The 57,671-nt window shown below is 44.3% G+C and carries 45 protein-coding genes (2 of these 45 running past the window's edge); 35 read left to right on the top strand and 10 right to left on the bottom strand.

All coding sequences use genetic code 11. The annotated features are described in order from the left end of the window. The 14 genes from HF312_07505 to HF312_07440 all read left to right on the top strand — a co-directional run. On the top strand, positions 1 to 107 hold the 3' end of the coding sequence (locus HF312_07505; protein MCU7520050.1) for a CTP synthase. Its footprint begins 1,531 nt before the window's first position; the window shows 107 of its 1,638 coding nt (coding positions 1,532-1,638); the start codon falls outside the window, past its left edge; its stop codon occupies positions 105 to 107. Continuing rightward, positions 100 to 1,587, top strand: a complete 1,488-nt coding sequence (locus HF312_07500; protein ID MCU7520049.1) for a DUF3808 domain-containing protein — start codon at positions 100 to 102, stop codon at positions 1,585 to 1,587. Before HF312_07505 ends, HF312_07500 begins: the two co-directional genes overlap by 8 nt. Before the next feature lie 148 nt (positions 1,588 to 1,735). Continuing rightward, positions 1,736 to 2,350: a phosphoribosylglycinamide formyltransferase gene (locus tag HF312_07495; GenBank protein ID MCU7520048.1), complete on the top strand. Its 615-nt coding sequence runs from the start codon at positions 1,736 to 1,738 to the stop codon at positions 2,348 to 2,350. 18 nt (positions 2,351 to 2,368) lie between these two features. Further along, entirely contained in the window at positions 2,369 to 3,883 is a 1,515-nt protein-coding gene (purH, locus tag HF312_07490; protein MCU7520047.1) for a bifunctional phosphoribosylaminoimidazolecarboxamide formyltransferase/IMP cyclohydrolase, read from the top strand. Between the two features lie 8 nt (positions 3,884 to 3,891). Further along, positions 3,892 to 4,917, top strand: a complete 1,026-nt coding sequence (locus tag HF312_07485) for a rod shape-determining protein (protein MCU7520046.1) — start codon at positions 3,892 to 3,894, stop codon at positions 4,915 to 4,917. Continuing rightward, positions 4,917 to 5,750: a rod shape-determining protein MreC gene (gene mreC / locus HF312_07480; GenBank protein ID MCU7520045.1), complete on the top strand. Its 834-nt coding sequence runs from the start codon at positions 4,917 to 4,919 to the stop codon at positions 5,748 to 5,750. Before HF312_07485 ends, mreC begins: the two co-directional genes overlap by 1 nt. Further along, complete coding sequence (mreD, locus tag HF312_07475; GenBank protein MCU7520044.1) at positions 5,750 to 6,238, top strand: rod shape-determining protein MreD; 489 nt, start codon at positions 5,750 to 5,752, stop codon at positions 6,236 to 6,238. The genes mreC and mreD overlap by 1 nt, the downstream gene beginning before the upstream one ends. After that, positions 6,235 to 8,325: a penicillin-binding protein 2 gene (mrdA, locus tag HF312_07470; GenBank protein ID MCU7520043.1), complete on the top strand. Its 2,091-nt coding sequence runs from the start codon at positions 6,235 to 6,237 to the stop codon at positions 8,323 to 8,325. The genes mreD and mrdA overlap by 4 nt, the downstream gene beginning before the upstream one ends. Then, positions 8,303 to 9,550 carry a rod shape-determining protein RodA gene (gene rodA, locus HF312_07465; protein ID MCU7520042.1) on the top strand — a complete coding sequence of 416 codons (1,248 nt, stop codon included), beginning with the start codon at positions 8,303 to 8,305 and terminating at the stop codon, positions 9,548 to 9,550. The genes mrdA and rodA overlap by 23 nt, the downstream gene beginning before the upstream one ends. Before the next feature lie 26 nt (positions 9,551 to 9,576). Beyond that, positions 9,577 to 10,392: an orotidine-5'-phosphate decarboxylase gene (pyrF, locus tag HF312_07460; protein MCU7520041.1), complete on the top strand. Its 816-nt coding sequence runs from the start codon at positions 9,577 to 9,579 to the stop codon at positions 10,390 to 10,392. 134 nt (positions 10,393 to 10,526) lie between these two features. Continuing rightward, positions 10,527 to 12,032, top strand: coding sequence for a DUF2851 family protein (locus HF312_07455; GenBank protein ID MCU7520040.1), 1,506 nt, complete (start codon positions 10,527 to 10,529; stop codon positions 12,030 to 12,032). Between the two features lie 232 nt (positions 12,033 to 12,264). Continuing rightward, a complete protein-coding gene (locus HF312_07450) occupies positions 12,265 to 13,056 on the top strand; it encodes an SDR family oxidoreductase (protein ID MCU7520039.1) in 792 nt (263 codons plus the stop codon). Positions 13,057 to 13,161: 105 nt separating this feature from the next. Next, the gene (locus HF312_07445) at positions 13,162 to 14,718 is read left to right on the top strand and encodes an FAD-binding protein (GenBank protein MCU7520038.1); all 1,557 of its coding nucleotides are present in this window, start codon (positions 13,162 to 13,164) and stop codon (positions 14,716 to 14,718) included. 78 nt (positions 14,719 to 14,796) lie between these two features. Continuing rightward, complete coding sequence (locus HF312_07440) at positions 14,797 to 15,312, top strand: thioredoxin family protein (protein MCU7520037.1); 516 nt, start codon at positions 14,797 to 14,799, stop codon at positions 15,310 to 15,312. 408 nt (positions 15,313 to 15,720) lie between these two features. Here HF312_07440 and HF312_07435 read toward each other — a convergent pair whose 3' ends face one another. Continuing rightward, positions 15,721 to 19,461, bottom strand: coding sequence for an alpha-amylase (locus tag HF312_07435; protein ID MCU7520036.1), 3,741 nt, complete (start codon positions 19,459 to 19,461; stop codon positions 15,721 to 15,723). A 327-nt stretch (positions 19,462 to 19,788) separates the two neighbouring features. Here HF312_07435 and mutS point away from each other — a divergent pair, with 327 nt between their 5' ends. From mutS to HF312_07415, 4 genes are read left to right on the top strand one after another with little or no spacing between them, the layout of a single operon-like run. Beyond that, positions 19,789 to 22,380 carry a DNA mismatch repair protein MutS gene (gene mutS / locus HF312_07430; protein ID MCU7520035.1) on the top strand — a complete coding sequence of 864 codons (2,592 nt, stop codon included), beginning with the start codon at positions 19,789 to 19,791 and terminating at the stop codon, positions 22,378 to 22,380. A 27-nt stretch (positions 22,381 to 22,407) separates the two neighbouring features. Then, positions 22,408 to 23,055 (top strand): DUF1684 domain-containing protein, encoded by a 648-nt coding sequence (locus tag HF312_07425; GenBank protein ID MCU7520034.1) that lies wholly within the window; start codon positions 22,408 to 22,410, stop codon positions 23,053 to 23,055. 11 nt (positions 23,056 to 23,066) lie between these two features. Continuing rightward, positions 23,067 to 24,080 carry a 3-deoxy-7-phosphoheptulonate synthase gene (gene aroF, locus HF312_07420; GenBank protein ID MCU7520033.1) on the top strand — a complete coding sequence of 338 codons (1,014 nt, stop codon included), beginning with the start codon at positions 23,067 to 23,069 and terminating at the stop codon, positions 24,078 to 24,080. A gap of 29 nt (positions 24,081 to 24,109) precedes the next feature. After that, positions 24,110 to 25,180 carry a prephenate dehydrogenase/arogenate dehydrogenase family protein gene (locus tag HF312_07415; protein MCU7520032.1) on the top strand — a complete coding sequence of 357 codons (1,071 nt, stop codon included), beginning with the start codon at positions 24,110 to 24,112 and terminating at the stop codon, positions 25,178 to 25,180. 22 nt (positions 25,181 to 25,202) lie between these two features. Here HF312_07415 and HF312_07410 read toward each other — a convergent pair whose 3' ends face one another. Further along, positions 25,203 to 25,430, bottom strand: a complete 228-nt coding sequence (locus HF312_07410) for a hypothetical protein (GenBank protein ID MCU7520031.1) — start codon at positions 25,428 to 25,430, stop codon at positions 25,203 to 25,205. 210 nt (positions 25,431 to 25,640) lie between these two features. Here HF312_07410 and HF312_07405 point away from each other — a divergent pair, with 210 nt between their 5' ends. The 13 genes from HF312_07405 (at position 25,641) to HF312_07345 (ending at position 43,724) form a co-directional block, all read left to right on the top strand. After that, positions 25,641 to 27,344, top strand: coding sequence for a hypothetical protein (locus HF312_07405; GenBank protein ID MCU7520030.1), 1,704 nt, complete (start codon positions 25,641 to 25,643; stop codon positions 27,342 to 27,344). A 133-nt stretch (positions 27,345 to 27,477) separates the two neighbouring features. Beyond that, a complete protein-coding gene (locus tag HF312_07400; GenBank protein MCU7520029.1) occupies positions 27,478 to 28,755 on the top strand; it encodes a hypothetical protein in 1,278 nt (425 codons plus the stop codon). Beyond that, positions 28,755 to 31,634, top strand: coding sequence for a tetratricopeptide repeat protein (locus HF312_07395; protein ID MCU7520028.1), 2,880 nt, complete (start codon positions 28,755 to 28,757; stop codon positions 31,632 to 31,634). The genes HF312_07400 and HF312_07395 overlap by 1 nt, the downstream gene beginning before the upstream one ends. A 160-nt stretch (positions 31,635 to 31,794) precedes the next feature. Further along, entirely contained in the window at positions 31,795 to 31,986 is a 192-nt protein-coding gene (locus HF312_07390) for a hypothetical protein (protein ID MCU7520027.1), read from the top strand. Positions 31,987 to 32,039: 53 nt separating this feature from the next. Beyond that, positions 32,040 to 32,243, top strand: coding sequence for a hypothetical protein (locus HF312_07385; GenBank protein MCU7520026.1), 204 nt, complete (start codon positions 32,040 to 32,042; stop codon positions 32,241 to 32,243). Between the two features lie 253 nt (positions 32,244 to 32,496). Continuing rightward, on the top strand, positions 32,497 to 34,617 hold the full coding sequence (locus HF312_07380; protein ID MCU7520025.1) for a GWxTD domain-containing protein: 2,121 nt from the start codon (positions 32,497 to 32,499) through the stop codon (positions 34,615 to 34,617). Positions 34,618 to 34,789: 172 nt separating this feature from the next. Continuing rightward, the gene (locus HF312_07375; GenBank protein ID MCU7520024.1) at positions 34,790 to 35,419 is read left to right on the top strand and encodes a tetratricopeptide repeat protein; all 630 of its coding nucleotides are present in this window, start codon (positions 34,790 to 34,792) and stop codon (positions 35,417 to 35,419) included. A 269-nt stretch (positions 35,420 to 35,688) separates the two neighbouring features. After that, complete coding sequence (locus HF312_07370) at positions 35,689 to 37,293, top strand: PAS domain S-box protein (GenBank protein MCU7520023.1); 1,605 nt, start codon at positions 35,689 to 35,691, stop codon at positions 37,291 to 37,293. Between the two features lie 193 nt (positions 37,294 to 37,486). Next, the gene (locus HF312_07365; GenBank protein ID MCU7520022.1) at positions 37,487 to 38,941 is read left to right on the top strand and encodes a TIGR00159 family protein; all 1,455 of its coding nucleotides are present in this window, start codon (positions 37,487 to 37,489) and stop codon (positions 38,939 to 38,941) included. Between the two features lie 109 nt (positions 38,942 to 39,050). Then, positions 39,051 to 40,301: a hypothetical protein gene (locus tag HF312_07360; protein MCU7520021.1), complete on the top strand. Its 1,251-nt coding sequence runs from the start codon at positions 39,051 to 39,053 to the stop codon at positions 40,299 to 40,301. A gap of 5 nt (positions 40,302 to 40,306) precedes the next feature. Beyond that, the gene (locus tag HF312_07355; protein ID MCU7520020.1) at positions 40,307 to 41,365 is read left to right on the top strand and encodes a hypothetical protein; all 1,059 of its coding nucleotides are present in this window, start codon (positions 40,307 to 40,309) and stop codon (positions 41,363 to 41,365) included. Positions 41,366 to 41,530: 165 nt separating this feature from the next. Continuing rightward, on the top strand, positions 41,531 to 42,466 hold the full coding sequence (locus HF312_07350) for an ATP-binding cassette domain-containing protein (protein MCU7520019.1): 936 nt from the start codon (positions 41,531 to 41,533) through the stop codon (positions 42,464 to 42,466). Then, the gene (locus tag HF312_07345) at positions 42,456 to 43,724 is read left to right on the top strand and encodes an ABC transporter permease (protein ID MCU7520018.1); all 1,269 of its coding nucleotides are present in this window, start codon (positions 42,456 to 42,458) and stop codon (positions 43,722 to 43,724) included. Before HF312_07350 ends, HF312_07345 begins: the two co-directional genes overlap by 11 nt. A gap of 54 nt (positions 43,725 to 43,778) precedes the next feature. Here the strand turns inward: HF312_07345 and HF312_07340 are convergent, their stop codons facing one another. From HF312_07340 to HF312_07310, 7 genes are all read right to left on the bottom strand, one after another. After that, positions 43,779 to 44,540 carry a DUF2071 domain-containing protein gene (locus tag HF312_07340; GenBank protein ID MCU7520017.1) on the bottom strand — a complete coding sequence of 254 codons (762 nt, stop codon included), beginning with the start codon at positions 44,538 to 44,540 and terminating at the stop codon, positions 43,779 to 43,781. Positions 44,541 to 44,721: 181 nt separating this feature from the next. Next, positions 44,722 to 45,942 carry an ABC transporter permease gene (locus HF312_07335; protein MCU7520016.1) on the bottom strand — a complete coding sequence of 407 codons (1,221 nt, stop codon included), beginning with the start codon at positions 45,940 to 45,942 and terminating at the stop codon, positions 44,722 to 44,724. Continuing rightward, a complete protein-coding gene (locus tag HF312_07330) occupies positions 45,939 to 47,147 on the bottom strand; it encodes an ABC transporter permease (GenBank protein MCU7520015.1) in 1,209 nt (402 codons plus the stop codon). The genes HF312_07335 and HF312_07330 overlap by 4 nt, the downstream gene beginning before the upstream one ends. 23 nt (positions 47,148 to 47,170) lie before the next feature. After that, positions 47,171 to 48,151, bottom strand: a complete 981-nt coding sequence (locus HF312_07325; GenBank protein MCU7520014.1) for an HlyD family efflux transporter periplasmic adaptor subunit — start codon at positions 48,149 to 48,151, stop codon at positions 47,171 to 47,173. Beyond that, on the bottom strand, positions 48,148 to 49,623 hold the full coding sequence (locus HF312_07320) for a TolC family protein (GenBank protein MCU7520013.1): 1,476 nt from the start codon (positions 49,621 to 49,623) through the stop codon (positions 48,148 to 48,150). Before HF312_07320 ends, HF312_07325 begins: the two co-directional genes overlap by 4 nt. An 84-nt stretch (positions 49,624 to 49,707) precedes the next feature. Next, on the bottom strand, positions 49,708 to 50,295 hold the full coding sequence (locus HF312_07315; protein MCU7520012.1) for a TetR/AcrR family transcriptional regulator: 588 nt from the start codon (positions 50,293 to 50,295) through the stop codon (positions 49,708 to 49,710). A 116-nt stretch (positions 50,296 to 50,411) separates the two neighbouring features. Continuing rightward, positions 50,412 to 51,701, bottom strand: a complete 1,290-nt coding sequence (locus HF312_07310; protein MCU7520011.1) for a glutathione-dependent formaldehyde dehydrogenase — start codon at positions 51,699 to 51,701, stop codon at positions 50,412 to 50,414. 449 nt (positions 51,702 to 52,150) lie between these two features. Here HF312_07310 and HF312_07305 point away from each other — a divergent pair, with 449 nt between their 5' ends. After that, positions 52,151 to 53,641 (top strand): cytochrome C, encoded by a 1,491-nt coding sequence (locus HF312_07305; GenBank protein MCU7520010.1) that lies wholly within the window; start codon positions 52,151 to 52,153, stop codon positions 53,639 to 53,641. A gap of 153 nt (positions 53,642 to 53,794) precedes the next feature. Continuing rightward, positions 53,795 to 54,025 (top strand): hypothetical protein, encoded by a 231-nt coding sequence (locus tag HF312_07300; GenBank protein ID MCU7520009.1) that lies wholly within the window; start codon positions 53,795 to 53,797, stop codon positions 54,023 to 54,025. Positions 54,026 to 54,100: 75 nt separating this feature from the next. Here HF312_07300 and HF312_07295 read toward each other — a convergent pair whose 3' ends face one another. Beyond that, positions 54,101 to 54,784, bottom strand: coding sequence for an OmpA family protein (locus HF312_07295; protein MCU7520008.1), 684 nt, complete (start codon positions 54,782 to 54,784; stop codon positions 54,101 to 54,103). Positions 54,785 to 55,030: 246 nt separating this feature from the next. On the opposite strand from HF312_07295, the gene HF312_07290 reads away from it, so the two are divergent. Further along, positions 55,031 to 55,660 carry a porin family protein gene (locus HF312_07290; GenBank protein MCU7520007.1) on the top strand — a complete coding sequence of 210 codons (630 nt, stop codon included), beginning with the start codon at positions 55,031 to 55,033 and terminating at the stop codon, positions 55,658 to 55,660. A gap of 260 nt (positions 55,661 to 55,920) precedes the next feature. Then, a protein-coding gene (locus HF312_07285) for a PAS domain S-box protein (GenBank protein MCU7520006.1) crosses the window boundary here: on the top strand, positions 55,921 to 57,671 show its 5' portion. 973 nt of this gene lie beyond the right edge of the window; only the first 1,751 of its 2,724 coding nucleotides appear in the window; it begins with the start codon at positions 55,921 to 55,923; its stop codon lies off the right edge, out of view.

The raw sequence follows: 57,671 nt of genomic DNA, 5'->3' as shown, positions 1-57,671 counted from the left end.
ATCCTGAACTGAAGTCGAGAGCAACAAAAGCGCATCCGCTTTTCAGGGAGTTTGTTAAAGCTTCACTTGAGTATTCACGCAGCCTGGCAGAAGCAAAAAATGCTTAAAAAGTTTTTTATTCTCCTGTTCCTTTTATTAACGGCAAAGGTATCGGCTCAGAATGATGTTGTAGCTTCAATTTACCGCGGGCTGGGGTATTCATATAATTTTCAGCTGAAGGAGGCGGAAGCCGAGTTCCAGAAAATTATTAGCCAGTATCCCGATGACCCCAGGGGCTATCACTACAAGTCGAGCCTTTATCTTTGGGCTTTTATGGGCAATAAGGACCAGGCGGATTACAACAGGTTTATGCACCTGTCGGACCTGGCCATTGAGAAGGCTCAAAGCCTTTTAGACAGGCAGGAAAATAGTGAAAATGCGCTCTATGTCCTGGGAGCCAACTACGGTCTAAGAGCAATGGCATTTACAAAGAACAGCAATTCTCTTGATGCCGTCTGGGCTGCCAAGAAGTCAAGCAAGTACTTAAATGAGGTGCAGGAGCTCTATCCGTATAACAACGATATATATCTGGGCAAGGGGCTTTTCAGCTATGCTGTAAGTTTCGTCCCGGGTGTTTTCAAGTGGGCATTAAAGTTAGCCGGTTTTTCCGGGAGCAAGGAAGAAGGGGTTTATTACCTTAAAAAGGCGTTCAAGTACGGAAAGTACTCAAAGCCGGAGGCTGCATTCTTTCTTTCACAGGTATATTCGGAAAGCTACGGCGACTATGGTACTGCAGCCGGATATTTAAGGCAGCTCGTTAAGCAGTACCCTCATAATTCGCTTTTCCAGTACTCGCTGGCCGTGGTTTTGATGAAGGACAGGAAGCCCTCTGAAGCTGAAAGGACGCTGAAGGACATAATCAGGAGCAACAACACCAGATTTCAGCAGATAACGGCATACGCCAATTTTCTTCTTGGCGACATATCATTCCACAGGAACGATTTTTATCATGCCGTGGGGTATTACCAGAGATTTCTGACCGGAACGAGGGACTTTGATTATTCAGGAATAGCATATTACAGGACGGCCCTCTGCTACGAAATGACCAGAAACAGAAGGGAAGCTCAGAAAAATTACATCCTGGCCAGGAATGGGAACACTGATATTGCAGACGACATTTTTGCCAAAAGAAAAGGGGAGGCCTATTACGACCATCCTCTTTCCGTAAATGAGATTACGATTATAAAGGCCTCAAATTTGATTGAAGACGGCAGGTTTAATGAGGCTTATGACATGCTGAAGGGCATTATTTCAGGGCTTGAAAACGACAAGTTAAAAGGGGAAGCCTTTCAGTACTTAAGCGATGCGGCATTTGAAATGGGCAGGGTTGACGAGTCCATAGATTTTGCAAACAGGGCGCTTAAGACCGATACGAAGGAAGAAAAGTGGATTAAGCCTTTTGCCTGTTATTATGGAGCAAGGGCATACCTGAAGAAGGGAAACAAGCAGATGGCATCGAAACTGCTGGATAAGGCAGAATCCTACAGCAAGTTTGATTATGAGGCAAAGCTTGACGGCTTTGTAAAAGCCTTAAGGTGGAAACTTTAATTTTAGGGTTTTACCCCCTCTTAGTCAGGGATTGGAAATGTACTTTAAGGGATAGCATTTGGGACGAATTTTATTTGTTTTCCCCTTGAGATTACATTGATTATTTTTGTTTAAATGACTAACTTTCCAAACGTTAAAATAGAAGATAATGTTAAAAATAGCGGTATTTGTCTCAGGCAGGGGTTCAAACTTACAGGCTATTCTTGATGCGAAACAGAGCGGGGCGCTGAATGTTGAAGTTGCAGCCGTTTTTACCGACAGGCCGGAAAGCGGGGCGGTAGAAAAGGCAAAGCAGAATTCGATCCCGGTATGGTTTTTAAGCAAAGAAAAAAAGTCAGGTTCAGTTACCAACGAAGAACTTGCCGGTTTTCTGAAAGAATTAAAGGTAGAACTGGTAGTTCTTGCAGGCTTTTTGAAGCTCGTTCCTGAAGCCGTTATTGACATATTTGAGAACAAGGTTATTAATATTCATCCTGCCCTGCTTCCGTCTTTCGGGGGCAAAGGGATGTATGGCATGAATGTCCATAGGGCAGTATTTAACTCCTCAGCAAAGATTTCAGGTCCGACGGTCCATTTTGTTGACAAGATTTATGACAACGGTAAGATAATAGCCCAGAGGGCGGTTGACATTTCGGATGTCAGTTCGCCGGAGGAAATTGCTGAGAGGGTACTTAAAATTGAGCATGAGCTTTTGCCTTTTGTAATCGGGAAATTTTCAGAAGGCAAAATTAAAATAATAGATGAACGTGTTGTTGTTTTTTAATCACATTTTGGTAGAACGTTGAAAAAACTCGCTTTAATTAGTGTATCAGATAAAACCGGAATTGTAGAGTTTGCGCGTGATCTGTCAAGCCTGGAATACGAAATTCTAGCCACAGGCAATACAGCAAAACTTCTTATTCAGAATGGAATAGAATGTACTGAAATCAGCGATTTCACAAATTTTCCTGAAATTTTCTCAGGCAGGGTAAAAACCCTTCAGCCCCGCATATTCGGTGGAATACTGATGAGGCGGGATAATGAATCGGACAAGTCCGAAGCTGAAAAGAACGGCATAGTTCCAATCGACATTATATGTGTGAATTTATATCCTTTCCCGAAAGTAGTGGAAGAGGACCTGCCGCTGGAAGTAAAGATTGAGAACATTGATATCGGCGGCCCCAGCCTTATAAGGGCAGCTTCCAAGAATTACAAGTATGTTTCCGTATTGACCGATCCCAGCCAGTATGCTGATTTTACGGCAGAATTAAAGGACGGGGGGATCTCACATACCACCAGGCAGGCCCTGGCTTCAGCAGCGTTTTCCTACACATCATTTTACGATACTCTGATTGCGAACTTCCTGGAAAAGGCTTTTGAGCGTCCAAAGACCAATGTACGCCTTAACTTCCCCTTGTCGCAGTCTCTGCGCTACGGGGAAAACCCGCATCAGGCGGCTGCTTTATATGGAAACTTCAGCAAGTATTTTGAAATTGTGCATGGCAAAGAGATCTCCTATAATAACATTATTGATCTTGTTGCTGCTGTTGAGCTAGTGCAGGAGTTTGAAGGCACGGCCTGTGCTATAGTAAAGCACACTAATCCCTGCGGTGCAGCCTATGGCAGTTCGGTTCGGGATGCCTATGAAAGGGCACTTTCCTCGGATCCTGCTTCAGCCTTCGGGGGGATTGTCTCTTTCAACAAAGAGGTGGATAAAGAGACTGCAGAGAAATTAAACGAGATATTCTTAGAGATTATTTGCGCTCCGGGATTTACGAGTGAGGCCATGGAGATACTCGTAAAGAAGAAAAACAGAAGGTTAGTCAGAGTTTTAAGGTCCTTGTCAGATGAGACAATGCTTTATAAGAGTGTGCCGGGCGGACTGATAGCGCAGGCGAAGGACAATTCGAGGCTGGTAAAAGAAGAGACAAAGACAGTTACAAAGGTGCACGTTGCCGAAGGGGATTGGGAAGATCTTCATCTGGCATGGGTTGTATGCAAGCATACAAAATCCAATGCGATTGTTTTTGCAAAAGACCGGAAGATTCTTGGAGTCGGGGCCGGTCAGATGTCGAGAGTTGATTCGGCAAAGCTGGCAGTCATGAAGGCAGCCGAACACGGGCACAGTCTGGAAAATGCAGTAGCTGCTTCTGATGCATTTTTCCCGTTTGCAGACGGCGTTATTGAAATGGCAAAAAGCGGCATAAAGGCTGTCATTCAGCCTGGCGGCTCTGTCAGAGATGAAGAAGTAATAAAAGCAGCAGATGAAAATAATTTAGCAATGGTATTTACCGGAATAAGAAATTTTAAGCACTAAGAGGTTATATGGGAATATTCGATTTTTTTTCAACAGACATCGCAATTGATTTAGGAACAGCAAATACCTTAATTTATCTCAAAGGCAAAGGTATTGTATTAAATGAGCCGTCGATCGTTGCCTACGACAGAAACACAAAGAAAATAATTGCCCTGGGCAACAAGGCCAAGGAAATGCAGGGCAGGGAACATAAAGAAATCCGTGTTACACGTCCTATGCGTGACGGTGTTATTGCAGATTTTGAAATTGCCGAAGGGATGATAAAAGCCTTTATAAAGAAGGTAAGCAACGGTCCTATCTCCTCAAGAAGAATAATCATTGCCGTTCCGAGCGGTGTTACAGAAGTTGAAAAAAGAGCAGTACGCGACAGTGCCGAACATGCCGGCGCAAAGGAAGTTCATCTGATTGCCGAGCCGATGGCTGCTGCCATAGGTATTGGAATTGACGTTGAGGCTCCGGTTGGAAGCATGATCATTGATATCGGCGGCGGAACGACTGAAATTGCAGTAATTGCACTCTCCGGCATTGTTAACGAGGAATCGATCAGGATTGCAGGCGATGAGATGAATAACGCCATAATGCAGTTCTTCAAGAAGAATCATAACCTCTTAATAGGTGAAAGGACAGCCGAGGCAATCAAGTGCGAGGTTGGCAGTGCAGTGCCTCTTAAAGAAGAGATAACAGTACAGGTTAAGGGACGCGACCTTGTAGGAGGTGTTCCGAAGACAGCCGAGGTAAGTTCAGTTGAAATCCGCGAAGCCCTCAATGAGAACGTTTCGCAGATAGTTGAAGCCGTTAAGCAGTCCTTAGAGCGTACGCCTCCGGAACTTTCGGCAGACATACTGGACCGCGGTGTAATGATCACGGGCGGCGGGGCACTTCTCAAAGGCATAGACGAAAGGATCCGCATGGAGACCAATCTGCCTGTTCACGTAGCAGAGGATCCACTTACGGCAGTTGCCCGCGGCGCTGGTAAAACAATTGACAATTTAAATAAGTATTCCAAAGTATTTATTCGCAATAGAAGATACTGATGAAGGGATTCTTTTCTAAATTCTGGTTTGGGTATAAAGAATATATAATAGTAGTATTACTACTGGTGTTAAGCCTTTCAGTACTTTCGCTGAACAGCAAACCGGGAATAAAAAAGGTGAAAGCCTTTGCCTTCGGGGGGTTTGCTGTTTTAACTTCCGGTGTTTCCAAAGTAGTAGAACCTTTCAGTACCGCTTTTGAAGTTAAGAACTTAAGGGAGGAGAACGCCCAGCTGATGCTTCAGGTTAACCGCCTCAGGGAATACGGCATTCAGAACGAGGAGCTGAAAAAGCAGCTGGCGCTGAAGGATTCCTCAAAATATCCCTTAATTTCGGCCAAGGTTGTTTCCAGATTTGCCTCCACTTCGCAGGGTAATTTTATAATAAATGCCGGTGATGATGAGAGCGTTAAAACCGGAATGCCTGTCATAAACAGCCAGGGGCTCTTGGGGGTTGTAACTACGGTTTCAAAAGATTATTCTATTGTCAGGACACTTAGGAACCGGGAGCTGAAATTTGCTGTTAAAAACCAGAGGAGCCGTTTTGACGGTGTTCTTGAGTGGAACGGCAAGGAGCTGAGCATAAAGAATGTTCCGAAGACTTACGATATGGAGGTAGGCGACAGGATAGTTACTTCCGACTTCAGTACAAAGTTTCCTCCATCGATACCGGTGGGAGTTGTTGCCGGTGGCAACAGGGACAAGACAGGAATATTTAATAATATTGTTGTTACCCCTTACGCTGATTTAATGCGTATTGAACATGTTTTTGTAATTGCTTTTGTACCTAGCGTACAGAAGAATAATTTAGAGTTAAATTTAATTAAAAATAACTGATGCGTGCCGACTATATAATTGCAATTTTATTGCTCATCCCGTTAACTATCCTACAGCTGACGGTAATCCCCTTGTTTTCATACAATCAGATCGCTCCCGACCTGGTCCTGATCCTTCTTGTCTATTACACTTTAAGGATGGGGCAGATGCATGGGACGATTCTAGGCTTTATTTTCGGCCTGTTTTTCGACCTGGTTTCAGGAGGAATTCTTGGTAGCGCGATGTTTTCAAAGACACTCAGCGGATTTCTTGCCGGATACTTCTTCAACGAAAACAAGGTAGAGCTTAATCTGCACACATTTATGTTTTTGTTTATTGTACTTGTAATAGGCACCGTGGATTCCGTAACATATTCGTTTTTTGGAGGTGCGGAGACCAGCAGCAATATGCTGACATTGCTTCTTGTGCAGGGAGTGTTTCCTGCCATGTATTCATCAGTATTATCGTTACCTATGGTGATATTCCATTCAAGAAAGATATTCGCATGACAAGCAGTAGAAAATTTGGGACAGATGTAAGGCGAAGTATTTTATACTACGTCCTTGTTTCCTTTTTTGCCGTTTTAGTGCTGCAGCTGTTTAACATGCAGGTGATAAAGCACGAATTTTTTGACGGGAAGTCGGCTGACAACAGCATTAAAGGAATAGTGCAGACCCCTCTGAGGGGAGTTTTTTACGACAGGAATTACAAGATTGTTGTAAACAACAAGCCCTCTTATACACTTCTTATAACGCCTTCTAACTACAGCAGGAAACTGAACAATGTAATTGAGACCGTCATTGGTGCCGAGCCGGGCTATATAGATGAAATTCTGGCCGACAACGTGCAGTATTCGAAGTACCTTCCGATCCGTGTCCAGAGAGATGTAAGCTTTCAGGTTATCTCATGGATCGAGGAAAACAAGGAACAGCTTCCGGGCGTAAGCTACATTGTGGATATGGAAAGGGAGTATCCCGACAGCATTATGGCTTCTCACATGTTCGGCTACACCAAGGAAATCTCGCGCAAGCAGCTTGAAATGAATAAAGATTATTACGACATGGGTGATTTCGTCGGCAATAACGGCGTTGAAAAGACGTATGAAAAATACCTGAGGGGAATCAAAGGCGTAAAGTACATGCTGGTGGATTCGAGGAGGAAGGAAATCGGGCGTTTTAAGGATGGCCTTAACGACAAGGAATCTGTAAAAGGGGACGACCTGGTCCTAACAATTGATGCTGATGCGCAGAAGGCGGCCGAAAGGGGCTTTAAGGGACTTAAAGGGGCGCTTGTTGCAATTGAGCCAAAGACGGGTGAAATTCTGGCATTTGTAAGCTCCCCGCAGTACGACCTTAACAATTTTACGACTGTTACCCCGAAGGAGATCTGGAGGAACTTAAACAGCGATCCAGACAAGCCGCTATACAACCGTGCTACGCTTTCAGTCAACCCGCCGGGATCTACATTCAAGCCTCTGGCTGCTATTGCTGCCCTGGAAGAAGGGATTATAACCCCGCAGTCGATAATTAACTGTCCGGGCGGTTTTTATTTCGGAAGATTCTTCAAGTGCCACGGCGGACCACACGGCCCTTTGACGGTTGAGCATGCAATTGAAAAATCGTGCAACACCTTCTTCTATCAGCTGATATTGAGAATAGGTCTGGACAAATGGGCAGATTATGCAAGGCGTTTCGGCTTCGGTCACAAGACAGGTGTGGACATAAGCGAGGAGAACAGGGGAATCCTTCCCTCGACGGAATATTACAACAAAAGGTACGGTAAAAACGGCTGGACAAAAGGTTTTATTGTATCTTTAGGCATCGGGCAGGGTGAGCTTAGCGTAACCCCGATGCAGCTGGCGCAGTATGTATCCTTAATTGCAAACGACGGAAAGTCGGTTAAGCCGCACATGGTAAAAGGGTACGTTGATCCCGGGACAAAGAATCTTGTTCCCTTCAAGTTTGACCCTATTGATACCAGGGTAAGCAGGAAAACAATGGAAATTGTAAAGCACGGCATGTACCTGGTGGTTAACGGCGCCGGTACGGCAGGCAACGCAAAGATTCCGGGAATTACGGTTGCAGGAAAGACAGGAACAGCACAGAACCCGCACGGCAAAGACCACGCCTGGTTTATGGGTTTTGCTCCGTATGAAGATCCCAAGATTGCAGTAGCCGTGTTAGTTGAGAATGCCGGTTTTGGTGCAACCTGGGCGGCTCCTATTGCAAGGAGTGTAATGCAGGCTTATTTGAATAAATCGTCTTTACACCAGAATCAGGCTGTTGCAAAAAATCAGAATACACCAAAAGATCAGACTCCACCAAAAAATCAGGATACGCCAAAAGATCAGAATGTATCTAAAGGACAGACTGTAACCAAAGACCAGGCGGTAACCAAAGGACAGACTGTAAGCAAAGAAAAAACTATAACCAGGGAAAAGCCTGTGAACAAAGGACAGACTGTAACTAAAGAAGAGGCTGTCCTGAAAGATCAGAATGAACGTAAAATTAAAAATGCACCCAAAAACCAAACACCCAAGGGCCAAAAAGGATCCAAAGGTGAGGAGAAGATAGTTGCGGCCTCGAACAAGAATTGATTATCAGTTAGAAGACAGGTTTGATGTAATACTTTTCCTGTCGGTATTTTTACTGACGGGAATTGGACTGGTTGCCATATACAGCGCGACCCTTCACAATCCGTCTGCAAGCGGCAACTTTAATAAGCAGCTTTTCTTTGTTGGAGTGTCAGTTGCCATATTTTTTATTACCTATTATGCTTCGCCCAGGACCTTTAACCTTGTTTCTGTTCCCTCATATATTATTACGATACTTCTTCTTGTAGCGGTACTGGCAATAGGAAAGAGGGTATACGGGCAGAAGTGCTGGATTGACATAGGTCCTTTCAGCATGCAGCCTTCGGAGTTTGCGAAAGTAGGCACAATACTATTCCTTTCTATGTTCCTGAGCCGTGAGAAGACGAATATTGAGTCTATTGGGAGCATAATTGCGGGCTTTGCCATCGGTTTTATTCCCGTTATACTGATTCTGATGGAGCCTGATATGGGGACCTCCCTTGTATTTATTTCTCTTACGGTTGTACTCATGTTCTGGAAGGGGATCAGCCTTTTCGGGCTGTTTACGATGATTTCGCCGGGGCTTGCAGTCTTTTCCTCAATGTTCGGGACGCTGCCTTTTATAATATGCCTGGTTGCAATTCTAGCGGGACTATTCTTCTTCAAGAAGAAGCTGATTATAAGCGGGGCAATCTTTGCCATGAACCTTTCTGCCGGATTCATATTCAACATTGTCTTTAAGTACTTAAGTCCTCACCAGAAGCAGCTTATAGAAACGTTTGTGGATCCAAACAGCGATCCTCTTGGCGCGGGTTATAACGCAATTCAGGCCAAGGTTGCAATAGGTTCAGGCGGACTTCTGGGCAAGGGGTATCTTATGGGAAACCAGACCCAGCTGAGGTTTATTCCCGAGCAATGGACAGATTTTATTTTCTGTGTTATTGGAGAGGAGTTCGGCCTGATAGGGAGCCTCATTGTTGTAGGTCTTTTCTTCTTCCTTTTCCTCAGGCTTCTTAAGATTGCAGCACAGGCAAGAGGGAAAAACGAGTTTAACAGCCTGGTGACAGTTGGCACGCTGGCCATATTTTTTACACATTTTGCAATTAATATAGGCATGACGGTTGGACTGATGCCTATCATAGGCGTGCCGCTGCCTTTCTTAAGCTACGGCGGAAGCTCCCTTATGTCCAACATGTTCCTCGTTGGAATTGTAGCCAACATATATAAAAACAGAAAGCAGTACACCTGATAATTCAAAACAAACCCGGTTTTAACATGACTGCAAAGGAAAAACTTCAAAGTAAGCTGAACGAAGGAAAACATATAACGGTTGGGCTGGATACAGACGTAAAGAAAATTCCGCAGCACCTCTTAAATGAAAAAGATCCGGTTCTGAAGTTTAACGAGATCATAATTGAAAATACGAGCGAATACGCCTCAAGCTACAAGCTTAACCTGGCATTTTATGAAAAAGACGGAAGCCGCGGGCTGGAGATACTTCAGAAGACGGTAGAGGTTATCCCTGAGGGCATACTGATAATAGGGGATGCCAAAAGAGGCGACATAGGAAATACTAGCCAAATGTACGCCGAGAGTATTTTTGAGCACTTTAAGTTTGACGCCGTAACGCTTCACCCATATATGGGGCTTGACTCAGTGGAGCCTTTCCTTAAGTATGAAGACAGGTTAAGCTTCATGCTGGCTTTAACGTCGAACCCGGGATCAAAGGATTTTGAAAAGCTGGAGCTTAAAGGCGGGCGCTACCTTTACCAGGAGGTGATCTCAAAGGTAAAGGAGTGGAACAAGAAAGACAACTGCGGCATAGTTTTCGGCGCAACTAACGAAAAAGAGCTTTTGGAGAACGTCGGTTCATTTGGTGATCTGACGGTGCTTCTTCCAGGTATTGGCGCCCAAGGGGGAAGCCTTGAGGGCGTTGTAAAAGCATTTAAGGAAAGCAATAAAGAAAAATTCCTCATAAATGTAAGCCGCGGGCTAATATACAAGGATCAAAGCCGTAACTTCCATGAAGCGGCAAGACAGGAGATAATATCGTTAAATAAAAAAGTCAGTGAGATATGGACAGGACAGTGATTTTAAGAAAATAAAAAATGAGCTTCGGCTCATTTTTTGTTTGTACAGCTAGATATTAAGAAATAAATTTATATATTATATAGTCTCAGGTTCTCATATAGCATCCGAATCGATCATAAAATTGAGGATATCATATGAACCGTGTTACTAAAGTCACTGAAAAAGCTCTTTATGAAGTCTGGAAGTCTGAAGAGTTAAAGAAGCTTATAAACACCATTGACGGCGAATCCGTATTTATCATGGATACGGGATTCCACAACACAGACACTTCAGGCCCTGATTTCAAGAACGCACGAATACGCATAGGTAATCTCACATACGTAGGGGACGTAGAGATTGACCTTGACGTCAGCGACTGGCGTAATCACGGCCACTTTCAAGACAACAAATATTCCAGCGTCATACTTCACGTAGTATTAAACAACAAGCACCGCCATCCCTTCGTTTACAGCTCAGATAAAAGAAAAATTCCAGTACTCTGCATTACAGATTTTATAAACAACAGTCTGTCGCTGGAGGCTTTTGAACAGGCCTCACTTGAAGCCGAATCGGGAATCAACCATTTAAGGTGTTCGCAGAAAAGCCAGAAGGTAGAGAACAAATTAAAGATCGATTTTCTTTATAACCTTGGCATCTCGCGTTTCCGCAAGAGGTGCGACAAGATTTATACAAGGCTAAAGGAGCTGGCTTATGTAAAGGAGATGGACTTAAAGGAGCCGGTAATTGGCTACGATCTGACAGAAGAGTTCCAGGCAAGGGAGTTTTCATACAAGGATTTTAAGGCAAAAGACCTCTGGGAGCAGCTTTTTTACGAATTCCTCTTTGAGGCTCTTGGTTATTCAAATAACAAGGCTATTATGCTGAGGCTTGCGCAGTCGGCAAACATAAAGTTTTTAAGGGCGGTTGTCTATGAGGCAAATTCACTTGAAACCATAAGGGCGTGCCTGTTTTACATATCGGGGCTGATTTCACCTGAGAAAACGTACGCCGACGGGGAGATATCTGATTATGTATCAAATACACTTAAGATCTGGGATACGGTAAAGGACCGGTACGACGGGAAGGTATTCTCGGATGTAAACTGGCACTTTTTCAAGTTAAGGCCGCAGAACTTCCCCACAATCCGTCTTGCAGGCGGGGCTGTACTGCTTCACAGGATCATGTTTGAGGATATAATAGGCAGGATGATAAAGAAGTTTGAGGAGATAAAAAACAAGGAAGTGCTCCTGCGTTCGGTTAAGTCGCTTTTCATTGTGCCCTCGGACGGTTTCTGGAAGAAGCATTATGTCCTGGATAAGCCGACTGAGGATGAGATAAAATATTTCATCGGGGGTTCCAGGATAGATGACATTCTGATTAACATTGTGCTTCCTTTTGTATCGGTCTATTCAGAAATTTACGGCAACAGGGAGCTTTCAAGGCACATATTTCAGATATTTTCCTCATACATTCAGCCGGATAACAACAACATAGTAAAGACCGTAGCCAGTTCGCTGCAGGTTGAAGACTCGTGGAAAAGGAGCGTCCTTTCGCAGGGGATGATTGAGCTCTTCAGGAATTTCTGTTCCCGTGACAAGTGCCGGGAGTGTGAAATAGGTAAAGGGCTGGAGGAAGGGAAGGAATTAAAAATTAAAAATTAAAAAGTAAAAATAGGGAAGAAGAAGGCAAGGATGCGGCGGGGGGGCTCTCTGACGGATTTCATATCTCAATTCTTAACTACTACGGCTCACCATTGATTAAAGGAAGGCTAAGAAAGACAATTTGACTTCCTTTAATATTTCCAATAATCTTAAATTTTATTATAATATTCTGATGCAATCCCAGGTTGCAAAGCGTTCCTTTTAAATAATTGAACAAAAAAGAGAGAACTATATGGATTTTCAGTTAAAAGACAAGACAGTACTTGTGACAGCTTCCAGTTCAGGGATCGGGCGGGCAGTAGCAGAAACTTTTGTGCAGGAGGGCTGCAACGTTGCTATATGCGCGCGTTCAAAAGAAACGTTAATTAAAACTGCAGATGAGATAAAGAAGGCCTACGGCATTGAACCCTTATGGTGTGTCTGCGACATTAATGCGGCAAAGGATATAAGTGCAACAATAGACGTAGTGAATAAGAATTTCGGGCACATTGACATACTGGTTAACAACTGCGGGGGGCCTGTTGCAGGAATTTTTGAGAACCTTAATGACGAGGACTGGCAGGGGGCATTTGAACAGGTCCTTTTAAGCGTTGTCAGGTTCAGCCGCAGTGTGCTTCCTATGATGAAGGAACGGAGGTGGGGGAGGATCATTAATATTACATCAGTAGCGGTTAAGCAGCCCCTGGAGAACCTCATGCTTTCAAACAGCCTCAGGAATGCGGTAATAGGATTTGCAAAGACCCTCAGCAATGAGGCAGGTAAGTACAACGTAACTGTAAACAACGTTGCCCCGGGCTACACGCTTACAAACAGGCTTTATGAGCTTTCTATAAATAAGTCGAAGCTTACGGGTGAAAGCCACGAGCACACTCTGGCCGAGATGGCCAAGGAGGTGCCTCTTACGCGCCTGGCCAGACCTGACGAAGTTGCCTCGGCAGTTGTGTATCTGGCAAGCGAGCAGTCGGGCTACATAACGGGCAACACTATACAGGTTGACGGCGGCCTTTATAAAGGGATTTACTAGGGAAAGGTTTAGAAAGTCAGGTGTAATAGTGTAATAAGAACGAATCAACTGATTCTTTTATGAATTATTAGTACATTTGACTTTCTTTTATAAAAAACGATCAAAATGATAAAAAAGCTAGAACTTGCAGTTGAACCGGAAAAGATTTTAGACAAAGATTACATAAAAAAAGCTGCCTCTGAGAAACTTCACGTCAACATTCAGGAAATTACCGCGGTAGTTCAGGAAAGGCGTTCGCTTGATGCCAGAAGCAGAAGGCCTGTTTACAGGGTTACGGCAACAGTATTTCTAAATGAGACCCCGCCTGAGGTCTATCCCCGCATAAATTACGAGCCGGTCAAAGGGCAGAAGAAGGTGATAATAGTTGGATTCGGTCCTGCCGGAATGTTTGCAGCCTTAAGGCTAATAGAGCTAGGAATAAAGCCGGTTGTGCTTGAAAGGGGGAAGGACGTACAGACAAGGAGGCGCGACTTAAGGGCGGTACAGCAGTTCAGCCAGGTGGATCCCGACTCGAATTACTGTTTCGGGGAAGGGGGCGCCGGCACATACAGTGACGGCAAGCTCTACACGAGGAGCAACAAAAGAGGCGACATAAAAAAGATACTGGGCGTTCTGGTGCAGCACGGTGCGGATGAAGGGATAATGATTGAGGCCCATCCGCACATTGGAAGCAACAAGCTTCCCAGGATTGTTCAGGCAATAAGAGAGACTGTAATAAATTCCGGCGGTGAGGTTCACTTTAATTCCAGGGTAACTGATTTTATAATCAAAGAAGGCAGGATTCTGGGCGTTGTTGTAAACGGGAGAGAGGAGTTTCTGGCGGACGCCGTAATTTTAGCCACGGGGCATTCGGCAAGGGACATATTCTATCTTCTGGATAAGCACAGACTTACAGTTGAGGCCAAGCCTTTTGCCATGGGGGTAAGGATTGAGCATCCGCAGAGGATTATAGATGAGATTCAGTATCACTCGAAGGAGAGAAGTCAGGCGCTTCCTGCGGCAAGCTACAGCCTTACCTGTCAGGTGGAAGACCGCGGGGTATTCTCATTCTGCATGTGTCCTGGAGGCATTATAATTCCCGCATCAACAAGCCAGGAAGAGATTGTATTAAACGGTATGTCGGTCTCGAGGCGGGATTCGAAATTTGCCAACTCGGGTTTTGTTGTAACTGTAAACGAAGAAGACTGGGCAAAATATGCCGCATACGGACCTTTTGCAGGCTTACAGTACCAGATGGAAGTTGAAAGACTGGCATTTGAAGCTGGGGGCAGGACACAGAGGGCGCCGGCGCAGAGGGTGACAGATTTTGTAAAAGGGAAAATATCCGCCACACTGCCTGAGACGTCCTACATTCCGGGGATTACCTCGTCTGCGCTTCACGAAGTGCTTCCAGGCGAGATTTCAAAACGCTTAAAAGGTGCTCTTCTGGAATTCGGGAAGAAGATGAGAGGCTACTTTACGGAAGAGGCACAGATACTGGCTGCCGAGACCAGGACGAGTTCGCCCGTAAGGGTGCCGAGGGACAGTGAGTCGTACATGCATATAAATCTTAGTGGTCTTTTCCCGAGCGGGGAAGGGGCCGGGTATGCCGGTGGCATCGTATCGGCTGCAATGGACGGGGAGAACTGTGCAGAAAAAGCGGCCAAATATATAAAAATATAATTTGTCCTAAATTATCAAATCGGTTATCTTTGTATAGTTAAAAGCTGTGGAATTGATTCATAACATAGAGGAGTTAAATTGAAAAACATTAAAGTGGTATTATTTGCTCTAGTACTATTTGCTCTTTACGCAACGGGTTATGCACAGGAAGGCAAAACTAAGAAAGTGGAGAAGAATACTTCAAATGTGGAAAAGTTTGATCCCAAGAGGGATGCGGCAAAGGACCTGGAAAACGCTGTAAAGGAAGCAAAGGAATCTGGAAAGAACATTCTTCTTGACGTGGGAGGCGAGTGGTGCCCGTGGTGCCGTGCCTTAGGAAAGCTCATGTCGGAGAACAAGGAGATAGCAGATCACCTGAAAACAAATTATGTAGTGGTAAAAGTAAATTACAGTCCTGAGAACAAGAATCAGGAAGTGCTTTCAAAGTTCCCCAAGATCCCGGGATATCCGCACCTTTTTGTGCTTGACAGTGAAGGAAAGCTCATTCATTCACAGGATACGGGAGTTTTAGAGAAGGGAAAAGGTCACGATCCTGAGAAGGTCATGAATTTTCTTAAAGAGTGGGCTCCCAAGAATGTAAAGAAGGCGAGCTGATAAAAAGAGATATTGATAATAAAGAGCCCTTAGAGATAAGGGCTTTTGTATTTTGGGGATTATATCCAGATGCCGCGGCCAGCGGTATGGTATTGATAGCCCAGGGTAACCAAATTCACCGAAGGTGAATGCGGAACTTGACATTAGTTTTGTTTTTCCCAATTTTCACAATTGCTATTGTTCCCTATGCGGGCTACTAGTAATTAGTCGAGGAATATTATGGATAAAAAATCATTTGAAAAACTTTTGGAAAGCGTGAAGCAGGGAAGTGCCATTCTTAAGGGTGAAATGAACGCAGGTGAGATAGTCACATATGTCATCTCCGGTACAAAGAAGAAAAGAGCAAAAGTTTGATAACCTTTTATAACTTGGCGGCTGAAGAGTTTGGGCTTCAGCCGCCGCAATATGTTAAACGGTTACTGTGGTGAGGTTCGATTTAAGGTTGTTGAGTTTGTATTCGGAAATGTCGGAAACCTCTTTTAAGTAACGGTTCATGTAATAGCTGTCCTTTATGTAACTGAAAAGGGCAGCGTTCTTGTCCGTTATATCTTCAAGTCCGCACAGGTAGCTCATTATCCTTAGCGTAAGGCGCCAGTTGCCCAGCTCTTCAAGGTTTTCTTTGCTGTAGTACCATTCGCCTTCAAAGTAGTTGACACCTATGTAGGATTTTACTTCTTCATCGCCAAGGAGCTTTTCAATCATCTCTCTTTCCTCTTTTTCATGCTCACTCCTGCCGTTAGAAGAAGCATCAGCTGATGCGTCGTAATTTGCTTTTGCATGAGTTTTGGGCGCCTTCTTTTCTTCTTCAGGAGTCGTCTGAAGAGTTCTTCTTGAAAGCGGGGACTTGTTCTTAAGCAGAACCCGGACAAGTTTTATAACCTGCTCCACTTCGTATGGGCTTCTGCCCAGGCGGTGCAGTATCTGCTTTAACGGATTTGTAAGGTACAGCTCGTCAAAAAGTTCAATAGTGCGGGATCCAGTGTCGTCTTTCTGCCTTAGTATACCTATGTCCTTAAGACTTAACCACAGGGCGTATATGAGCAGGTTCCTGGGGTAGTTGGATTCCCGGCTTAGCAGAAGGGATTTTCTGAAGTCGTTTGTAACGGGTTCATTTTCAACGATTACTTCGTTTTCAATCAATAGATCGTTAATGAATTTAATTGCGTTTAACCCGTTTGTAAAGTTACTGATCAGAACGGGCATGCTGCCGTCGGCCTGTATGTGGTCTCTTATCTGGTTTATAAAATACTCATAGCGTCCGATTATCAGCTTCAGCGTGTTTTCAGTATTCTTAATTTCTTTGTCCTTTATGAACAGGTCGGAAACGAGCTCAATGGCCCTGTTGTCAAAAAGATTAAGGAGAGCCTCATGTACGCCGGAGAGCCTTGCTTCAATTAAAGCTTCTTCGATGCTTTGGACCCCTGCTCCATTAAGGTTTTCCCAGATCTCCTCGTATTCTCCTGTCTGATCATATACCTCCCTGAAATCCAGGAATACATGATACTTAAAAGGCTTAAGGTGAATAAACAGGCCCTTTTCACCCATCTCACGCCCGAGCCTTATGTATTCCAGGTTGGTGACAAGATCGCGGTAGACGTAGAAATACTTGTCGTCTGTCCTTAAGCCCAGGGCAGGAACAAGGCTGGAATAAATTGTATTTCTTTCTTCTCCCACGCCAGTCGGTATGGACTTTCCGGTTGTGCGGTTAATCCAGCCTGTAGTTTCGGAAAATTTATTGTTGTATACCACAATTGCCTTTTCATCCCCGAACTTATTTGTATAGGCAAAGACATTCTGGTTTACATTGCCGTCGCTGGTATAGAAGTCGTAGAACCAGAAATTATCCACCTGGCTGAACATGTATCTTTTTTTCATGAGGGGGAATATTTCTCTTCTGTGGCGGTCGACCAAATACTCATTTACAAATTCATTATAGTAGGCTCTCTTATATTCCATGCCGTATTTCTCTGAGTAGCCCTCCACCTGTCCGTGCGCAAACATCGGCAGACCGGGAAGTGTAACCATTAGTGTTGCAACCCCGAAATACTTGTCGTCTGTTCCGAACTGTCTAATGGCAGTCTCCTCGTCGGGATTACTCATGAAGTTGACGTAGCGTTTTAATATCTCAGGGTTAAATTCAAGCGTGCTGGAGATAACCTTACGGTACTTTTCATTTTCCTCTTTCATCATCATGTGCATGAATGCGCTGTTATAGACTCTGTGCATTCCAAGGGTTCGCACGAAGTAGCCTTCCATGAGCCAGAATGCTTCTGCCAGCAAAAGCGTATCGGGCATCTCCTCATTAATCCTGTCTACAACTTCCCTCCAGAATTCCTTGGGAAAAAGCTGGTCAAACTCTTCCTGCCTTAAACCGTAGTCGCTGCGCGAGGGGATATCGCCCCCGGTGCCGGGCTGCGGGTACCACAGGCGGTGGAAGTGGCGTTTTGCAAGTGTCATTGCGGCATCAAAACGAATGATTGAAGTTTTTCTTGCAACGTGGAATATTGTCTGGATTACGGCCTCACGGACGTAGTCTTTAAGCAGATCCAGCTGCGCCGTATCGTTCCAGGGCATATTGGTACCGTCGTTGCCGTGATAGATATAGCGGACTTCGCCCGATCTGTTGTCAATTCTTTGGAAGACTACAGCGGCATCGGATTTTGACCAGTACCCGTCTTCAACTCTTATCTGAATGTTCGGGTCTTCCGACAAGTCGGGTCCCGTAAACCTGTAGTTAGGGAAGGGGCTGTAGGGGCTCTGTATAAAAAAGTCAGGGTGTTCAATAACCCATTTGGAATAGATTCCCATATGGTTCGGCACCATATCGCTTGCGAGCCTGATTCCTCTTTGGCGGCAGCGGTAGTTCAGGTTCTGGAAAGCGTGTTCTCCGCCCAGGTCGTAGGCAATAACGTAGTCGTATACAGAATAAGCCGAAGGCACAGCCTCTGGGTTGCCTGTGAGCTGTTTAATTCTTTGTGAGGCGCGGCTTCTTTCCCAGAGTCCAATGAGCCAGAGTCCGGTAAAGTTAAAGCTGGCCAGCATGTCGAGTTCCTCATCGGGTATCTGATCCAGGTGTGCAATATGCCTGGAGTATTTTCTTGAAAGCTGGTCGAGCCACACGTAGGCGTTTTTAGCCAGGAGTACCACCTGGGGCATCCAGTGCACGTCGGGCGTAAACTTTTCGCCTTCAAGGAAATCCAGGTGGGCGTCGCGACCGTATCTGTAGCCCGATTTACCCAAAGTAAGTGAGTCCAAATCCCCGGCCCCCGCTTTATAGCGCGGTACAGCCGTTGGGGCACCGCCTCCCGGACCCCATGCGCCAAGTCGGTAGTCTTCCTTTATCATGTCCACTCCTCTCAGGAGCTTATCCAGGTAGCGTAAATCGAGAATGATTGACCATCGGTTTGCTATAAACTTAAGCTGTTCTTCCAGGCTTTCTGGGTTAGCCACAATGGGAGTTCTTAAGAGGTCAAAAATGGGCTGGTCGTCCGGCCCGTACTTTTTCTCATTTAAGAAGAAGTCCTCAAGCTGGTTTATAATTTTTGTATAAGGAGTAAGCACCATTAGCTCCTCGTCCGAAAAGAGCTCCTTCAGGTCCCTGTTTGCGGGGTTATAGTTAGCAAAGAAAAGGAGAATCATCTCCTCAAGAACCACTTCGGTGTTCGGCTTGCCGTCGTGGTAGTCTCTCAGGTACTCTTCCGGGTCCTGGTTATTCTTATAGACTTCCATAGGCGGGAACTGTCTGACAAAGCTTAGTAGTGTACGCCTGAGCTCTTCTTCGCCTGAAAATTTTTTTACGTGTTCAACAGCGCGCTTAAAGACCTCCGGGTTAGCCTTTGTTTCATACTGGCGCAGTATGAAGTGGTATATTTCATCGAGCAGCCCCATGGCGTTTATCTGTCCGGCCTTCACCGAATTTTCCGGAGTCCGTTTCTCATTTAATTTCTGGGCGAAAATGCGGGAGGCGTGAAAGTTAGCAAAGACAACATTCCCGTTAAAAGAGAATATTGATTCATCAAAATTATATTTTTCCCTTGCTCTTTGCGAGATATGGAATTCATAGCCTTTACTGATTTCCTGCATTTTACCCTGTAAAGCGTGATGAAGCACGTGAATTGGGATATTCAAAGTCCCATCTTTTTTCTGCATAAATATCCTGTCCCTTGTAATTAGAAGAAAATAAACGACGTCTTTAGACGATGACAAACAAAAATTATGCAGTCTTTTGCATAAGACTGCATGGCTGCTAATATATCAATTAAGCAACCCCTGAATGAAAATCAATTAACAATAAATTACCAAAATCTTAATAAAGTATCTATTGTTAATTATTCATGAAAGGATCCCGGGTGAAAATGAAAAGATAATGTGATCAAAGGAGAATATATCCATAATAAAGGAGCTAAAAATTGATATTATTAGCATATTAAAGTATATTTTTGGATAAAAAATAAAGGTTTTATGTCAACCCCGTTAATGTCGCAATATCACAAGATAAAGGAAAGTCACCCGGATACGATACTCCTTTTCAGGGTAGGTGATTTTTTTGAAACGTTTGAAGAAGACGCAAAAATTGCATCAAAAGTGCTGGGAATAACCTTAACCAGGAGATCAAACGGAGCATCCGGGGATACACCGCTGGCGGGTTTTCCATTCCATGCCCTGGATGCATACCTGCCCAAGCTTGTAAGAAGCGGCTACAGGGTTGCCGTCTGCGAGCAGATTGAGAACCCCAAGTTTGCAAAGGGGATTGTAAAAAGGGAAGTAATTGAAGTTGTTACGCCGGGCGTTGCGCTTTCGGATAAGCTTTTAGACCATAAAAGAAATAACTATCTGGCTGCCCTCTGCCTTAAAGACGGGATGGCGGGCATATCGTTTTGCGACATTTCGACGGGTGAATATTTTACCTATGAAGTTTCCGCGGACACCATACTAAGCCAGCTGGAACTGATAAGTCCCGCGGAAATACTCATTCAGAAAAAGGATAAAGAGGAAGTCCAGAGGCTGACCGAACGCTGGAGCCAGTCTGTAAGGTTTACAAAGATGGACGACTGGATCTTTAATTTTGAATACTGCCGCGACAACCTTTTAAGCCACTTTAAGACCGTAAACCTGAAGGGGTTCGGCATAGACCATCTTACTTCGGGTATCATTGCTGCGGGCGTTATACTGCAGTACCTGCAGGATACGCAGAAGGTTAACCTTACGCACTTAAACAAAATTTCGAGGTATAACCCCTCGGAGTTTATGATGCTCGATTCTGCTACGAAGAGGAACCTTGAGATCACATACACAATGAATGACGGGGCCCGCGAGGGATCTCTTATTTCCATAATGGATAAGACTGAAACCGCAATGGGCGGCCGCATGCTTAAGAAGTGGATATCGGCGCCATTAAGAAAGCTGGAACCTGTACTGCAGCGCCAGGAATGCATAGAGGAGTTCGTGGGGAATAAGGCATTAAGAAACGGTCTGACCTCAGAACTTAAAGAGGTAGGGGATTTAGAACGTCTTATTTCAAAAGTCTGCACTGGGAAAGCCAACCCGAGGGAAATAATAAGCCTCAAGAATTCGCTGAAGAAAATTCCGGTAATTAAGGAATTCTTAAACCAAGTAACTTCTCCTGTATTATGTAAAATATCCTCACGCCTGGAGAGCCTGGAAAAAACGGTCACTCTGGTCGAAGAGGCCATTTCCGAATATCCGCCACTTGCCTTAAATGACGGGGGTGTGATTGCCTACGGGTTTAATCCCGAGCTTGATGAGCTGAGGGACTTATCCAAAAACGCAAAGAGCTGGATTGCGAACCTGCAGAAAAGCGAGAGGGAAAGAACCGGTATTTCATCGCTTAAGGTCAGCTACAATAAAGTTTTCGGCTACTACATTGAAATAAGCAACGCGAACTTAGGCAAAATACCGGATGACTATATCAGGAAGCAGACGCTTGTAAACGGGGAGAGGTATATTACTCCGGAGCTTAAGACATACGAAGATAAGATCTTAAATGCTGAGGAGAAGATTGCCGACCTGGAGTATCAGCTTTTTAATGAGATCAGGCAGTCGGTATCTCTTCAGGCTGAAGCCATACAGATGAATGCGCAGCTCATTGCAATGCTCGACTGCTACTTATCCTTTGCCGAGTGTGCCGTTCAGTACAACTATGTAAAGCCAGAGGTAAATGAGTCAGATATTGTTGATATTAAAGACGGGCGCCACCCGGTGGTGGAAAGGATACTCAGGCCGGGAGAGAAGTTTACGCCGAACAGCTACCATCTGGATAATTCCGAAACACAGGTAATTGTTCTTACCGGTCCCAACATGGCAGGCAAGTCTGTGTACCTGAGGCAGCTTGGCCTTATTGTGCTCCTGGCGCAGGTGGGATCATTTGTCCCTGCACGTGAAGCCTCAATAGGGCTTGTGGATAAGATTTACACACGTGTTGGTGCAAGCGACAACATATCGGCAGGCGAGAGCACATTTTTAGTTGAGATGCAGGAGGCTGCAAACATTCTTAACAATGCAACGAGCAAAAGCCTTATCCTGCTTGATGAGATCGGGCGCGGCACGAGCACCTTTGACGGAATTTCAATTGCATGGGCAATAACAGAGTATCTTCATGAAAACCCGGACCTTTCGGCAAAGACACTTTTTGCAACGCACTACCATGAACTAAATGAAATGGCGACGATATTCCCGAGGATTAAAAACTTCAAGGTCGAGGTAAGGGAATACGGCGATAAGGTAATATTCCTTCACAAGGTTTCGCCCGGCGGGGCAGACCACAGCTACGGCATCCAGGTGGCACAGATGGCGGGGCTGCCGGAGTTTGTTACAAAAAGGGCTAAAGAGATACTTGAGAACCTGGAAGGAAAAGAGCTCACCCCGATGGAGGTCAAGAAAGCACGCCTGGCCAAGATGAAGGCCAAAGATGAGATGCAGTTAAGCTTTTTTGAAGTGAAAGACGATTCCATAAGGCAGGCCATCTCGGATCTGGAGATTGACAATATTACACCCGTTGAGGCGTTAAATAAGCTGAATGAGCTGAAGAAGAAAGTTCAAGGAAATTAAAAATTAAGAAATAAGAAAGAGTTTATAATGGCGGTGAAATTTAAGTCAAGGTACATTCTTGCAGCTGCTCTTATACTGGCATCTGCTCTTGTGACTTTCCGGCTCGGCGTATTTTCAAGGCATTATACACCGGAGGAAAAACGGTATATTGCTGAAGTTGAAAATATGAGGCAGAAGAAGGATCATGAGATGCAGAACGATCCGCAGTCACCGTTTAACTTCAAAGGGAAGGTTCATTTTGAACCTCTGAAGTACTTTGACGTGGATCCGTCGTATGTTTTTAAGAGCAAGCTGTATGAATATGAAAATAAGGATACGGTTACTGTCTTCGGCACAAAAGGGGAGCCCAGGAAGGCCGTAAGGTTTGGATATATCTCGTTTATTTCAGAGGGCAGAAAAATTAAAATGAATGTTTACAAGGGAGTTACACGTACGGGGCAGGAATACTACAGCATATGGTTTACCGACCGTACTACAAATAACGAATCATACGGAGTTGGGCGTTATCTGGATTTTGAGAAAGTGGACAATCCGGATTATATTTATACAATTGATTTCAACCAGGCATACAATCCATACTGCGCTTACAGCCCTAATTACAGCTGCGCTGTACCGACAAAAGATGATTACGTGGATATTGAAATAAAAGCCGGGGAAAAAAAGTTTCATAATTAATGGAGTTAGCCGTGGTAGTAGTCTTAGAAAAAAATGTAACAGAACAGCAAATTGAAGAGATCATCAGGCACCTGGTGGATTTTGGTTTTGATGTTCATAAATCAACGGGTATTGAGCAGATTGTGCTCGGTGCAATAGGCGTAAAACCCGATTTTGACGTAAGAAAAGTAAAGGTCCTTGACGGGGTTCATGAAGTATATAGAATTACTGAGCCATTCAAGCTTGCAAGCCGGAGCTTTAAGAAGGAAAATACGGTCATAGACGTAAAAGGGGTAAAGATCGGGGGCAATGAAATAGTGGTTATGGCAGGCCCCTGTTCGGTTGAAAACGAGGACCAGATATTCAGCCTTGCTGAGACTGTGGCAAAGCATGGCGGCAAGATCTTAAGAGGCGGCGCCTTTAAGCCGAGGACTTCCCCGTATTCATTCCAGGGGCTGGGTGAAGATGGCCTGAAGATGATGAGGAAGGCGGCAGACAAGAATAACCTCCTGGTTGTAACAGAAGTAATGCAGATCGAACAGATAGCTTTAATTGAGGAGTACGCAGATATTCTTCAGGTTGGTGCCCGCAACATGCAGAACTATCCTTTCTTAAAGGAGCTTGGAAAATCCACAAAGCCTATCATGTTAAAAAGAGGGCTTGCCGCAACTATAGAAGAATGGATGATGTCTGCCGAATACATACTTGCCAACGGAAACAGGGATGTGATCCTTTGCGAAAGGGGAATAAGGACATTTGAGACATACACCAGGAACACGTTTGACCTTTCAGCAATTCCCGTTGTGCATAAAAAGAGCCATCTGCCTGTAATTGCAGACCCCTCGCATGCAACGGGCTACAGGGACCAGGTAATTCCTATGGCCAGGGCAGCAGTTGCCGCCGGGGCTGATGCAATTATGGTGGAAATACATAACAATCCTGAAAAAGCCCTTTCAGACGGACCTCAGTCCTTATACCCAGAGCAGTATGAAAGGATGATGCTGGAGCTCAAGGCAATTGCGCAGGCAATAGGAAGAACCATATAATTTAACAACTTTTTAGAAGCGGTAGAAAACTGGAAATTTCAATAATAGGACTCGGTTTAATCGGGGGATCCATCGCTAAATCCCTTAGGAAAAGCGCTGAAGATTTTTCTATCAGCGCCTGGGACCGTGATGAGGTCTTAGAGAAAGCTTTGGAAGAAAAAGTAATAGATGCGAAACTTAAGTCTCCGGAAGAGGCCATAAAAAGTGAAGTTATCTTTCTCTGCCTTCCTGTTGATGAGTCGCTGAAGGCTTTTGAAGCTCTTGCCCCAGGGCTTAATGAAGGCACACTTATTACCGACGTATGCGGTGTAAAAGGGAAGTTTGAGGACTCCTGGAAATCCCTTAAGAGCAAAGGTACATACATTGGCGGGCACCCGATGACGGGTAAGGAAAAAGGGGGTTTTCAGAATTCCGATCCACTGCTTTTTGAAAATGCCGTCTATATTGTATCTGCCTCAGGTAAGGAAAGTCCTTATATAAATAAATTTCTTGGAATACTTTCCATTCTGGGAGCCAGGCCGGTTTATCTGGATCCATATGTGCACGACAAGGTTGTTGCCAGCGTAAGCCATCTGCCGCAGCTTTTATCTGTGGCGCTGGTAAATACTGTAGCCAGGAATTCAGACGGGGTGAACAACCTCGATTTTGCTGCCGGGGGCTTCCGCGACATGACGCGCATCGCTTCAAGCAGTTTTAACATATGGAAAGATGTTATCAGGTTTAACAAGCGTGAGATAATATCCGCACTTGAGCTTTTTATTGGCGAAGTAAGCAGCATGAAAGATGAGATAAGCCGCGGGAACCCGGAGGCTCTCGAAGCTTTGTTTAATTCATCACGTGAAAGCAGGGAAAGGATACCCAAGGTCAACAAGGGGTTCATTACCCCCTTATTTTATATTTCCGTATTTATTAAAGATGAACCGGGCTCAATAAGCCGGATTTCTTCGGCATTATTCCAGGAGTCAATTAATATTAAGGATATAGAACTGCTTAAGTTTCGCGAGGGGACCGGGGGAACATTCCAGATAGCCTTTGAATCCGAGTCTGAAAGCATCAGGGCGGCAGAAATTCTTGAACGTGCCGGACTTGATGTATATTGATCCCTTTCCTCTATCCTGGTATCTAGTACTTGTAATAGATGAGTTTATTAATTGTTTCAAAGCAGAGGTCAGGGTACTCCTCTAAAAGCATGGCCATTGCTGCCTGAGTTGAAACATCCATTGATTTTAGCTGACGGTATTTTGCTATAATCTGGTATTCCCTGACCTTTTTCTTGTTCAAGAGGCCTTCTTTGCTTAAAAGTTCGAAAATATCTTTGCTGATCAGATCTTCTAATGGGTTAATTGTCATTTTTTATCCTGATTTCCGGAATTAATATTTAATTTCTAAAAGATTATCGACGATTTTCATTTATATTACAATGAAATTGAGGGTATTAATTTGGGGATAAGCTGACTTGCCTTCAGTAAGCGGGACTATGAAAGTTTAAGATGAAGGTTTACGTTGACAAGAGTCACTTAATTGATACAAATCATTCTTTATCTTATTTTAGAGACAATTATGAGCTGGATTCTTAATAGCTTTTCACGTCAGAGAGTTAAATTCCAAATAAATATTAGTTTTTTCCTGCTGCTGGCAGTACCCTTTGTTTATATAAATTCAGCAGAAAATGTCTTTATACGTGTAAACCAGGTGGGATTTCTGCCCGGGGATATAAAGACCGCAGCCGTAATGTCGGAGGGCGATATTAAAGGGCGTGAGTTTTTGATTTATTCAGTCCGGGGTAAAGATGCTGTTTATAAAGGGTATTTGAATAATGGCCTGAAAGGGGAAGGGAAATTCCGGAACATTTATGGAATAGATTTTTCAGATTTTAGAACCCCTGGTGAATACATGATCAAATGCGGCAGTGCAGCGTCACTGCCGTTTTCAATCGGAAGAAACGTTTATAACGGAATAGCAGATTCACTTCTACTGTTCTTTAAGGTCCAAAGATGCGGTTATACCGATCCTTTTCTGCACGGGGTGTGTCATATAGCCGATGCAACAAGACTGGTCTCGGGCAGCCTGATGTCGGGAGTGTCTCCATTGTCAGGGACTCAGGATGTTACAGGGGGATGGCACGATGCGGGGGATTACGTCAAGTTCTTTAACACGACGGCTTTTTCCACGTATATGCTGCTTTTTTCATATGAATTTGATCCTGTAATGTTCGGTTTTGACGGCAATAGTAACGGTGTTCCCGATATACTGGAAGAAGCAAAAGTCGGGCTGGACTGGCTTTTAAGGTCGCACCTGTCAAACGGCAAATTTATCATTCAGGTACAGGATTTAAGGGATCACGAGCAGGGCTGGAGGATGCCGGAAGAGGACAAACTGACTTTTGACCGCCCGGCATTTATTGGTGGCGGGAAGAATACAATTGGAATATACAGCGCCGTTATGGCACTGGCCTCAAGGATATGGAAAGAAAAGCTGCACTATGATGAGTTTGCAGATAAGTGTCTTGCGGAGGCTTTAAGGAGCTACAAAATGGCTTCCGGAATGCCGGAAGTTGATAAAAGCGGGACCGGGATGTACCTGGATTCAAAATCGCGGGGCAAGATGGCCTTAGGTGCTCTTGAGCTCTTTGAGGCCACAAAGGATGAAAGATACCTCAAAGAGGCGGTCAGTTATGCAAATGAGGCCAAATCGGATTACTGGTGGAGCTATGGTGATATTAACTCTCTTGCAGATTATAAAATTGCAAAATACGAGCCTGTGGTAAAAGATTATTTATTTTATAACCTGAAGAACTTTAATGATTTAAAAAATAAGAGTATTTTTGGGCAGGCGGCTTCAGACAGCTGGGGTTCAAATAATGCCCTTATGGGGGCGGGGCTGCAGGCAATTCTGTGGCGGCGCCTTACGGGTAAGAGTGATTTTGATTCCTTAATGATATTTCAGCGTGATTACATGCTTGGGAAAAATCAGTGGGGAATCAGTTTTATATATAACATCGGGAAAGTTTTCTCAAGGAATTTCCACTCCCAGGTGGGGTATTTAAGGAAAGGCTATCTTCCGGGCGCTGTAGCAGCAGGGCCCATAAGCAGGAAAAAGCTGGAGGGTTATAAAATTAAAACAAACGAAAAGGATCCATTTAAAGAGTTTCAGACAGAAAGCTCGGTCTACCAGGATATGAGAGAGGATTATGTGACAAATGAGCCATCAATTTCAACTAATGCCACAGCATTATTTTTGATCGGTTACTTTGCCGGGAAGTAGTGTTTTAAAATGACACAGTTAAAAAATGTTTCTCAATTTGAGCCAATGACAATGGTATCATGAGGTATTATATTAGGAAATAGTGACCATTTAACGGCATAAAATTTGCATAATATTAAAAAACGAGCGACATATGAAAAGAAACATACAATTAGTACAAACCGGGTTACCCCTTATTGATCAGGCCTGGGGTGGATTTTACAAAGGGGGGACATATTTACTTGTAGGCCCGAAGAAGTCCGGGCGTACGCTTTTAGGCCTGCAGTATGCAATGCAGTCGGCAAGGCAGAAGGAAGTGTGCCTGTATTTTACGAACATGAGGCCGAAGGACCTGATGATACATGCAGCATCCATAGATTTTGACATTCAGACTTATATGAATCAGAATCTTATTGTTGTTGTACGTGTAACCCCGCCGGCTGATTTGTATGACCTGCGTGACCCGGATGAATATTTAATTGAGTACTTAAAGGATATAGTTACGGTTGTAGAGCAGTTTGCTCCGAAGAGAATAATATTTGATGAGCTTACGCCATATATCGGTTTCAGCAATCTGAACCTTTTAAGGGAGTCGTTCCTTGAGACGCTTGAGAACATAGAGCAGAGGGACGTAACAAGCCTTTTTACAATAGGCGAGCCTGCAACGCCGGTTGCCCAGTCGATTGTAGACGAACTGGTTCAGCACGTTACGGCTACAATTTATCTCCAGAAGAAGATTATTCCGGGCGAGAACAAGTCGCAGAGCGGGAAGATGACAATTACGCCAAACATAGGGCACACCGAAGGGCAGTTTACGGCAAATTATTCAATTGAGCCTTACAAGGGAATAGTAACGGATTTCAAGCCCGCATGGCCGCAGGCAGAGTTTTCTCCTGCTCCGCAGGCAGAACTAAAGCCGGCTGCAGAAGGCCGCTACCAGTCGCTTTCAAATTTTGAAACATACCAGGAGCCCTACACCTTTTCAAATTTTTATGAGTATAACGATTTTCTGCTTCTTCTGAACAACCAGATTGCATTATACAAGAGTACAGGGCAGGTATTCTCTCTCATATCGTTTAAGCTTGACGCCCAGGCCGAGCGTGAGAGGCTTCTTACGATAAATCAGCTCCAGAACGCCGTGCGTCTTGCTACGGACAAGAAAGACAAGATCTGCGTCTACGAGAATAAAGTTATCGTACTTCTTATTAGGAGTGATAAAAAAAGCCTGTCCGGGCTTGTAGCAAAGATTCAGGCCAATTTCCCATCGGGCGATCCAAACTATATGAAAGCTGTACAGCAGTACATTTCAGTTCTTTCAGTTGAAATTGACGAAAGTGTTGAAAATGCTGAAGCAATAATGAAGTTCGTGCTTGGTGAAGAGTTCAGGAGTGATAAAAATAACGATTCATTTAACAGGTATAACCCGAACTGATGAAAAAAATCCTTATTCTTGCATTTTTTCTGTTTTCAGCCTTCACTGCCTTATCAGCTCAAACCGGGCAGACGGCCTTAAGGTCGGAAGCAATGAAGCAGATTCAGGCCGGGAACTTCGGCGAGGCAATTGATCTTCTTAATAAATACATAGCTGCATACCCGCATTTGTCCGACGGATTAAACTTAAGAGGCTTCTGCTTCGAGAAAAGAGGGCAGTACGGCGATGCGGTTCTGGATTACAAGCGCGCCCTCATGATCAGCCCCAACAACTCCGAAATCAAAAAGAATCTTGCGCGCGCCGAGAACGTGTGGAATTCCTTATTATACAGGAAGATAGAAGGTCACAAAAGGGAAATTGCCATAAACCCGCAGAACCCTGTAAACTATCTGGAAATAGGGAAGTGCATGAAAAACCTGGGGCGCTGGGATGATGCTGAGACCTGGTACGACCACTTCCTCTCGCGCACGGAAGCCTCAGCCGATGAGATCATCAGATACAGCGAGATACTTTCCCATAATAACCACATTCAAAAAGGGGAGAAGATACTCAAAACCTACACCGAAAAATATCCCGGTGACCAGAGGCTCTGGAGCCGCTACGGATTCTTTACGATGTGGCTGGGTAAGTTTAAGATAGCAATTAAAGCCTTTGAAAATGCGCTTGAAATAAAACCCTTCTTTAAGGAAGCACAGGACGGCCTGGACCAGGCAAAGGGAAAAGCCTATATATTTGAATGGACAGATACCACCGCCAGACATAAAGCAAAAGCCAAGGTCAAGGAATACCCGGTTGACAGATACTACAGAATGGTTAGGAAAAAGCCCTCGGATGAAAAGACGAGATATCTGCTCATCGATGAGCTTGTGAAAGTTAAAAGGTATGAAGAGGCTTACCAGCAGCTTCAGGTTTTATCCAAGTCTCACAGCGACGACCAAAAATTCCAGGCGCTTTACGACAGTGTTATAACGATAAGAGAAGCGCTTATAAAAAACAGGGTTGAGGACTATAAAGCCCGCCTGGAGAAGAACCCAAAAGACAAGGAAGCCGCACTTGCCCTGGCAGAGAGCTTAAGCGGTCTTTTTGACTATGACGGCGCGGTAAAGGTGCTTGAAGATTATCTTGCGCAGACGGGAAACTCGGAGAGCCCGGATGCCAGGTTCAGAATTGCAAGATATGCCGGGTGGAACAGGGACTTCGGAAGATCCTTAGAGCAGGTTAATTTTCTTTTGGGAAAAGATCCGGACAACCTGGACTATCAGCTCCTGAGAGCGCAGCTGGCAGTATGGACGAGCCAGGACTATGACATAGCAGAAAAGCTTCTTTTGAATGTTGTACAGAAACAGCCGGAAAACATAGACGCGCTTCTTGCATTCGGTACTTTAAGGACTAACCAGGGGAACTTTGAAGATGCAAAAAAATATCTGGAACTGGCCCGCGGCGTAGATTCCACGAGTAAGTACGTTGAACAGCTGGAGACCTATCTTGCTGCCGAGATTTCGAGAGCCGAGGAAAGAAAGATTTTTGAGATACTTGAAGAGGGAAGAAAGATACTGGTTGAGTCGCACGACTGCGAGCAGGCTCTTCTGAAATACGATGAGTACTATTCCAAGGCTAATGTAAACCGCCTCTTCCTCCTGGAATACGCTGAGGTTTATGCATGCGTTAAAAACTATCCGAAGGCAATTGAACTCTATAACCAGGCACTGAACGAGGAGTACAGTTTTGAAGGTGCATACGGAAGGGCAAAGGCTTACCTGTGGGGAAAAGATTCCGTTAATGCTTTGATTGAATTCAAGAAACTTGCCGCGGAGGCTCCGGACAACTTTGAAGTAAATATGCTCCTTGGCGACTCCTACCAGGCAATGCATCAGTATGATGAGGCAAGGGAAGTATACGACAGCCTGATGGAAAAGTTTACTGATTCGGCACAGGTAGCGCTCATTCAGCCAAGATACTCCTGGATTCCTGTTTCGGGGTTCAGCTCTTTTATGTCATCTTTCCCCAACTATATAGGTCTGGCGCCTCAGTTTAACTATTATTCCGATAACCAGAATCTGAGCTTCCAGAACTCCGGCGGAAGGCTTGAGTTCGGGCTTACTAACTATATTTCTGCAGGCGTAACATTTATGAGAGGAACCCTGAGCTCCAAGACCGCCTCGAGAAATTATACCACCCTGGAGGGTAATTTGTACCTCAGGCTGTCGAAGTATTTGATACTCGCGGGCGGCTACGGCAATATGACCTACAGGGGTACGCGCAATATGCGGATTTCAAACGCAAGCCTTGTATACAGCAGGGAAGGAAAAGAAAATAAGGTTAACCTTAATGCAAACTATTTAAGGACAGATGCCGGGATAATACTCTTTTCAACACGCCTCATAGACTACAGGAGCGAGAGGATAGACAGGATAATGGCCAACATGTACAGGTTTAACGGAAGCTTCCAGAACAAGCATGGGCTGAAGCTCTCAGGTATCTTCAGTTATCTTACGCTTGATGACGGAAACGCGGGAAACGACCTGCAGCTGAGGCTCGGGAAGGCTTTTGATGATGATATAACGGCGGGTTATGAATATGCCTATTCGAACTATTCATGGAAATCCAACTTTTACTACTCACCCCGGAATTTCGAATCTCACAGCCTCTGGGGAGAGTGGATGCTTGAGAAGAGTGATGACCTGGAGCTTACACTTGGGGCAAAACTGGGCTACGTTCCGGCAAACGATTTTCTGGTGAGGGAGATTTCGGGTACTGCCAATTACAAAATATTCAAGTCGCTGAGCCTCATGGGCAAAGTTACAGCAGGAGGTACTTACCGTTACGATGCCGCATATAATTTCTTATCGGGGTCCATATCGGCCTTCTGGACCCTATGATTTATTAAAAAGCGAAGAAAAAGTTTTTATAAAAGCCGGCTTTCAAAAAGGCCGGCTTTTTCATTTTCAGGACCAACTGTAATATTTCCGGAATTCTGCTATATTATATTATTATACGAATCAATTTGAGCCGCTTACTCTCTTTAAGGAGGATTCACAAGTGGAAGATACAACGAGAAATAAATTTTTCTGGACCTGGCTTTCGTGCATAATTATTGGGATTGTTCTGATATTGAGCATCTTCTTTATGGAAGAAAGGCACAACAGCGCCCGGCCTTCAACCCAGGGGACTACACAGACAAACCCGCAAAGTATACAGAAACCTGACTCGGTAGGGCAGATAAGTAAGTAATATTTTGGGAGGCTGCGAAAAGAATAACTCAATTAACATCGGGACCTTGAAATATGAAACCAATATGGTTTTTTGTAGGACTTCTTTTAACAGCATTGGGGCTGATCATTATTGCTGTGGGAGTTTACTACATTTTTAACCCCGGGCTTAACAGGACTGTACTGGCAGGCCTTCATCCCAATCTCTGGTGGGGAGGTATAATGCTGATAGCAGGAATACTGTTTATTATGACGAACAAGAATAAGGTGATCCGGTAGCTTGCGGCAAAAAGGGAAGTCCCACAGCAGCATTCCGCTCAGGCAAAGACTAAAGTAACAACACTTTTTCTTAAGCCCGTAAGCGCCAGGGGAATCGCATTTTATCTAAAAGAGCAGTCTGCCGGGTTACGGTGCCGCTGCAGATAACCTTCCGGTTAAAGTTATCCAATTCTGTATTGCTTGTCATTAATGAAAAAGTAAGTTATAATTGATAATTATGTTTCTTATTGTGCTTATTTATCAAAAGTATGAGATGGGACATCTTTTCAGAAATATAATAATTCTGCTTTTCCTCTTCATTACAGCCTCAGCGCAGAGCCCGCCTGAAGCGTCGAACACATATTACCTGAGCGGATTGGAATTTCTTAAGAAGCATAACACCGATGAAGCCGAGGATATGTTTAAGAAGTCTATCCGGAAATTCTCCGATGCCCCTTCCATGTTTGAGCTTGCGAAGCTCTACCGCGATAAAAATACTATCTCCGGGCGCGACCGTGCACGGGAACTGGTACAGAAGGCCATCTGGAAAGACCCTAAAAAAATTGACTACAGAATGCTGCAGGCAAGCCTCGCCGAAAAGTTCGGACTTTCAATGGCATTCGGCAGATACGAGGAGATAACGGAAATTGACAGCACGTGTGCAAAGGCCTGGTTTAATATGGGGAAGATAAAAGAGGCTGATTTTAACGAATATCATAATTCAGTTTTCATGGAGGACTACTCAAGTCCGCTTTTAAGCTATGAGAGGTTTGCCATAGAAGATATGCAGGAAGCTGAAGGCTACTTTAAGAAAGCTTTGCGCTTTGATCCCAAAAACCAGGAGGCGAGGCTTCATATGGCATTTCTTTACGAAGATGCAAACATGCTGGATAAAGCCACCCCGCTTCTGCAGGAAATGAGCCGGATAGATTCCATGAATAAGGATGCTCATTTATATCTGGGGCTCATTTACTACAAGACTTCAAACATAAGAAAGTCATATGAAGAATATAAAAAAGCCTTAAGGCTGATGTCTTATGATGAGGAGATTGATTTTACATTTAACTCTGTAAAGGAGCTTTTAGAACCCCTGCTTGGTGATGAGTACAAGAAGTATACAAAAGACGAACTTAAGGAGATAATAGATCTTTACTGGAAGGTTAACGACCCGTTAAACCTGACTGAGTATAATGAAAGGCTGCTGGAGCATTATTCACGCGTAGCCTATTCAAATCTCCGTTTTACAAGCAAGACCGACAGTACCCCGGGCTGGAAGACTGACAAGGGGGAAGTGGTGATGCGCTACGGCGAGCCTGTTCACAGGATCCGCTACAGGCCGCAGCTTCTTGGCGGGGAAAGGATGTCGATTAAAGTTAAGACTGACGTCTGGGATTATAACGGCCTGACATTCGGTTTTACAGATGAATACATGTCGGGCAACTACCGTTTCAGTGTGCCAATACCGGGAAGCAGGTTCATACCGCAGTATCCGGGTGATTCACAAAGGCTGATGGAGTACTTAAGGAAAGTGAAGTATGAGGATTATAAGCCGAAGTATGACGGCCCGGCCTTTAGCATGCCTTACTACATTGCGCAGTTTAAGAACATGGGAAGTAAGAAAACCGATATCTATGTAAGCTACGCTATGAGCTTTCCCGACAGCATAGTTAAAAATAAGAAATTCACCAGTTCGCACAATTACGGCATTTTCTTCACGGATAAAAACTACGAATCCCGTTTCCAGAAAAAGAGCAGTGTAGGTGAGATGTCTGAAAAGAGCAAAATCAGGGTGCCGTTGTCTGATGAGTACTATGTCCACACTGTTTCCGTTACAGTTTCGCCCGACTCCGGAATTCTTGCCTTTGAGGTCTTAAGAAGTATAGATAACGGGGTTGCCTCAAGCCATAATCGTTTTAAGATAAGGGAATTCCGTGATGGTGAATTTTCCGTAAGTGACCTTCTGCTGGCCTCAGATGCAGGTGCAGGCAATTTGGAAAATGCTCCCATAAAAAGAAAGAAAATAGGGATACTCCCGAATCCTCTAAACACCTTTACTAAGTCGCAGAGCCTGTACCTTTATTATGAAATTTACAATCTGATTATGAGCAAGGAGCACAAGACGGATTTTGAGCAGAAGATCACTATTGTAAAAGCAGAGGAGGAGTCGGGGCTAAAAAAGATATTTCATGCAATAACGGGGATCTTTGGTCTAAAGGGTTCAAAAGAGGAAGTCTCGCTTACTTCAAGGTATCAGACAGAGGAGAAAGATCCGCAGATGTACATACAGCTGGATATGAGCGAATATGAGGCGGGGGATTACATTATAGGAATTGTCATAAAAGACAATCTGAGCCAAAAAGAATCCAGGGCAGAAACCTTACTTCACTGGTGGTAAGAGAATTTAAGGCCTTTGATGCACGTCACTTAAGGTAAAATAATGATAAAAAAAATTTTGAAAGAATTTTAGTTTATTTGATTCTTATATCCCTTTTTAGTATCAATACCTTAGAGGCTCACCTAAACCCGCAAATTCAAAAAACTGATCCGATTTTAAAGGCAAAGCAATTATGATTTTATTAATCCTGATTTTTTTCGTGCTCCAGCAGCCGGTTATCTTTTCACAGTCAGCCAGACAACTCCTGGAAAAGGGGAGCACCCTGGCAGAAAAAGGTGAACTGCAAAAAGCAGTTAAATATTTCTCAAGATCAATTGAGATGGATTCCACGGTTTTTGAGGCCTATTTGGGCCGCGGTGACTCAAGAAGGATGCTTGAAGACTTCGAGGGTGCAATCTCAGACTACAGCAGGGCAATACTTTTAGACGGCAGTGACTACAGGGGATTCTTCAAAAGGGCAATTACAAGCTGTCTTAAAAAAGATTACGCGGCTGCATTAAAGGATTACGACAGTGCAGTAAGATTAAGTCCGGAAAACGAGCGCCTGCTCTTTGGGCGCGGATGCACGAAGTACCTGAAAAAGGATTATGATGGGGCTATTTCAGATTTTACGGAAGCCCTTCGCTTAAACGATGAGAATGAACTTACGGCATTCAGCCGCGGGGCTGCCAGGGAGGATATGGGGGACATAACAGGTGCCATTGAAGATTACAGGCTGGCTGAAAGAATAAACCCGGAGGTTAAGAGCATGGAATATTTTATCCGGAGAGCGGAAGATAGGATGAAACCCGCAAAAAAATAGCGGGGAGGAATATAATTGTAAATTTAAAAACCGCGTTCAGCGGTTTTTTTTTGAGTTTTCAAATCACCGGAGAGCCCATTCAAAGATTGCCCGCCATAAAAGCAGTGTGCCAAAATGTGATAGCGGACACCGGTTTTTATCAATATGAGACATTAGAGGGGAGTAAAAACTGGAGAAATGTGCTCTAAATCACCAAAACTGCAATAAAAAACTTTGGCACTCAATTTGGATTTCATTTAGTCCAATTAAATATTACAAATGGTGGAGAAATGTTTAGAGATACTTTTCACGAAAACAGGATACTTGACACTTTAGTTTTTCCAATTCTGGACTCCAGCGAAATCGGAATCTGCATTATAGGTAAAAACGGCATCATTCAGGAAATTAATGACGCTTTCCTAAAGCTCTTCGGTTTTTCGCGCAGTGAGGTGGTTAATAAACATTTCTCGACGGTAATTATGGAAGAGAACAAGGAATATTCTCTTAAGCAGCACGAGGACTTCATGGAAAACGGTTACTTTGATAAAAGAGAAGTCCTCTTGAGGAAAAAAAGCGGAAAGTTTTTCTTTTCACAGGTTACCGACCTTAAGATCAATGATGAAGCAGGCAATCTCTACAGGACCACTTCATTTCTGGATGTTACCGAGAAAAAGCACAATGAGCTGGTTAAGATGATACTGGGCAAGCTTCCTGTTGAAGCTGAACCGGCTGACACTTTTGAATCGATGTTCAGGATAGTACATGCTTCCACCGAGCAGCTTATGCCAGCCTGCAATTTTTATGCGGCTCTTTATGACGAAGGTTCTGAGGCTGTCAGCTATTTATACAAAGCAAATGAGCTTTTTGACGGCGAGGATGAAAATAACAATACACAGGTTTACGACCAGCTTGTGCGCAGGATTATGCAGGCAGGCGGACCAGTTCTTCTGAAGGGTGAGGCTTTAAGGTGCCTTTTTGATCAGAATACGCTTGACGAGGAGATAATTCCAAGGGTGGTTCTGGGTTCGGTGCTTAAAATAAAGGGGGTAAATGCCGGCGTAATGCTCCTTCCAAACTTTGAAGACAAGGATGCTTTTACTGAAAGCCATCTTCCTATAATTGGCAGGCTTGCCGAGACTGTCTCAACAATAATGGAAAGAAGGAAATATGAGGAACAGCTGACAATTACGATGGAAAAAGCCGAAGAATCCAACAGAATGAAGACAGCTTTTCTGGCACAGATGTCTCATGAGATCAGGACTCCCATAAACACCATACTATCATTTACTTCACTGGTGAAGGAAAAATGTGAAGGAATACTTGAAGAAGAGTTAAAGGAGAGCTTCAACATAATTGAAAGCGGCGGAAGAAGACTTATAAGGACAATAGATATGATCTTAAACATGTCTCAGCTGCAGAGCGAGGGGATTGATACCAATCCGCAGGAGCTGGATCTTGCAGCGGATATAATTGCCCCGGTAATGAAGGATTTCTGTGCCTCTGCCAAGGCAAAGAACCTGAGTTTCTCATTCAACAACCAGCTGGTTGGAGAGAAGATCGTAGGCGACCAGAGCACCATTAAGCAGACATTTGAACAGCTCATTGATAACGCAATTAAATACACCAGAACAGGCAGGGTTGAAATTTCTCAGTACCATAATTCCATGGGTCGTGTCTGTGTATCGGTAAAAGACACCGGAATAGGAATTTCCAAAGAGTATTTGCCGAAGCTGTTTACCGCATTTTCGCAGGAAGAGATGGGCTATACAAGGAGATTTGAAGGCAACGGCCTGGGTCTGGCTATGGTGAAAAAATATATCGAGATGAACAACGCTTCTATAATGGTTGAAAGCGAAAAAGGGCAGGGTTCAACGTTTACAGTGGTATTTCCTTAAGTTAAACATAAAAGTGCAATACAAGGCGGGCCTTAGACAGCCCGCCTTTTTTATTTTTAAAGGTATTCATTTTAAGTGTGAATTCAGTTATTTTTGCAGATAACAATATTCTTTTTCAGCAAAAGAAACATTTTTCTGTAAAACTTAGTATAACGGGCGTTTAATAATTCTGTTTTGTTTTTCGAGGGTAGTCATGATTGATTCTGTTTTGGTATTTTTCAGCGATTTAATTAAAAATATTCGATTTGTAGACCTGCTTGATATAGGGATAGTTTCTTTTTTCTTATATACGTTTATTAACTGGTTCAGGAAAAGCGCCTCCAGGAGGCTTTTAATTGCAGTTACAATTTTTATTGTTGTTTACCTCCTGGCAAGGATACTGGGGCTTTACCTGACCGAGATGCTGATTAAGATAGTAATTGGCGTTATTCTGATTGCCGCAATTCTTCTTTTCCAGTCGGATATCCGCCGCCTGATAGACCTGATCGGGACCTGGGGAGGCCTGAGGGGTTCAAAAAGGACAGGGATACTTAACACCACTGTTGATACAATCATTTCCGCATGTTCAAAAATGGCTGAGAGGCGTACTGGTGCCCTTATTGCAATAAGGGGGCGTGAGATCTGGGATAACTGCATCAACGGCGGAATTGAGTTAGACGGGAAGCTGAGCCAGCCTCTCATATACAGCATATTCAACACCAAGTCTCCCGGCCACGACGGCGCCATTCTGGTGGAAGACAACAGAATCATCAAATTCGGGGCTCATTTAACGCTTTCAACAAACTTAAAGGAGCTCGGCGTTGGCGGAACGCGCCATGCTGCGGCACTCGGGCTTTCGGAAAAGTGCGACGCGCTTGTAATTGCCGTTTCTGAGGAAAGGGGTACAATCAGCGTGGCAGAAGACGGCACAATGACAGTTATGAGTTCCAGCAGCGAGCTGAAGGAGAGAATTGAGCGCTTCTGGGATAAGAACTACAGAAAAAAAGAAGAAACTATTTCCAGATGGTGGAAAAGCAAAAGCCTCCAGACAGCCATTGTCGCCCTGATGCTTTCGGTTACCTTCTGGGCTCTTTTTGCATATCAGTCGGATAAAGTCTACAGAAGCTATTCTGTGCCTATTGAGTTCCGTAATCTGAGGCCCGAACTGGCCCTGGAGGACCCGGTCCCTATGGAAGGGAGGATTACACTGTCCGGTTCAGAGCAGGCGTTCAGGCTTTTCAATCCCTCGAACCTCATAATTTCAATTGACATGGGGAGACTTGAAAAAGGTGAAAACGAGATTATGGTGGCCCGCGATAACCTGGAACTTCCCTCGGGCATAGACCTCTACAGGGTGGAGCCGAGAGTGCTTAAGATTAAGGCCGATGCAATGAAATTCATTCGTGTACCGGTAAAGGTGCAGACGATGGGAAAAGTTTCCGGGAACTCCAAATATATGAAGCTCTACGCCGATCCTGCATACGTAGTGCTGAGGGTACCGGCTAACAGCTACAGCATGCCAAGGTACGTTTCTACCGAACCAATCGATCTTTCAGAGGTAAGCGAATCATCTGCAATTCCAAGCAGGCTTATTCCGCCCAGGACAACGAGGCTTCTGCCTGAACAGAGCCCCGAAATAATGGTAAAGGTTCAGATCCCGGGAAAGTAAGATTCAGTTCCGGTAGATTTCACTTTGAGAGATACGCAATTTCTGTATTTAATTTTTGAAGTCTCTTTGATAATTTTAAGCTGCTTTTATTCAAAGAACGGAAAGATAATTGGCAGACCAGGTGAAAGTTTTTATTTTAACAGGAGAATATCAGGACCTTCAAAAAGGGAATACCCTGCATTACTGGGGCATTTCGGAAGAGGGAATGCCCGTGGAATTTGTAATAGATACCGTAAGGCCTGTATTCTTTATCAACAGGGACGACACATCCATAAGCTTGCCATTCCAATACACGAGAAGAGAAGTTAAACTAAAGTCATTTGACTTCAAAGACGTTGATGCCTTGTACTTCAGGACGCAGAGGGATCTGAAGGCGGCCTCAGAAAGCCTCCACTTGCAATACATAAAGACGTATGAATCTGACGTTGACCCTGTAAAGAGGTTCCTTATGGAGCGCTTCATTTACGCACAGCTTAAGCTTACTGGTGAAAGCATGAAGGCGGGAGGCATCCTTAGGTTCGTTAATCCCAAAGTGGAGCCCTGCGAGTTTGAACCGAAGTTTAAGATAGTTTCAATTGACATTGAAACGGGCATTAAAGACGGGCGCCTGTATTCAATTGCCGCTCATATAAGCGGCAGGGAGGGGGAAGAAAAAGTAGTTTTTATGCTTGGCGATGGTGCACCGGGAAAAGGAGAGCTAAGGCTATATAAGACTGAAAAAGACCTTCTGCAAAGTTTCTTATCCTGGTTTAAGTCGGCCGATCCCGATATCATAATAGGCTGGCATGTGATAGGTTTTGACCTGATGTTCCTTGAAAACAAAGCCAGGGAGCTTAGCCTGCCCTTTGACATTTCAAGGGGAGGGGGAAGGATAAGGCTCACGGAAAGGAAAATGGGGGGCTACTTTGCCTACATACCGGGAAGGGTGGTGCTTGACGGGCCTCCGACCTTAAGAAGCGCGTTTTATTCATTTGAAGACTTTAAGCTGGAGACCGTGGCGCAGGAGCTCCTGGGCAAGGGAAAGACAATTACGCCGGATGAGGATAAAATAGGTGAAATTGAGAGGTATTTCAGTGAGGACAAACATAAGCTTGCAGAATACAACCTGCAGGATGCAGTACTTGTAACCGAGATATTTTCAAAGACGGGTATGATTGATCTGTGCGTTACCAGGTCACAGATCTCGGGGCTTATGATGGACCAGCTCTCAAAAATGACACAGGCGTTTGACAACTTTTATCTTCCAAGACTCCACAGGGCGGGCTTTGTAGCGCCGGAGAGTAACGACATTAAGGCGCAGGAAAACCTTGCCGGGGGTTATGTTATTGACCCTAAGCCCCGGGCATTTATGACAACGTAATTGTAATGGACTATAAGAGCCTGTATCCTTCCATTATTGAGACCTTTAAGATAGATCCCTTGTCAATGATCATGTCTGAAGAAAACACAATTCTAACGCCGGGGGGATATAATTTTTCAAAGACAAAGAATATTCTGCCTGAGTATATCGGCTCTTTGATGCATAAGAGGACAAAGGCTAAAAGAAGCAGGAACAAACACCTGGCGCAGGCAATTAAGATTCTGATGAACAGCTTTTACGGAGTAATGGGAGCTTACAACTGCCGGTTCTTTCATCCTTATCTTCCGAACGCAATTACAAGCACGGGACAGTGGATTCTGCTTGAAAGCAAAAGGTTCTTTGAAGAAAAAGGTTACGAAATTGTTTACGGGGATACCGATTCACTCTTTGTAAAGCTTAAAAAAGGTGAGGGGCCTAAGGCAATCTCACTTGGCGAAGAGCTTGCCCTTGAGATAAACCTTTACTGGAAGGAGAGGATAGAAAAAGAATTTTCACTGGAATCGTTTCTTGAAATTGAATTTGAAAAACACTACAGCCGTTTTATTTTAACTCCTGCGCGCGGAGGGGAAATGGGAGCAAAGAAGCGCTATGCGGGTTTAATTCAATCTGATGACGGCAAACGAAGTCTTGAATTTACCGGGATGGAGATAGTGCGCTCTGACTGGACGCGTCTGGCAAAGGAGTTCCAGCAGGAGTTATACAGCCGCATTTTTAATGAGGAGGATGCGGGCGACTGGATAAGGAATTTTGTTGACGAGGTAAACCGTGGGGTTCACGATGAAAAGCTGGTTTACAGAAAAAGGCTGAGGAAAGACGTTGACCTTTATACAAAAAGCACACCTCCGCACGTAAAAGCCGCAAGGCTTACAAATACCACTTCAGGCATTATAAAGTATGTAATGACAAAACGAGGCCCCGTGCCGCTTGAGCTGGAGCATTGGGATTACGATTATCAGCATTACATTGATAAGCAGATTAAACCGATTGCCGACTCTGTACTGGGGCTCTTAGGGCAGTCTTTCGACACGCTTTTCAAGCCCCCGCAGCTAAACTTCTTCTCTTAAGCCTCCATAACATATCCGGGGCGGTGGCAGTCCCATCAAAAATGAAAATGGCTTTTAGGATTTCCACGTCTTTTTAGATCGCAAGCGAATAAAAAGCTTGTTTTTATTTGCAATAATATTTATTCTCACTGTGTCAGAATGTAAAAATATTCTTTAAGGGGGATTATGAACGCATTGGAAGTCCGGAATTTAAGTAAATCCTTTGGCGAACTGCGTGCGGTAGATGACGTATCGTTTATCGTCCCGGAGGGCTCGGTCTTTGGCCTCATAGGCCGGAACGGCGCCGGGAAAACGACCACAATAAGAATGATGATGAATATTTATCTGCCGGACACGGGTGAGGTGCTTCTTCAGGGGGAGAAAATTGGGAGTGACTTTAAGAACAAGGTAGGATACCTGCCTGAGGAAAGAGGGCTCTATAAGAAGATGAAGGTACTGGAGACCCTCCTTTATTTTGCAGAAATAAAGGGAAAGTCGGGCAGCGCAGTTGAAAAAAAGGCGCTTGAGTACCTTGGGAAATTCCAGCTTTTGGACAGGAAGAATTCCAAAATTGAAGACCTTTCAAAAGGCAACCAGCAGAAAATTCAGTTTATAACCACAATACTCCACGATCCCGATTTTGTAATACTGGATGAGCCTTTCTCGGGGCTTGATCCGGTTAATACTAACACGCTAAAAGAGATAATTCTTGAAATGAAAAACAGGGGGAAGGTAATCATACTTTCAACACACCTGATGGATTTTGCTGAGAAGATGTGCGACCACCTGGCAATGATCGAAAAGGGGAAGATCATACTGAAAGGGTCCATGAATGACATAAAGGCCCACTACGCCCAAAGAAACGTAAGTATAAACTATGACGGGAGCCTGGCTTTCTTAAAAGACAATCCTATTGTTGAAAGAATAGAGGACTTTGGAAACAGCGCGGGAATCAGGCTTAAAGACGCAAAGGATTCCAAAAAACTCTTAAAGACACTGGTGGAAAATGAGGTTACAATAACCAAGTATGCCTTAAATGAGATCTCGCTTCATGAGATATTCATTGAAATTGCGGGTAACAGAGCCGAGGGAATTGAATTGGAGGAATCATATGTTAAATAAAAAAACTCTTGCCGTAATGAAAAGGGAATTAAGGGAAAAGCTTTTTTCCAGGTCCTTCATACTCATGACGCTGCTTATTCCGCTCTTCATGTTCGGCATCCTGGCACTTCAGACGTATTTTGTTTCTTTTTCGGGGGAGGGAAAGGTTAATCTCCGGGTAATTTCTGCATCTGAAGATATAACTGAAAAAGTAAGATCTGAATTTGAGCAGGAGGACTTTGTAAAGGATAAGTCCTATACCATTGAGTTCGGGACCCTGGAAAAAGGAAAGCTTTCTGAGTATCTGGATAAAGCAAGGCAGGAAATAGTTGATGAAAAGCTGACAGGTGTTGTATATATTCCTTCGGAATCCTTAAAGGAGAAAAAGGTGGAATACTATTCAAAGACACCAAATAACCCGAAAGTTCAGGAGAAAATAAAACCTGCAATCAACAAAGCCCTTTCATCCATTTACTTTACCGGCAAGGGATTTACGTCCGGCGACATAAAATTTGCAAGCGACAACGTAGGCTTTAACGGCTTCAAGGTATCCAAAGAAAGCAGGATTGAAGAGGCGGGTTACGGAAACCAGATACTCTCGTTTTTGTTCTCTTTTCTCCTATACTTCAGCCTTCTTTTTACGGGGTCAATTATGCTGAGGTCTGTTGTGCAGGAAAAGAACAACAGGATAGTAGAGGTACTGTTGTCCTCGGTTGAAAGCCGTGAGCTAATGATGGGAAAGATACTGGGCAGTTCAGTTACAGCCCTGCTGCAGATGGCAATCTGGCTTTCCCCCATCATGGTGCTGATTTCAACAACGTGGTTTGTGCTTCCGCCCGAGCTTATTTTATCCATAAACCCCATGCAGCTGCTTTACTTTTTAGTTAACTACTTTGTGGGCCTGGTAATTTATATGGGGCTTTTTGCCGCCGTGGGCGCCATTTTCGACAACGAGCAGGATGCTCAGTCGGGTATGTGGCCCATAATGATGCTGATCATGATACCATTTTTTATCGCCTTATCGATGCAGACAAATCCCGGAAGTCCGCTTGTGAAAGCCTCGTCCTTAATTCCCTTTGCCTCAATTATTGTAATGCCTTCAAGGATGGCGATGACGGATGTGCCGCTCTGGGAGGTTTTGATCTCTTTTGGACTGAATATACTGATGCTGGTGCTTGTTATACTGCTGGCAGGCAAGATATACAGGGTCGGGATACTTATGACGGGAAAGAAGCCCAAATGGTCTGAAGTTGTGCAGTGGTTAAGGTATAAGTACTAGAAATTGAAAAGCGGCTCCAGGGCCGCTTTTTTTGTGTAATTATTAGGCCTATCCTCAGAATATCACCTTATCCAGCGTATAGACTTCCACATCAACGCCTGTTGAATAGACCTGGTGGTCTGCCGGGCGGCCTTCTAGCTCAAAGCCGTTAAGGGCAAGGAGGTTTAAGTCATATTCCGGAACTTCAGCCCTATAGATGGGGTAAGGCCTGTGGTGGACACGGCCCGAATAAAGCTGTCCAGTCTCCTTATCCTTTGAGAAAATGAGGTAGCGCTCAATTAAAAAGAAGTCCAGAGTCTTGCTTTCAGCGAAAAATTCTTCTCCTGAATATTTATAGCGGAAAGTTGAGCGGGGTACAGCAACGTCATCTTCTTTTCTCCGGCAGGAGAATGTAATTCCTTCAATTCCCTGGTGGGCCTCGATTTCAGAGGTATGATAGGGGAGGTGGAAGAATATATTGGCTGCCTCGACGGCCAGCGCCTGGCTTGTATCAAGCGAGTAGAACCAGATGCCCGGGTTCCCCTCGTTGTCGAAAACGTAAGTTCTGACGTTAACCTCAGGGAAGTCAGAGATTGCGGGAATGCCGGGCGTAAAGATGGGGCGGGCGTCCTGGACAAAAAACGGCGTCAGGCCCAGATAAGCCCTTCCTTCAAATGTATCGGTGTGGAGCATTTCAGGAAATGTAAGCTGGATAATTTCAGGATCAACCTCCCAGTGCAGGAACAGGAGGTCGCGCCACTTCTGGTACATAATGGCAATGCGGTCAATGGGCTTTTCCCTTAAGGCAAGTCTTCCTCTTAATGACGGGTGTTTCATATTTTAAGAGACAATTGTTTATAAATCAGTTAAGCGTTATATAAAATAATATAGCTCTGAGGGGATAAAAGCAATTGTGAAAGCATGGGGGTAAAAAAAGGAAGCAGTGTACCATCCACTGCTTCCCCGGGTCTTGTGAGAAAAAAGACGCATGATGCCGCACACGTCTTCATCCTTGGGACTAGCTAAGAAGTAATTCCGCTCCGGTTTTTGAAGCCTCAGTGCTGGCGGAATTTGCGATTTCTTTTCTTATCAAAAGTTTCATCCTGAGCGCCGTAATCAGGAATCCTGCAAGAGCAAGCGCCAAAAGGTGAATCAGTTCAGGCATTACGTCCTGCCAGCCTGCGCCCATCTGGATTATCCTGTTAAATGCGTTAAGGTACGGCGTACTGGGAAGAAAATTTGCTATCACTCTGACAAAAGCAGGCATTGCCTGAACGGGCCACGGATATCCCGACATTAGAAACACCGGGTAGGATGTAAAGGCCACAACCTGAAGAGAAATTATCTTTCTTTTGAAGAATGAGGAAATCAGTATAGCAAGGCAGACAACTGCAAAGAGGAATACTGCCGTCATTGCAATTGCGGCACTTACGCTTCCCAAAAAGCTGATCTTAAAAATTGAAAAGTGCAGCGTATAGAAAAGCAGCGCGTAGGAAGCATACAGCATGAAATAAAATGCTCCCTTGCCCGAAATGGTGCCCGGGATGCTTCTTTTTGCCGTATTGTAAAGGTTTATTAGTGACCCCTCTTCTCTTTCCTTGGCTACACTTTCAGAAAGCCCGATTAAGAGCGTCTGCTGGAGAATAAGAACCAGGAGTCCAGGTATAAGAAAATCGCCGTAGCTTTCTGTAGGGTTAAACAGCGGCTTTACTTCACCTTTCAGGGGCTCTGAAATCTCCATCGCCTGCTGAAAACTAAAACCCTGAGTCTGGAAATATCTTATTTTTACGCCGGCCGAAACGGTTCCTGTTACCTCGTTGATCGCCTTATTCATATCGTTTGAAACAAGAAAGCGCGATGTATTAAGAAATATTTTTAAGTCCGCTCCCTGTCCGGATAATAGGGAGTTTTCAAAGCCCTTGGGGATATATATAGCTCCCTGGGCTTCCAGCCTGTAGATGCGGTCTACAGCCGAGGAATAATCGGGCAGACTTTCAGAGACCTTTAGCAGCTGATGGGCATCCAGGTTCCTTATTAGAGTCTCCGAAGTGTGCGACCTGTCCATGTCCACCACAACAACCGGGACCTCTTTTTCAGTCTTATTGGTGTATATTGAAGTATAGAAAAAAGCATAGAATATGGGGGACAAAAGTATAATTGTAATCAGGTCCATATCCTTTATGATAAAGTGTGCTTCTCTTTTTAGGACAGCAATAAAGCCTATTAGTTTTTCTTTCATTTTACTTCCTCCACAACCGGTTCCTCATTACTTAAGACGCTGTTAACCCTGAAGCGCAGTACGATAAAAGAGGCTGCCAGGGAGATTACGAGGAATATGGAAAGCCTGAAAAATTCCGGTGCCACATACTTTATCGGAGTTCCCATCTGGTAAATCTTCAAGAATCCACTTAAAAAGTGCGTAAAGGGGATCAGCTGCGCAAAATAGTTATGAAGTGCCGGCATGCCCCACAATGGGAATGTAAAGCCGCTGAAGATGAATGCCGGGGTGTTGATGAAAAGAGCCACTTCAGTTGCAAAGAGCTGCTCGTGGAATGAGCATGAAAGAAGAAAGCCCAAAAAGAAAGAAGTCAGGATAAAGTATTCAATGAAGGCCAGGCTAAGTGTCACCGACCCGCTTATTTCAATTGAAAACATGGGAAATATGATTCCGATAATTCCAAGTGCCGTTACGGTATGCAGCACAAGGTGGGGAAGAGCCTTGCCCAGAATAATTGTAAATATATTGCTCCCTGAAATACGGACAAGCTCCCCGAAAGTGTTATGCGTAAACTCACTGCTTATGATAAGCACTGCAGAGATCATAATAATCATCTGGAACATTGCCGTAAGGAGCCCGGGTATGAGGTACTGAAGGTAGTTGTATTCCGGGTTATAGAGTGACTGAGTTTCAATCCTTATCGGATTTATGACGTTCATTGCCTGAGTTTCCGAAAGCCCTTTTGAGCGGAGTTTCTTAAGCAGTGCTCCTCCGGATACTGTTCTGGCAATAGTCATCCCGTCCTTATAGATCATGTTGCCGACTATAAGGCTTGAGGTATTCTTAAAAATCACCATTGAGGATCCTGTGCCTCTTTTGATGTCGCGCTCCATGTTCTCCGGGAAATAGAACGCCCCCTGAATGTGCCCTTTTAGGAATTCAGTTTTCAGCTCATCTAAAGAGTTAACATGTTCTATAACTGCCATTGAACTTGAAGCATCAACTGAGCGCGAGAGCATTCTGGAAAGCGTGCTGTTATCGGCATCGTAGACTGCAACAGGAAGATCCCTCACAACGCCATTTTTATAGATAAGGGCTACCAGGAGAAAAAGAATAACAGGCAGGACTACAGAAAGCAGGTAAATTGTTTTTCTTTCTGTAATCCTGTTAATTTCTCTTAAGAGGATTTTAAGTAAAGGTGAACCTGTGCTATTTATATCTTTCATATTACTTCTTCTTATATACAGGTTCACATAATAATGTTTACGGTCATTCCGGGCCTCAGGTCTTTAACTTGGGATTTGCTCCTCAGGCGGATTTCAAAAGTCTTAAGGTCGAATTCCCCTTTCTGGTTTGTAGGTTTCCAGGTGGCAAATTCAGCCATAGGGGAAATGTATGACACCTCAAACTGGAGTTTCCGGTTGCCCAGGGCGGGCACTTTGCCGTAGAATACAGAACCTTTTTTAATTGAGCTCATTTTATCTTCTCTTACCTGAAGCACCACCCACGTATCGCTCGGGTCCATTACGGTAAAGAGGGGATAGCCTGAGGCAATAATTTCTCCGGGGTTCGTAATCTTCTTGCTCAGTTCACCGGTAATGGGGCTTACGAGGTTTAATTCCTCATGGTATGCCTGGGCTTCGTTATAAGTATTCTGTGCCTGGAAGTAAAGTGCCTCGGCGCCTGATATCTCTTCAAGGCGGGCTCCTTTATTAACCATGTCGAGTCTTGCCTTTGCTGCTTCCATCTGTTCTTTTGCAGCCTTAAACTGGAATTCCGACTGGTCTTTTTCCTGTGCCGATATCACGCCGTCGCGGAAAAGCGATTGGATCCTGGTCCAGGTTTTATTTGCAAGCTCATACTGTGCTTTTGCCTGGAAGTAGAGCCTTTCGGCGGCCTGTTTTTCCTCCGGGCGGGCTCCGTTATGAGCCATCTGGACCTTGCTTTTGGCAGCGTCCACGAGGCCGCGGGCCTGTCCCAGCTTTGCATCCATCTCCTTGCTTTCAAGTCTGGCAAGAATCTGTCCTTTATGGACCATATCTCCCTCGGAAACGAAGACGGTGTCGACCCTGCCCGGGATTTTTGAGGCAACGTCCACCTGAGTTGATTCAACGATACCGGTTATTATATTTTCTTCTTTATTTACTGAGTTTGCTACCAGAACTGAAACTGCAATAATTGCAATTACTGCCGGAATAATCAGAACTATGCTTGACTTATTAAATTTCACTTTTTATTCTCCTTTGACCATACTGATAAAATCTTTTGCGGTTCTCCCGTTACAACGTATAAATCTGTAAGGGACTTGTAATAATCATAAAGCGAAAGAAGGCTTTCGACCTGGTTTTTCTCCAGCGAGAGCTGGGCGTCAATTACTTCGAGTGAAGTTCCCATACCCGACTGGAAGCGCTTGTCGTTTAAGCGGAGGTTTTCCAAGGCAAGGCTAAGGGTTGTCTTCAGCTTCTCATATCGCGTCTTGGCGTTTATCATATCCCTGAAGGATTTATTTACCCACAGGTCTATCTTTCTTTTTGCATCGGCTTCAACATAATTTACCTCGCGTTCCATATGGACGGCGTTCTGAAGCTTTGAGTAGTCCTTAAGCCCGTTAAAGAGGTTGAACTTCAGCTGAAGTCCCACAGCCCATCTGGGCTCCAGGCTTGAAAGGTACTGCGGAAGCATTTCGTATTTTCCGAATGCCGCAACAGTAGGAAGGAAGTTTGCGCGTTCTGCCGTATATTTATCGGAAGCGGCTTCTTTCTTCAGTTCAATGAGCTTAAGTATAGGCTGGTTGCTTCTTGCCTGTTCGAGGTAATTTTCAAGTGAGGCGGGTGCATCATTATAAACCAGTGTATCTGAAAGCGTAAAATTGGAAGATTCATCCTGTCCCATTGTATTGAGCAGGGAGATTCTTGCCAGCTCAAGCTTGTTTTCATCGTCCGTTAAATTTCTTTCAGCCTCAGCCTCAGCAACCTGGGCTCTCAGAAGGTTGTAGTTTGCAATGAGCCCTTCGTTAAAAAGCTTTTCTGCATTATCCTTATGTTTCCTTATTCCATTCAGCACATTCTGTCTTGTTTTTACAATGTTGTTCATCAGAATGACGCTGAGGTAATTGTTTACAGCTTCCTGAACGACTTCGTTCTGCACTTTCTCAAGTTCAATTAAGGCAGAAGACTTTTCCTCGCTGGCGAATTTTTTTGCCGCCGTCAGCTTGCCGCCCGTAAAAAGGGGCTGAACAGCCAGAAGTGTAGCGGTCTTAAAGTCCTGCTTCTTGAAAGTTTCCTCGAAAGGGGGAATAACGCTATTAAGCTGCGAATAGTACTGTGAGTAAAGGCCTGCCTTCTGCTGATCGTTTAACGGCTGTCCCTGAAGAGTTTTATAGATATTAGCCATTTCAGTCTGATTTTTAGACTGCAGTGTCATAATCACGTCTCTGATCGGTCCAAGATCAATATTCATCGGGTCATTCAAGTGATTATAGCTCGTTTCAAAGTTAACAGAAGGGAGGAAGTTTCCCCATGCTTCCAGGTCCTGAAATCTCTTCTGTGTGAATTTTTCCTCGTACTGTTTTATTTTTTCATTATTCCTAAGAGAAATCTCAACAGCATCGCTTAATGAAAGTGACTGTCCGGATGCCGTTTGGGGCAATGCCGCCAGAGGCAGAAGGAGAGTCAGCAACACATTTTTAATTTTCTTAACCATCAATAGTAACCTGTATTATTGTATAATGAATCAGGATTCAATAATAAAGCAAAAAAATTTAACTAAGGCTTCAGCCTCAGATTTTTACTTCTGTAATCCTCGTTTACTGAAATATTTTACGTCGTGTCTGATCTTATCCAGAGGGTATTCCTGAGGATCCTGTGCCCACTGGTGCAGGAGCAGGCGCAGTCCGCCGAAGATGAAGGATCTGATTATCTTTACGTCTATGTCGGGTGTAAAGGTGGAGTTGTTAATTCCCTCAACAACAATGCATTCACCCAGGTCGATAAACTTCTGGTAATAGGGTGTAAATTCCTTCGGGCTTTTCTGGACCAGGTAGTTCTGTTCGTTCACAAAAACGACAGCAAGTGCAGGATCCTGTATAAACATGTCAAAAAGAAGGTCCATCAGCGCGTCAACTTTTTCAACCGAGTTTATGTCCGTGCGTTTAGAAACAGCATTCAGTTCGTTATAAAGCCTTTCCCAGAGCTGAGAGAAGATCTTCTGCAGTATGGTTTCCTTATTTTTATAGTAAACGTATATGCTTCCTGTAGCCACGCCGGCAAGTTCAGCAATTTTGTGGATCTTGGCGTTATGGTATCCGCTTTCGGCAAACACCTTTATAGCTGCTACCAAGATATCGTTTCCCTTATTTCCTTCTTTTAATCTCATCATGCACCTGCATTATTGAATTGCCATTCAAAAATAAATCCGTTTTTTTGAATTGTCAAGACAAAATTTCAAAAAAATGCGGGAAGATGAAAAAAAATCTTCCCGCATGCAAAAAATCAGAAATTATGAACAAAAGATTTCCCGTTTCCGGCGGTTACTTCTTCGAGGTGTTTCTGCCGCTTTATGTCCTGCTCCTGAGAAGCAAGAATTTCCACCTTCAGCCAGCCCGGCTCTCTTTGGTCGAAAGCCTTATAGGCTTTAATTATGGAGTCAAGAGTTCCGACCTGTGTGATAATTTTCCTGGGGCTGACAACTCCGCCCTGGACCATTTCCAGGAGAACCGGTATATACTTGCGGTGGTTGCAGTTGCCGGTTTTAATTGTAAGGTTTTTATTCATTACCATGCCGAAAGGAAACGACTGGAATGTCTGCGGGTATACCCCAATAACCGACATCGTGCCTGCCTTGGCAATTGAATCTATCTGCCATAAGAGAGCCTGTGAGGGGCCGTTACCCGGAATCCAGTTATTGCCGTGAGGGTTTGTTCTTGGTGCTACCTGGTCGACTTCCTTTCTGAACTGGTGCTCGAGCTTTCTTGATTTTTTCAGTGCCGGCCCTTTCCCGGGCTGCATGGCATCGACACCGACGGCATCAATCGTGCGGTCGACGCCTATACCACCGGTCAGGTCATGTATAACTTCAACAGGGTCCTCGTCGTCGAAGTTAATTATTTCGGCCCCCAGGTTTTGAGCCATCAGAAGTCTGGATGGGATTCTGTCTATTGCCAGCACGCGGCCTGCACCCATTAAAAATGCGCTTTGGATTGCAAACTGCCCCACAGGTCCGCACCCGAAAACGGCAACCGTGTCGCCGTGTTTAATCTCTGCCATTTCAGCACCAAAGTACCCGGTAGGAAATATGTCCGAAAGCAGGATTGCATCGTCGTCAGTAACGTCGTCAGGAATTTTTACAAGTCCCGCGTTTGCAAAAGGGATACGTGCCTTCTCGGCCTGGAGTCCGTTAAAGGCGCCCGACATCATGGGGCCGCCGAAAAAGGCAGTGCCGGCGTTTTTGCCCATAGGGTTGGCATTATCGCACTGCGAAAAGTAACCGGCGCGGCAGTAAGAGCAGTAGCCGCACCCTATAGTGGAAGGGATGATTACTCTGTCGCCAGGCTTAAGGTTCCTTACTTCGCGCCCCACCTCTTCAACTATACCGATTCCTTCGTGGCCTATTATTGTACCGGATTTCATTCCGGTCATTGTTCCCCTTATAAGGTGCAGATCGGTCCCGCAGATAGCGCATGAAGTAATTTTTACCACTGCATCGTGCGGATCTTTTATTCTGGGCTCTTTTACCTCTTCAAGCCTTATATCACCAACTCCATGAAATACAACCGCTTTCATCATACCTCCTGATTTTGTTATAATTATATTATTAATATTGGAACCAAATTCAAGGTTAATAGATTGGAATAAAGGAAAGGCAGGGTGTATGCCTTTTAAGTTAGAAACTTTGGAAAATGCATTTTGTTTTTGCCGGGAAAATATATTTATTAAATTTATGAAAGCTTTTATAGTAGATTTATAGCTGTTGTCCGCCTTACTGGCAGCAAGTGTGCGGAATTGCTTTGAAGCACAGAATGGCTGCAGTTTTTGCTTTGCTTAATATTTTTTCTTCGGTATGATCAGAAAAAGACGGAATGTCCGGAAAAGTTTCGAAATTTGAGTCAACAAAGTTGATATTGTTCAAAATAAATTTTAGTTTGCGACACGGAATCCGATTTTGGGGAAAATTGGTTATAATGTCTTAAAATAAATTTTATTTTAAAATTTTTGAATCATAAGAGGTAAAAATGCGAAGAAAGTATCCTCTTTCGGCTTACAACTGGACTTCTCTTGTAGGACTTACCATTGCCATCATAGCAGCTATAATGATAATATTTCTGTTTGTAATTTCCGCATTCATTCAGCAGGGAAGTTCATATCTGGGTCTGGTAATTTACATTCTGCTTCCTGCTTTTTTAATTGTAGGACTGATATTAATTCCCGTAGGCATGTATTTCAAGACGCGCAAGGAAAGGAAGAATAAGGAAGCCGAGCCCACCAGGTGGCCGCAGATTGATTTGAATAACGAACGCCACAGAAACGGATTCATATTTTTTGCAATTGGAACGGCTTTATTTCTTCTATTATCGGCAATAGGGAGCTATGGCGCCTTTAACTTTACGGAGTCTGTAGAATTCTGCGGCACAATATGCCATACTGTAATGAAGCCTGAATATACGGCCTACCAGCATTCGCCTCATGCAAGGGTAGCCTGCGTGGAATGCCACGTTGGAACGGGTGCCAACTGGTACGTAAAATCAAAAATGTCCGGCTTATATCAGGTTTATGCCGTTACAATAGGCAAGTATCCCCGTCCTATTCCAACTCCTGTCAGGAACTTAAGGCCTGCCAGGGAGACCTGCGAGCATTGCCACTGGCCGTCAAAGTTTTATGCCCGGCAGCTTACGCTTGAAAGGCACTATCTTGCAGACGATACAAATTCAGAGTGGGACATAAATCTTGTACTGAAAATAGGTCCTTCCATCAGCGCCCTGGGGCTTCAGGAAGGGATACACTGGCACATTAATCCCAATACAAAAATTGAGTACGTTGCCAAGGATGAACAAAGGCAGACAATCCCTTGGGTAAGATATACCGACCTAAAAACCGGCAAATCAACTGTTTTCAAGGTTGCAGATTACAACACGAATCCGCAGACCGCAGGCACCAGGGTTATGGACTGTATAGACTGCCACAACCGTCCGTCGCATAATTACCTGCCTCCCTCGGTATTTGTAAACAACGCAATTAATTCCGGCATTGTTTCAAAAGACATTCCGGGCATTAAGTCTCTTGCAATGGAAATATTCAGCAAGGATTTCTCCACAACAGATTCTATGATGAATTACATTAAAACTCAGGTAATTAATCATTATAATGAAACCAACTATTATGCTTCGAACAAGGCAAAGGTTGACCAGGCAATAAAAGGGCTCCAGACACAGTTCAGCCAGAATATTTTCCCTGAAATGAGGGTTAAGTGGAGCGCTTACGCGAACAATATCGGGCATCTTAATTTCCCGGGATGTTTCAGGTGTCACGACGGAAACCACACGAGCAGTGACGGCAAGGTGATTTCAAAAGACTGTAACCTCTGCCATACAATCGTAGCCCAGGGTTCACCCCAGAGCCTGGAGGCTGCAAACGTGAACAGCACACTTGATTTTAAGCACCCGGTTGATGTCGGCTACTCAAATGAAATGCTTTGTACCGACTGTCACTCAGGTTTGAACCCTTAAGAGTTAATTTATGCTCAGGAGGCCCGCGAAAGGTTTCCTGAGCTTTTTCCTGAACAATATTTTATTTCTGAACTGAATTATTTTGCCTAAGTTGAAATTTTTTCAGTATCTTTGCCTAAAATTAAAAATGCTTTTTCCCACAGGAGTCGTTTCATGAATAAGGTTATCAACTTTACATTAATACGGGACTATGTCAGCTCACATTCAGAAACATCGGAAGACAGCCTTACTACGACAGGGAAGAGTTTCATTAAATTGTGCAATGCCGCCATTATCTGCTACAGGTTTACTGGTACCTTAGGAAACCTCTCGGCGGCATTTGAGCACCTGGTTGCATTGATAGAAAAAGAGAAATCTGAGGACAAAATCAGAAAATCCAAATAAGAGCTTAATCGGTTTTAAGAAAAAAAGTCTCACATCTTTAATGTGAGACTTTTTTTTTGAGCGGGGAAGATCATGTTATCCCTTAACAGGAGGGAGTTTACCATTTTCAGCAGCTTTTTTAAGCTTGTCGTTTGCAAAAACTGCTACTTCGACGCGTCTGTTTGCCTGTTTTCCTTCCGGAGAATCGTTTGTTGCAACGGGCTGGCTTTCTCCATAGCCTTTTGTCGTTATGCGTGAGGTTGCCACGCCTAGCTGTTCAGCAAATGAAGCCACAGAGGAGGCTCTTTTTTCGGAAAGGGTCTGGTTATAAGCATCAGAGCCATCGGAATCCGTATGCCCTTCAATGAGCACATTAGTATCGGCATATTTTTTCAGGATTTTTGCCAGCCTTTGAATGTCATCTTTAGCCGCGGGCTGCAGGTCGTACTTATTTGTTGCAAAGAGAATGCCTGATGGGAACGTAATTTTTATTCCTTCGCCAACTCTTTCAACCCTGGCGCCTTCGAGATCTTTCCTCATTTCTTCGGCCTGACGGTCCATATAGTTTCCGATCAATGCGCCTGCAGCACCGCCTACGGCTGCTCCAATTATTGCCCCTACGGCGGTACTTCCGGTTTTACTTCCAATAACTCCTCCAATAACGCCGCCTGCAGCTGCCCCGATGCCGCCGCCTTTTACGGTATTGCTTGCACCGCAGCCGGAGGCCAGAAAGGAAGCTATAATGAACAATGCCAGAAATGATTTTACTGATCTATTCATAATAAGTCTCCGTTTAATTATTCAAGAAACATGTTTATTCCATGAAGCGTAATAATATAAGTTAACAAAAAACAAGGGCTGTCTGAAAGGCATTAAACCGGTAAAAGGCAGTTCTGCCCATGGAAGGGGATGGGGGCATCGGGAGCCCGGCTTAGCTTGATTTTGTTTGTAGTATTGACTACAATAAATTGTCGAGGCAGTGACTAAATAAAGATTGGTGAGCTTAAGTAATGGAAAGGGATATATATGAAAAGATATGTGTGGGCTTTGCTGTTATTAGTCATTTTATTTGGTCCCGGGGTTTCCTCCGGGCAGACCTATGATCAGGGTTACGGCAGTCAAATGTTTGTCGGGATTCAGGCCGGGACAGCCATACCAACGGGTGATTTAAGCGACAATGCAAAGCTGGGCTGGGGAGGACAGGGAAATTTTGAATACCTGGCCACTCCTAACCTGAGCCTGATGGCAACTGTAGGCTACTACCTGTGGGGAGCAAAGAATGACCTACTGGGTCTGGCGGACTTTACGTTTTCCACAATACCTGTTCTGATTGGGGCAAAATACCTTTTCATGCAGGGGGATCTGCGTCCGTATGTGGGAGCAGATCTGGGCATACATTTTCTGAAAACAAAAATTTCAAGTAACATTAATATATTCGGATCAAATCTGGAAGAAAGCAATACGGAATCGAAGTTCGGCTTTGCGCCGATGGCCGGCTTAAGGATGCACATGCCTCCTAATGTAGATCTCGATCTGAATATAAGTTATAACATAATCCCTTCTTCAGGCAGTACGTTCTCAAACGGCGCAATTTCAACTTCCAGCAGCAGCACTACCTACTTAGGGATTATTGTGGGGGCTTTAATAGCACTCTAACAGATGCGTTTTTGGTGAAGGCAGCTTTGCCTCTGGCTGAAGATCAGGTAGGCACGGCATTCGGCCTGAGACAAAAGGGGCTGTTTCCCCCGGCGCCTGGAAGGAATTCCCTTCCCGGGAATAGTGTTGTCTATTAAGCACAATAATAACCCCCGGTTAATTTACCGTGGGCACTCCAGAGGTATATCCGTAATCAAAATAAATTTGTATTTTAAGTAACCGGAAATCCCTGGATCTTCTAAATCATTACATGGGGCATAATGAGTCTTCAACAAAAGGTTTACAAATATTCCAACTTTACAGCAATAGCCGCGCTCATTTTCTTCCTGGGTCTGACTGCATGGTTATGGATGGATTCAAGGCATGACACACAAAAAAATGCAAATGAAAGGTTTGAATTCAGGGTTTATGAGATAAAGCAGGTAATTCAGCAGCGTATGCAGGAATACGAAAAGATACTGCTTGGAGGTGCCGGGCTTTTTGACGTGGCCAAACCTGTCACGCGGCAGATGTGGCATGATTACGTAGAAAGGCTGCTGATCAGTGAAACTTCGCCTGGAATTCAGGGAATCGGTTTTTCCATCCTGCTCAGGCCCCAGGATTTGCCTTCTCACCAGGAGAAGGTAAGGAGAGAGGGGTATCCGCAGTATCATGTATGGCCCGGGGGCAATCGTGACTTATACACGTCAATTGTGTATCTGGAGCCTTTTTCGGGACTTAACCTGAGGGCATTCGGATATGACATGTATTCTGAACCTGTAAGGCAGAAAGCCATGTCGCTGGCAATGGATTCGGGCCTTACGGCTTTAACAGGAAAGGTCAGACTTGTTCAGGAAGGTAACACTGCCGTGCAATCAGGATTTCTTATGTATGTGCCGGTTTACAGGAAAGGCGTGGAATTAAATACGGTTCAGGAAAGGCGAAGCGCCATAATCGGATTTGTATACAGCCCCTTCAGGATGAATGACCTTATAAATGGAATTTTCGGCGGCGGGCTTACAGACATTCAATTAAAAATTTACGACGGGGAGCTTCCTACAAAAAGAGAGCTAATGTATAACAGCGGCTTTAAGGGGGAGGCAAAGGATACCAGTAAAAACCATTTATTCAGGAGATCCGAGCAGGTTATAATTAACGGTCATACCTGGACGCTGCAGTTTTCGACGCTTCCGATGTTTGAAAGAACCGTTGACAGTCAGAAGTCTCCCATTATCCTTTTTTCCGGCATAATCATAAGCCTTCTTTTTGCAGCGGTTGTAAAGTCGCTTTCTTCCACACGCGCACGTGCGCTTGCACTTGGCGTGGAAATTAACGAAAGAAAACGTGCCGAGGAGGCGCTTAAAGAAAGCGAGGAAAGATTCCGCCTTATAACGGAAAATGCAAACGATCTTGTTTCTGTCAGGAAAAAAGAGGGGAGCTTTGTCTATACGAGTCCCTCTTTCAGTAAAAGGCTCGGATTCAGCCCGGAAGAGCTCCTGAATATGAGAATATCTGACCTTGTGCATCCGGATGAGATTACAAAATTCATAAACCGGATAAATCCATCTCCCGTGCAGTTCCGCATTCATACAGCAAAAGGAGAATGGGTATGGATGGAGGGAACAAGCAGCATTATGAGGATGAGGGATGAAGACTTTATCCTTGGAATTGCTCGCGAGATAACAGAAAGGAAAATGGCCGAGGATGCCTTGAAAGAGGAGATGTCGAGGGCGGAGACATTGATAAAGGTCTCGAACACCTTTGCTGAACTGACGCTTGATTACAAAGCTGTTTTGGAAAATGCCGCAAAGATCGCCTCAGAGTTAATTGGAGATGCTGCCGTTGTAAGGCTTATATCGGATGATAATAAATATCTTGAGCCTGCGGCAGTTTACCATCCGGATAATGAGGCCGTAAAGCTCATTTATGAAGTCTTAAGGTCAGTTCCTCAGGAATCAGGCAAAGGGCTTTCAGGGAGGGTTCTGGCAACATCAGAAAGCCTGATTATTCAGGAAAAAGAGCTGCAGGAGAA

It is taken from the genome of Ignavibacteria bacterium, assembly GCA_025612375.1.
Classification (GTDB): Bacteria; Bacteroidota; Ignavibacteria; order Ignavibacteriales; family SURF-24; genus JAAXKN01.
The sequence above is the reverse complement of the archived record's forward strand: the minus strand, read 5'-3'. Positions and strand labels throughout refer to the sequence as shown.

Bases quoted from the DNA above. Each gene is read 5' to 3' on its own strand.
- HF312_07500 (MCU7520049.1), top strand. From the start codon at position 100: ATGCTTAAAAAGTTTTTTATTCTCCTGTTCCTTTTATTAACGGCAAAG.
- HF312_07495 (MCU7520048.1), top strand. From the start codon at position 1,736: ATGTTAAAAATAGCGGTATTTGTCTCAGGCAGGGGTTCAAACTTACAG.
- HF312_07485 (MCU7520046.1), top strand. From the start codon at position 3,892: ATGGGAATATTCGATTTTTTTTCAACAGACATCGCAATTGATTTAGGA.
- mreC (MCU7520045.1), top strand. From the start codon at position 4,917: ATGAAGGGATTCTTTTCTAAATTCTGGTTTGGGTATAAAGAATATATA.
- mreD (MCU7520044.1), top strand. From the start codon at position 5,750: ATGCGTGCCGACTATATAATTGCAATTTTATTGCTCATCCCGTTAACT.
- mrdA (MCU7520043.1), top strand. From the start codon at position 6,235: ATGACAAGCAGTAGAAAATTTGGGACAGATGTAAGGCGAAGTATTTTA.
- pyrF (MCU7520041.1), top strand. From the start codon at position 9,577: ATGACTGCAAAGGAAAAACTTCAAAGTAAGCTGAACGAAGGAAAACAT.
- HF312_07455 (MCU7520040.1), top strand. From the start codon at position 10,527: ATGAACCGTGTTACTAAAGTCACTGAAAAAGCTCTTTATGAAGTCTGG.
- HF312_07450 (MCU7520039.1), top strand. From the start codon at position 12,265: ATGGATTTTCAGTTAAAAGACAAGACAGTACTTGTGACAGCTTCCAGT.
- HF312_07445 (MCU7520038.1), top strand. From the start codon at position 13,162: ATGATAAAAAAGCTAGAACTTGCAGTTGAACCGGAAAAGATTTTAGAC.
- HF312_07435 (MCU7520036.1), bottom strand. From the start codon at position 19,461: ATGCAGAAAAAAGATGGGACTTTGAATATCCCAATTCACGTGCTTCAT.
- mutS (MCU7520035.1), top strand. From the start codon at position 19,789: ATGTCGCAATATCACAAGATAAAGGAAAGTCACCCGGATACGATACTC.
- HF312_07425 (MCU7520034.1), top strand. From the start codon at position 22,408: ATGGCGGTGAAATTTAAGTCAAGGTACATTCTTGCAGCTGCTCTTATA.
- HF312_07410 (MCU7520031.1), bottom strand. From the start codon at position 25,430: ATGACAATTAACCCATTAGAAGATCTGATCAGCAAAGATATTTTCGAA.
- HF312_07405 (MCU7520030.1), top strand. From the start codon at position 25,641: ATGAGCTGGATTCTTAATAGCTTTTCACGTCAGAGAGTTAAATTCCAA.
- HF312_07400 (MCU7520029.1), top strand. From the start codon at position 27,478: ATGAAAAGAAACATACAATTAGTACAAACCGGGTTACCCCTTATTGAT.
- HF312_07395 (MCU7520028.1), top strand. From the start codon at position 28,755: ATGAAAAAAATCCTTATTCTTGCATTTTTTCTGTTTTCAGCCTTCACT.
- HF312_07385 (MCU7520026.1), top strand. From the start codon at position 32,040: ATGAAACCAATATGGTTTTTTGTAGGACTTCTTTTAACAGCATTGGGG.
- HF312_07380 (MCU7520025.1), top strand. From the start codon at position 32,497: ATGGGACATCTTTTCAGAAATATAATAATTCTGCTTTTCCTCTTCATT.
- HF312_07375 (MCU7520024.1), top strand. From the start codon at position 34,790: ATGATTTTATTAATCCTGATTTTTTTCGTGCTCCAGCAGCCGGTTATC.
- HF312_07370 (MCU7520023.1), top strand. From the start codon at position 35,689: ATGTTTAGAGATACTTTTCACGAAAACAGGATACTTGACACTTTAGTT.
- HF312_07365 (MCU7520022.1), top strand. From the start codon at position 37,487: ATGATTGATTCTGTTTTGGTATTTTTCAGCGATTTAATTAAAAATATT.
- HF312_07355 (MCU7520020.1), top strand. From the start codon at position 40,307: ATGGACTATAAGAGCCTGTATCCTTCCATTATTGAGACCTTTAAGATA.
- HF312_07350 (MCU7520019.1), top strand. From the start codon at position 41,531: ATGAACGCATTGGAAGTCCGGAATTTAAGTAAATCCTTTGGCGAACTG.
- HF312_07345 (MCU7520018.1), top strand. From the start codon at position 42,456: ATGTTAAATAAAAAAACTCTTGCCGTAATGAAAAGGGAATTAAGGGAA.
- HF312_07340 (MCU7520017.1), bottom strand. From the start codon at position 44,540: ATGAAACACCCGTCATTAAGAGGAAGACTTGCCTTAAGGGAAAAGCCC.
- HF312_07335 (MCU7520016.1), bottom strand. From the start codon at position 45,942: ATGAAAGAAAAACTAATAGGCTTTATTGCTGTCCTAAAAAGAGAAGCA.
- HF312_07330 (MCU7520015.1), bottom strand. From the start codon at position 47,147: ATGAAAGATATAAATAGCACAGGTTCACCTTTACTTAAAATCCTCTTA.
- HF312_07320 (MCU7520013.1), bottom strand. From the start codon at position 49,623: ATGGTTAAGAAAATTAAAAATGTGTTGCTGACTCTCCTTCTGCCTCTG.
- HF312_07315 (MCU7520012.1), bottom strand. From the start codon at position 50,295: ATGAGATTAAAAGAAGGAAATAAGGGAAACGATATCTTGGTAGCAGCT.
- HF312_07310 (MCU7520011.1), bottom strand. From the start codon at position 51,701: ATGAAAGCGGTTGTATTTCATGGAGTTGGTGATATAAGGCTTGAAGAG.
- HF312_07305 (MCU7520010.1), top strand. From the start codon at position 52,151: ATGCGAAGAAAGTATCCTCTTTCGGCTTACAACTGGACTTCTCTTGTA.
- HF312_07300 (MCU7520009.1), top strand. From the start codon at position 53,795: ATGAATAAGGTTATCAACTTTACATTAATACGGGACTATGTCAGCTCA.
- HF312_07295 (MCU7520008.1), bottom strand. From the start codon at position 54,784: ATGAATAGATCAGTAAAATCATTTCTGGCATTGTTCATTATAGCTTCC.
- HF312_07290 (MCU7520007.1), top strand. From the start codon at position 55,031: ATGAAAAGATATGTGTGGGCTTTGCTGTTATTAGTCATTTTATTTGGT.